The sequence below is a fragment of the Mesocryomonas lacus genome, assembly GCF_055730135.2.
Genome location: NZ_JBUZWE020000002.1, coordinates 280,446 through 335,779 on the forward strand (window position 1 = coordinate 280,446; position 55,334 = coordinate 335,779).

Here is a 55,334-nt window from a genome sequence, read left to right on the forward strand (position 1 = left end):
GCCAGAAGGCGACGCTCGACTATCTCGACATGCTGCGCGACGACGGGCTCGCGGGCATCCTCAACGATGGCCGCGAGGTGATCGGGCGCGTCGCGCAAGGCGGCTTCATCCCGCTGTTCATCACCATCGGCCGGCTCTCGGGCGAGCGTGGCTGGTGCGTCGTCATCCGCGACATCGCCCACTGGAAGCGGATCGAGGAAGACCTCGTCAACGCCCGCCGGCAGGCCGAGGCGGCGAGCCTCCACAAGAGCCGCTTCCTCGCCAATATCAGCCACGAGCTGCGCACGCCGCTGAACGCCATCATCGGCTTTGCCGACGTCATGGCGTCGGAATGCTTCGGCCCGATCGGCAACGAGCGCTATCTGGAATATCTCGGCGACATCAAGCGCTCGGGCCACCACGTGCTCGACCTCGTCAACGATCTCCTCGACATCTCCAAGATCGAGGCCGGCAAGCTCGACCTCGCCTTCGAGGCGGTGTCGCTGAACGAGGTGGTGTCGGAGGTGGTGTCGCTGATGCAGCCGCAGGCCAACCGCGAGCGGGTGATCGTGCGCTCCAACCTGCCGTCCTCGGTGCCGCCGGTGGTCGCCGACCGCCGCACCATGCGCCAGATCGCGCTGAACCTCGTCGCTAACGCCATCCGCTTCACCCCGGCCGGCGGGCAGATCATCGCATCGACCACCTACACAGCCGATGGCGACGTGCTGCTGCGGTTCCGGGATTCCGGCATCGGCATGACCGAGCGCGAGATCGAGATCGCCCTGACGCCGTTCCAGCAGGTACATGCGCCGAGCGCCAACCGCGGCGAGGGGACAGGTCTCGGCCTGCCGCTGACGAAGGCAATGGTCGAGGCGAACCGCGCGCAGTTCGCGATCAGCTCCACCCCGAACGAGGGGACGCTGGTCGAGATCGCCTTTCCCTCGCAGCGCGTTCTCGCCGACTGAACCGGCGGAAATGATCGGGATGGCGGGCCGACGCGGGCCGCGCCTTCGGCGGGGTTCAGGTTCCGGAGGAGCCTGAACCGCGGCGGCGGCGGATGTCGGCGATCGCCTGCTTCACCGTCTGGATCTCGTCGTGCAGCGAGGCGACTTCCGGCGCGAGCGCCGCGTCGCGGCGCCGCTCATCCTCGATTTCAACATCCTTCGCCAGCGAGAGCGCGCGCACCCGGTCGCGCAGCGACAGGCGCTCGGCACTCGGCACGGGCCGGGCGGCCCGTTCCCCGGCGCTGGCGAGCGGCAGGTCGGCGACCGGCGCCGCGTCTTTCGTCAAGGGCGCGGACGCCGCTTGCAGTCTTTCGAGATTGGCCTGGAGGAGCGCCTCCTCGCGGGTCGGCTGGCGGATCGGCTGGGCGTCGAGGTCAAAGAGGCCGTCCGGCTGGGTCGCCGGGGCCGTGCCCATGGCGCGCAGGGCTGCCCGCGCCCGCCTCGCGGCATCGCTCAATCGGTCGTTCTCGGCGGCCTCGGCCTCCCACTGGCGGGCCATGGCTTCCTGCCGCGCGGCTTGCGCCGCCGCTTCCGCTACGGCGGCGGCGGAAGCGGCCTGCTCGCGCTGCCTTGCCGCTTCGGCCTCTGCCTGGAGCTCTCGCTCGCGCCGCATCGCTTCGGCCGCCTCTGCGGCCTTGACCGCTGCCGCTGCCGGCTCCGCGGGAGCGACGGGCGGCATGCGGATCTCGATACGATCCGGCGCTGCGCTGGGGGAGGGTGATGCGTTCGCCATCACCGCGGTGGGCGCTGCTGCCGCGCGAAGATCCTCGACCACGACGCGTGGCCTCCGGCTGCGGCGGCGATCGGCGAACACCGCCCGCAGCAGCCGGGCGATGGCGAAGAGCGTGGCGAGGCCGATGCCGGCGATGAAGCCGAGCATGCCGCCGGCCAGCACCATCGTCTTGCGCGACATGCCGGTGGTCTTCTGCGGCGGCGTCGCCTGCGAGATGACGCGGACGTTGGCGGTGTTGAGGCTCTCCTGCTCGCCGGTTTCACGGGCGCGCAGCAGGAAGGCCTCGTAGACGGCGCGGGAGGCGTCCACCTCGCGCTCGAGTTCGCGCAGCTTGACGAAGGAGCCGGAGGTCGTGACCTGCTTTTCCTTGAGGTCGGCGATCTGCGCGGTGAGGTCGCGCTCCGTCGTCTCGGCGCGGGCGAGTTCGGTCTGCGCCGCGGCGACGATGCGCGACAGCTCGGCGGCGATCGCCTGGCGCGAAGAGGACAGCGCACCCTCGCTGGCGATGCGCTGGGGATGGCGGGTGCCGAGCTTGGTGGCGAGGGCCGCGGCCTGCTGGCTGAGGTCGGAATAGGTCGTGCGCAGCCGCACCAGCACCTCGGAGCTGAGCTCCTCCGGCAGCGTGCCGCGCACCACGTCCTCGACGCTGGCGCTGCGCATGGACTCGGCCTTCACGCGCAGCGCGGTGATGTCGCCGCGCGCCTTGGCCAGCTGGTCGTTGATGCGGGTGATGTAGTCGTCGTCGACCAGCCGCCCGCCGACGCCGATCAGCGCGTTCTGGCTCTTGTAGTCCTCCACCGCCTGCTCGGCGTTCACCACGCTCTTGCGCAGTTCCGACAGGCGGGAGGTGATCGCGGTGGTCGCGCGGCGGGCGGTCTCGGACTGCACCCGTCCTTGCTCGTCGATGAAGACGCTGGCGACGAGATTGGCGATCTCGGCCGCCTTGTCCGGCGACTGGCTGTCGACCGACAGGTTGATGACGAAGCTCTTGGTCTCGCGGTCGACCGTCAGGGCATGCCGAAGCTGCGCCAGCGTCTCGTATTCAGGGTCCTCCGGGGCACCTTTGGCGCCGCCGAGAAGCGCCTGCAGCGCCGCCGAGACGAGCGCCCCGAAACCGGTGCCTGCCTGGCCGTTGAACTCTGGATCCTGCTCGAGCTTTGCCTGCTCGATGACCCGCGAGAGGACGTTGCTCGACATGATGACCGCCGTCTGGCTCTCGATCAAAGCGAGGGTCGCGTCGGAGGGCAGGCCGTTCGGGGTGATCTCGTTGGCGACGACCTTCAGGTCGCGCGGATCCATCAGGATCTGCGTCGTCGCGACATATTGCTTTGGCGTATTGGCGGCGACGATGACCGCCAGGGCCGCGCCGGCGACCGTTGCGCCGAGGATCAGGAATTTCGACTTCCACACCGACCGCGCGACGTAGACCGGGTCGATCAGCGATGTCGGGTTGGCGCGACGGCGGTCCTCACGCCCGAGCGGCGCCGTTGCGGGCGCCGGGTCTGGCCGGATGTCCGCAGCCTTCGTCGATGTTTCCTCGGACGTGAACATGGCACCAGTCGGAAAGAGCTCTTGAGGGAAAGTGAAGCAAGATGGAAAACAAAACGTTAACGCCTCAGAGTGACATTATTTCGTCAGCAAGCCAGTCTTTTTCGTATGAGATCGAACCATGGCTTCGGCCGGTAATCGGCGTCGAGTGGCAGGGGTCGGCAAGGCTTGCCGTCGCGGCGCGGCATCACCTCCTCGATCCAGCTGTAGCGGTCGGACATGCCCCATGAGATCACCGCGTCCGGACGACCCGCATCGAACACGCCGTCGAGGAGGTCGCCGACGATCCGCAGGGCCGCGGCATCCTGTTCTTCCGGCCCCCCGCGGATGTTCCAGTCGATGATGTCGAGCTCGGTGACGGCGAGCGACACGCCCATCGCCTTCAGCGACCGGCCGAAGGCCGCGACAGCGGGCACGTCGATCCTTTGGTCGGCATAGAGATGCCCCTGGATGCCGACGGCGTCGATGCGGATTCCGGCGTCCTGCAGCTGCCGCACGATCGACAGCGCGACCGCCCGTCGTAGGTCGTAGCGCGGACCTTCGAATTCGAGGTCGTAGTCGTTCAGCACCAGCCGCGCGCCCGGATCTGCCGCGGCCGCCGCCCGGAAGGCGACGGGGATGTGGCGCGGGCCCATCACCTTCAGCCAGTAGCTGTCGCGCAGCGGCGCGTCCTCCGTCGGTTCATGCGCGATCACCTCGTTGACGACGTCCCAGCTTTGCAGCCGGCCGCGGTAGCGCCGCATCACCGTGTCGATGTGCCGGACGAGCGCCGCCTCGGCCCCGCCGGGCGCGGTGATCGCCTCCAGCCAAGCGGGCACCACGTTCCACCAGACATGGGCGTGGCCGCGCGTCAGCCGGCCGTTCGAGGTCGCGAGGTCGACGATCCGGTCGGCCGGGGCGAAGTCGAACGTCTCGGCGCTCGGCCGCAGGAGGTCGGCGAGCTTCAGCTCGTTCATCGGCAGGATGAGGTCGCAATGGTCGAGGAAGGCTTTCGCATAGGCCGGGTCGCCGTCGAGCAGCTCGTTCTGGATCGCGGCGCCGAAAGGCACCGGGCGGCATGCGGCGCCCGCTCTGCCGGGCGCCAGGGGCAAGCCGAGCCCGAGGGCTGCGGCCCCCGCGACTAACGAACGCCGCGTTAAGCCCGGTCCGGCTATAGCTGCGTTGGCGCCGGGGTCGATCGTGGGCGTCCGCGCCTCGTTCCGGCGGCGGCGTCTGTCGGGAATGGCCATGTTTGCTCGGGGATTGGCGATGCTGGGGCTCTGGAAGACGAGGCTAAGGGCCAATCTCGGCCTTGTCACGGATTATGCGAACCTGATGGGCGGCTCGCTCGGCCGGCTGGTGCTGTCGCTCGCCTATTTCGTCTCGGTCGCCAACGGCCTGACCGTCGCCGATTTCGGACTGTTCGCCACCGCGTCGGCGACCGGCGTCGTCTTGTCGCGCATTGCCAGTTTCGGCTTCGTCTCGCCGCTCTACCGCGTCGCCACCGGGCGCCGCCGGCTGGTCGGCGCCTATACGGCCGGCTACCTCGCCGCGCTCGCCGCCTCCTTGCCGCTGGTCGCGCTGGCGGCGGCGGTCTTCTACGCCGCGTTCTTCGCCGGGCAGATGAGCGTCGCCGCCTTCGCCGCCGTGGTGGCGGCCGAGGTGGTCTTCTGGCGCTCGCTGGAGGTGGTCTGCATCGTCAACAACGGCCTCGGCCGCTTCGGCCGCGCCGCCATCCTCGTCATCCTGGGGTCGGCGATCCGGGCGGTCGGGGCGGTCGGCTTCGCCAGCCTGTCGGACGGCTCGCTGATCGCCTGGGCGCTGACCTACATGGCGGCCAATGCGCTGGCGCTCGCCATGGCGGTGCTGTTCTTCTACCCCCGCATCCGCTTGCGCTGGACGCCGCGCCTCTATCTCGCCCGCTGGCGCGACAGCGTTTCCGTCGCGGGCGCCGAGATCATCTTCTATCTCCAGTCCGAGCTCGACAAGCTGCTGGTCCTGTCGATCGGCGGCCCCGCCATTGCCGGCATCTATGCCATCCTGATGCGGCTGGTCGACCTCACCGCCCTGCCGATCCGCTCGTTCAACACGATGGTGGTGCAGAAGCTGATGAAGACGCCGAAATGGCTGGCCTCCTGGCGGGTGCGGATCTCGATCGAGGCCGGCATTGCCGCGGTGTCGATCGCCGGGCTCGCCTTCCTCGGCGGTTTCCTGCATTTCTTCCCGACTGCCCTCGGCCGCAACGTCGCAGACGCCGCGCCGCTGGTGCTGGTGGCGCTGCTGGTGCCGGCCTTCCGCAATCTCGTGGAGTACCAGAGCGAGCTGCTCTATGCCCGCGGCATGACCACGATCCGGGTGCTGGTGCTGGCCCTCGTCGGGCTCATCAAAGCCGGGCTGCTGGTTCTGTTGCTGGCCGATGCCGATGCTGGCGAAACCAGCTGGATCGCCGGGCTGAACGGGCTCTTCCTGGTGCTCTGGCTGGTTTCGGGCGCGGCGACCTATTTCGCCTTCGACCGCAAGCCGCGGCAGAGGCCGCAGCCGGATGGCGTCACGCCAGTCCGGCAGCCCGCCGGATGAGCGCGGTGTCGGTGCCGGTGAACGACTGGATGCCGATCGCCACCTGCTCTTGCGCCATCTCGGCGGCAAAATCCTGCAGTTCGTCCCCGTTCATCGCCGCGCCGCTCCAGTAGGTGCGGCAGAGACGACGCTCGGACGCGAAATGCCGCGCCGGCTTCTTCTCGACCTCGTCGACGAAGCGGCCGTAGATCGTGCATTCCGAGAGCTGCCGGCTGGCGGCAAGGCAGCTCATCGCCGACCGGCGCCCGACCGCCTCGATCCGCGCCATCATCTCGCGGGCGGTATCGGTGCGCCAGGCGATGAGGGTCGCGATATAGCCGGGATCGGTGACCTCCGGCTCGGCGATGCCGAGCAGCGTCCCGGCGCGGCGCGACCAGCCGATGTGATGGTCCATCAGTCCGGGCAGAACCGTCCGCAGCGCATCGGCGATCCGGTAGAACTCGACCGCCCCGTCTTGCTGGAAGCTGCCGACGTCGAACGGCTTCACGAAGACCACGTCGGAATCGCAGGACACCATCACCGTCTCCGGCATCAGGGCGGCGATCGCCAGGCGCCGGAGCTGCTGCACATGCCAGCCGCGGAGGGGCGGCCCCTTCGGCGACAGCCAGACGCGCCGTTTCCCGAGGCTTAAGGGATCGGGAAACGGCCGCAGCCAGAACGGCAGCAGATCGCGCTCCGAGATGATCTCGCGCCTCGGGCCGGCGAGCGGCTGGAACAGCGCGACGTCGGCGGCCTCGACGAGGATCAGGTGGCGGGTCTGCCCGGTGACGCGGGCGTCGATGCTCTCGCACAAGAGGCGGCACCGCTCGAAGTCGCCGCGATAGCTGGCGGTGACGATCGCCGTCGGCAGCTGAGCGTTGCGGGGCTCGGCAGGAATCAACGCGGCCGCCTGCCCACCGAGCGGCGCCATTCCATCAGGATGCGCAGCATGAAGCGCGGGTTGCCGAGGAGATAGCGGCGCCACAGCCGCCGTGGCTCGATCATCAGCCGGTACGCCCATTCCAGCCGCAGCCGGCGTATGGTCGACGGGGCGCGCGGGACCTTGCCGGCCATGAAGTCGAGCAGGGCGCCAACGGCGATCGACATGGTCGCATGATCCGCGTCGAGGTGCCTTGCGATGAACAGTTCCTGGCGCGGCATGCCGAGCGCCACCAGGACGATGTCGGCGCGCGCCGCCCGCAACCGGCCGAGGATCTTCTCGGTCTCGGGCCCTTCGGCGAAGAAGCCGTGGCCGATCGGCAGGAAGACATGCTGCGGATGGTCGAGGGTCAGCGCATCGGCCGCCCGCTCGACGATCCCGTCCGACGCTCCGATCAGCGCGATCCGCATCGGGCGCGTCAGCGTCGACAGCAGGAAGGGCACGAAGTCGGTGCCGTTGAGGTTGTCGGGAAAGCTCTCGCCGAACAGCAGCTGCGCGCCGAGATCGATGCCGAGGCCGTCGGGCAGCAGCACGAAGTCGCTGAGGGCGGCGCGGAATTCCGGCTTGCCGGCGGCGAGGTTGACGCAATGGGCGTTGACGAAGCCGACCGGCGTGTAGACGCCGTTCTCCAGCCGCTCGCGCAGCATCTCGGCGGCCAGCCCCGCCGGGGCGGCGAGGATGTCGAGGCCGCAGATGCGCCGGTGCTCGGGCGCGGGCTTGCTCTCGCCGGCCGAGAGCGGCGGGGTGATGATGGCGCCGGCGAAAATCATCCGCGTGCTACTCCGCGCGGCGGCAGGACAGGGTTGGCCCTGCCGGCGGCGGCGCCTGTTTCCGTCGGACGGGCCGGATGGGCCAGCGCGAAGGCAAGGTTGGAAAGGCCGGCTTGCACGCCGGCCGAGAGCGCCTGGCGCTGGGCCAGCATGAAGCCGAAACCGCTGCAGCGCTGGACGGCGCCCTGGCGCTCGCCAGCGACGCTCTCGCACAGGGCCGCGGCGAAGCCTGCCGCATCGTCGGCGACGCGGACGTTCTCCGGCAGCCGGTCGACGCCGCGCAGCGCCGCGGTCGTCGCCACCGCCGGCAATCCTTCCTCGAAGGTCTCGATCGTCTTCAGCTGCACCCCGGTGCCGCCCTTCGTGGCGAGCGCGATCACGCGGGAGGCGCGCACGAAGGCCTGCGCGTCGTCGACCCGGCCGGCAAAGCGCACATTGCTGGGGGCGGCGGGCGGCTTGCCGTCGAAGCGGCCCGCAATCACGATCGACAGCGTCGAGGGCAGGAGCGGCACCACTTCCTCGATGAACCAGTCGAGGCCGGCGCGGTTGGGGGCCCAGCTCCAGGTGCCGATCAGCCCGATGTCCTGGCTGCGCCGGCCGTCGTCCGGCAGGAGCGCGCGGCCGATGCTCAGCGCCAGCGGGTGGCAGCGTGGATCGCCGCCGAGACCGAGCGCCGTTCCGTCGTCGGCACTCAGCGTGTGCACGACCGCGGCGGCGGCGCAGACCGCCTGCTCCGCGCGGCCGAGAAGCCGTGCCTCGCGCCGGTACAACAACCGCGCGCCGAGCGAGCGCGCCGTCCTGGCATTCTCGGCGGCGGAGCGGTGCTCGACATTGTGGGCGATGAAGACCGAGGGCTTGTCGCTGATGAGAAACGGATAGGCCGCCGGCATCTGGATCGAGTTGAGGACGTAGCCGTCGATCGGGCCGGCCTTGGCGATGGCGGCCCTCAGCCGCTCCTCGGAGAGAACCGCAAGCTTGGCGGCCGAGATAGGCAGGCCGCGGACGACGGCGCGGGTCAGCCAGGCCAGCTTCTGCCGGCGGCCGACAGCGGCGTTTTCGATCGCCATCTCGCCGAGGTCGAGCTCGCCCTCCTGCGCCGGCGCGGCGCCCGGACGACGGAAACCGGCGAAGGAAAGCCGCACGCCCTGACGGGTATATTCCTCGATGATGGCCTGATTGGCGATCTCGAAACCGGACGCGGGCGCGCTGGTCGGCAGGAGGGAGGTGATGAACAGGAGATGCATTGGGTCGACCATGGCGGTGCAATCGCATCCTAGCATGGCGGCAACGCCTTGAGATTGTGCTAACGCCCTGCGCCAAGCTCATTGCCGCCTAAATTAGTCGGGATCACGGCACGACGCTTCAGCGCATCTTCACTAATCTATCGTCTGCTCCTCTCATCCGCCCGAGGCATGGGCACGGACCGGGACGGTGCATGCGCCAATCCATCACCATCGAAGTGCGCTCGCCCCACTTGAGCGAGGCCGCCGCTCAGACGACGGTGGTCGTAACCTTGCCGACTTTCCGCCGGCCCGATCATCTCCTGAAGACGCTCGCCTCGCTGACGGCCCAGCAGACGACGCGGCGCTTTGCCGTCATCGTCATGGAGAACGACGCCGAGGCGAGAGCGGGCCTTGCCGCGGCCGGGAAAATGTTTTCCGCGGGCGCGGTGACCGGTCTGGTGCTGGTCGCGCACGAGCGCGGCAACTGCTCGGCCTACAATGCCGGCTGGCAGACGGCGCTCACCGAATTTCCCGCCCTCGAGCATCTCCTTGTCATCGACGACGACGAATGCGCCGGTGCGGACTGGATCGAGCGTCTCTGCCAGGCGGCAGAGGCGATCGGCGCCGATATGGTCGGCGGCCCGCAGCGGCCGGTGTTCGAGCCGGGCGCAGCGCTCGGCTATGCCCGCCATCCCGTCTTCACGCCGCACTATGCCGCGACCGGGCCGGTGCCGATCCTCTACTCCTCCGGTAACGTGCTGATCCGGCGCGCCGTGCTGGAGGCGATGGGTGCGCCCTTCCTCGACACTGCCTTCAATTTCATCGGCGGCGGCGACAGCGATTTCTATGCCCGCGCCCGCCGGCGGGGCTTTCGCTTCGGCTGGTGCGAGGAGGCGCCGGTGTTCGAGACGACGCCGGCCCGGCGCACCGAGTTCGGCTGGATCCAGGCGCGTAGCCTGCGCAATGGCGCGATCTCGGCGATCATCGAGCGCCGGGCCGACCCCGGCGCGGCCGGCACCCGGCGGCGTGTGGCCAAGAGCCTGGCGCTGTTGGCAGCCTCGCCGTTCAGGGCTATCAGACAGGGATGGAAGGCACGGTCCGCCGCCATCGGTCTCTATCCCGTCCAGGTCGCCATCGGCCGGTTCCAGGCCGAGTTCGGGAGGGTGAATGAGCAGTACCGCCGCCCCGAACAGAACTGAACCGTCGCTGGAGCAGCAGACCGTCGAGGCCGTCCGCACGATGCTGGGGGCGGCCGTCTTCGTCGTTCTCCTGGTCTCGTTCACGCCGTTCAACGTGCAGAGCGCGGCGACCGCCGACAGCGGCAATGTGATCAACCAGATCGGCTATGGCAGCCTCGGGCTGCTGGCGCTGTTCGGCCACCTGATGTTCACCGATCGCCGCGTGGCGCTGTCGCTGCTGCGACCGACCTGGCTGCTGATGGCGGCCTGGCTCGTCTTCTCCATCACCCAGTCCAACTGGCCGGATGCAGCCTTTCGCGCCGTGCTGTTCTCGCTCTTCGCCATGGTCGCGGCGACGGGCGTCGTCTGCCTGCCGACGACCGCGCGCGGGTTTCGCGTGGTGCTGATCGCCGGCGCGCTGGCGGTGCTCGGCCTGTCCTATGCCGGTCTCGTCGTCCTGCCGGATATCGCCATTCACACGGCAAGCGGCGACGAGCCGGAGCATGCCGACCTCTGGCGCGGCATCTACAGCCACAAGAATGTCGCAGGTCCCGTCATGGCCGCGCTGTTCTTCGTCGGCCTCTACCTCCTGCGCAGCGGCGAGCGCTGGTTCGGCTGGGTCATCACCCTCCTTGCCGCCCTCTTCGTCTACAAGACCGGCTCGAAGACCTCCGCCGCGCTGGTGCCGCTCGTCGCCTGCCTGATCGTCGGTGCGCGGATTTTTGGCGGGCGGGTGCTGCCGGTGGCGATCCTCGGCTTCGTCGCCGCGCTAATGGCGCTGATGACGCTCGGCGCTGCGGTGTCGCCGACGCTCGATGGCCTGCTGCAGGCCGTGCTGCCGGGCACCACCTTCACCGGCCGCATGGATCTCTGGCGGTTCGCCGTCGACACCATGGCACCGCGGCAATGGACCGGCTGGGGCTTTGAATCCTTCTGGCTGACCTCCAACGTCCTCGGCGCCGAGACGCCGTTCGAGCTGTCCTGGGATCCGCGCGGCATCGTCCACTCGCACAACGGCTATCTCGACATCGCCATCGCCATGGGCTGGCCCGCATTGGCGCTGGCGGCGGTCATGCTCATTCTGCTGCCGTTCGCCGACTATGTCCGCTGCCGGGCCGGCACCGAGAACGAGATGCTGGCCGATCTCTTCCTGATGGTGCTCGCCTTCATGCTGCTGAACTCCTTCCTCGAGAGCTATCTGTTCAAGCGCGCCGACCCGTCCTGGATGCTCGCCTGGATCTCCGTCGTCGGCCTGCGGCTGCTGTCACGCTTCCGCATCGCGCCGTGAAACGGTGGCGACGGGCCGAAATCCGTGCGAATGGCTGGGCGCGGCCGGGGTGCGGCCTATTTCCAGCGCGTCAGTTGCATAGCCAAACCGGAAGGCCCTTTCATGGACAGCCTGCGTCTCGATGCCGTCGATGCGGACGACCTCGCCATCCTGTCCGCCCATTGCCAGGACAGCGTGGTGCGCCTCGAGGACTGCAGCTATTCGGCGCGGACAGGCACCTTCGACCTCCTGATGAACCGCTTCGTCTGGGAGAAGACCGAGGCCCGCGCCCGCTTCAGCCTGTTTCGCCGCCGCGACTACGAGCGGCGGCGTGCCGGCCTGCACTTCACCCGTGTCCGCGGCGTGCAGCGGATCGGCTTCGATCCCGCCGTCGGCGAGCAGGTGCTGTCGCTGCTGACGATGCGTTTCGAGCCGGGCGAATTGCCCTCGGGCCGGATCGAGCTTGTCTTTGCCGGCGGGTCCGCGATAAGGCTCGACGTCGAATGCGTCGAGGCGCGTCTGACGGATCTTGGCGCCGCCTGGTCCACCACCGCGCGCCCCGATCATGATCAGCCCGACGACCGCTAGAAGCCGGCACACGCCGGTTCGGCGGCCGGGCGCGGGGAGATAAGCCATTGCCGGTCAGGCTGACCACAAGCGCCGCTGATTTCGAAGCCGGCTTCGCTGCGCTACTGGGCGCCAAGCGCGAGGTCTCGGCCGATGTCGACGCCGTCGTTCGCACCATCGTCGGTGATGTCCGCGAGAATGGCGACGCGGCCCTCATCACGCTGACGGCGCGCTTCGACGGGCTGGAGCTGACGCCCGAAACGATCCGCATCGGTGCGGACGAGGTCGAGGATGCCTATCGCCGCACCGACGCGGTGACGCTCGAAGCGCTCGAGCTGGCACACTCCCGCATTACCAGCCACCACGCGCGCCAGATGCCGAAGGACGATGTCTATACCGATGCGATCGGCGTCGAGCTCGGCAGCCGCTGGACGGCGGTAGAATCGGTCGGGCTCTACGTGCCGGGGGGCGCTGCGAGCTATCCGTCCTCGGTGCTGATGAACGCCATTCCGGCCAAGGTCGCGGGCGTCGAGCGCATCGCGATGGTGGTGCCGGCGCAGAAGGGCACGCTCAATCCTCTGGTGCTGGCGGCCGCGCGCATCGCCGGCGTCGACGAGATCTACCGCGTCGGCGGGGCGCAGGCTGTGGCCGCGCTCGCCTATGGTACCGAAACCATTCGCCCGGTCGCCAAGATCGTCGGCCCCGGCAATGCCTACGTCGCCGCCGCCAAGCGCCAGGTCTTCGGCATGGTCGGCATCGACATGATCGCCGGTCCCTCGGAAGTCCTCGTTATCGCCGACGGCAGCAACGACCCCGCCTGGATCGCCGCCGATCTTCTGGCGCAGGCCGAGCACGACGCCGCCGCGCAGTCGATTCTGATCACCGACGACGCGGCCTTCGCTGATGCGGTGGCCGCGGCCGTCGAGCTGCAGCTGACCCGGCTGTCCCGCCAGGAGACGGCCGCCGCCAGCTGGCGCGATTTCGGCGCGATCATCCTCGTGAGCGATCTCTCCGAAGCCCCGCCACTGGCCGACCGGATCGCGGCCGAGCATCTGGAGCTTGCCGTCGACGATCCCGACGCGCTGTTTGCGAAGATCCGCAATGCCGGCGCGGTGTTTCTCGGCCGCCATACGCCGGAGGTCATCGGCGACTATGTCGGCGGCTCCAACCACGTCCTGCCGACTGCGCGCTCGGCGCGCTTCTCCTCGGGGCTCTCGGTGCTCGACTTCGTCAAACGGACCTCGACCCTGAAGCTCGGGCCGGACCAGCTGCGCCAGCTTGGCCCTGCGGCGATCGAACTGGCGCGCGTCGAGGGGCTCGACGCGCACGGACGGTCCGTCGCTATCCGCCTGAACCTCTAGGCGATCCGATGGCAAACACTCCCTCCGGCTCCCGGCTGATCGCCATCGACCTCGACGCCACCATCGGCCGCGCGACGCCCGACATCGAGCACGAGCGGGCGGTGGCGATCTTCGACTTGATCGAGGAGAACGACTTTCAGCCGGTGGGCCTTGCGCCCGGGCAATTCCGGCTGAAGCTCTCGCTGGTCGACAAGCGGCTGGTTTTCGACATCCGCGACGAGACCGAAGAGGCCGTCGTCACTCACATCCTGTCGCTGACGCCGCTGAAGCGGATCATCCGCGACTATTTCCTGATCTGCGACAGCTACTACCAGGCGATCCGCTCGGCGACGCCCTCGCAGATCGAGGCGATCGACATGGGGCGACGCGGCATCCACAATGACGGATCGCAGGTCCTGCGCGAGCGGCTGGCGGGTAAGATCGAGGTCGACCTCGATACCGCGCGGCGCCTGTTCACGCTGATCTGCGTGCTGCACTGGCGGAACTGAGGCGATGGCGAGCGACGTGACGCCCGACGGCAAGGCAGCGCGGCGGATCGCCTCGGTGCTGTTCGTCTGCGGCATGAACGCCATCCGCTCGCCGATGGCGGAAGCCTTGGCCCGCTCGCTGCTGCCGCCTACGACCTACGTCGTCTCCGCCGGCATCCGCGGCGGCGAGCGCGACCCGTTCGTCGACGTCGTGCTGGCCGAGAAGGGCCTCGGCCTCGGCACCCGCAAGCCGCAGGGGCTGGAGGAACTCGCCGACGGCTATTTCGACCTGATCGTCACCATGGCGCCGGAAGCCCACCACACCGTGCTCGACAGCACCGGCTCGCAGGCGGTCGATGTCGAGTTCTGGCCGATGCCGGATCCGTCCGTGGTCACCGGCAGCCGCCAGCAGATTCTCGATGCCTATCGCGACGTGCGCGAGCGGATCGAGGCGCGCATCCGCCAGCGCATGCTGGCCGAAGGCTGAATCCAGCCCTCCAGCTGTTCAGTGCGCTTCGACCTTCACGCCGGCGTTCGGCTTCTTGATGAAGACCGACAGTACGACGAGGCACGAGAACAGCAGCGTCAGCGTCAGGAAGACGTCGCCGAACGACATCACCATGGCCTCGCGCCGGACGATGCTCGACATCTGGCTGAGCGCCGTCATGTCGCCGTCGAGCCCGCGGGCGTTCATCGACGCGGCCATGTCGCTCATCCGGTCCTCGACGATACCGCGGCCCCAGCGCACCGATTCCGCCAGCCGCTCGTAGTGCAGCGTCTCGCGGTCGGTCAGGAGGGTGTTGATGATGGCGAGGCCCACCGCGCCGCCAAGGTTGCGCGTCAAGTTGTAGAGGCCTGAGCCGCCTTTCATCTTGGCGGGCGCGAGCGTTCCAAGCGCGATGTTGTTGATCGGGATCATCGCCATCATCAGGCCGACACCGCGCAGGATCTGCGGGATGAACAGCTCCCAGAAATCCCAGTCATGCGTCAGGCCCGACATCAGCCAGGTGCCGAGCGCGAAGGACGAGAAACCCATCGCCATCATCACCCGCGGGTCCATCTTGCCCGACAGGAAGCCGGACACCGGCGCCATGACGAACATCGCAAGGCCCGAGATGAACATCGTCTGGCCGATCATCAGCGAATCATAGTCGCGGATCCGGGCGAGATAGACGGGGTAGAGATAGGTCAGGCCGTAGAGGCCAATGCCCATCACAAAGGAGAACAGCGAGCCGAAGGCGAAGTTGCGGTTGGCGAAGGCCGAGAGGTCGACGATCGGCTCCTTGGCGGTGAAGGCGCGGTAGAGGAAGAGCACCCCCCCGAGCGTCGCGACGACGGCGAAGATGGAGATGCTGGTATCCTCGAACCAGTCGTTCAGCGGGCCTTCCTCCAGCACGTATTCCAGCGAGCCGAGGAAGGCCGCCATGCCGACGAGGCCGAACCAGTCGAACTTCTTGAACAGGCCGAGGTCCGGCTTGTCGAAGTCGACAAGATACCAAGTCGAGATGGCGACGATGATGCCGGGCGGCACGTTGACCAGGAACAGCCAGTGCCAGGAGAAGGCGTGGCTGAGATAGCCGCCGACGGTCGGGCCGATGGTCGGGGCGAGCGTCGCGACGAGGCCGATCATCGGCGAGACGATGTTGCGCTTGGAAGGCGGGAAGACGGTGAAGGCAGCGGCGAAGACGCTCGGGATCATGCCGCCGCCGATAAAGCCTTGGATGGCGCGGTAGACGATCATCTGGTCGATGTTGGTGGCGGTCGCGCAGAGCGCCGACGCGGCGGTGAACCCGGCCGCCGAACAAGCGAACAGCACCCGCGTCGACAGCATCCGGCCGAGGAAGCCGGACAGCGGGATCATGATGACCTCGGCGATGAGGTAGGCGGTCTGGACCCAGGGGATCTCGTCCGAGGAGGCGGAGAGGCCGGCCTGGATCTCCGACAGCGAGGCCGAGACGATCTGGATGTCGAGGATCGCCATGAACATGCCGAAGACCATCGCGATGAAGGCGATCATCTTGCGCGTCGAGATCGTCTCCTCTGCGGCGGGCTTCGGCGCGCTGGCAGGAAGGGCGGAGGCGGTGGTGCTGGACATGGCGCGGAGCCTTGGGCCGGATGGGGGATCTGGGCCGGCCGAGGTCGGTCGATGAGCGGTTTCTTGCAGGTAGCGGCGCCCCGCCGAAACGAAGGTTCAGGCGAGGCGCCGGCTGCTAGTTTGCGGTCGTCGCCACATCTGCCGTGCGCTCGGCCGGGCCGGCAGCTGCAGTGTCGGTCTTCGGCCCGGTGCGAATGTCGACCGAGACCACCGCCGACAGGCCGGGGCGGAACACGCCGGCGAACTCGGACTCGTGGTCTATGGCGATCCGCACCGGCACGCGCTGCACCACCTTGGTGAAGTTGCCCGTGGCGTTGTCGGAGGGCAGCAGCGAGAACACCGAGCCGGACGCCGGCGACAGGCTGTCGATCGTGCCCTCGAACTTACGGCCGGACACGGCGTCGAGCTCGATCTCGACCTTCTGGCCAGGCCGGAGATCGCGCAGCTGCGTCTCCTTGAAGTTCGCGTCGATGTAGGTCCGGTCGAGCGGGACGATGGCGGCCAGGCGACGGCCGGCCGAGACGAGGTCGCCCGGCTGGACCGCGAGGTTGCCGACGATGCCGTCATACGGCGCGCGGATGGTGGTGAAGGTCAGATCGCGCGCCGCCTGGTCGCGGGCGATCTCCAACTCGCGCACGGTCCGCTCGGCCTCCTTACGCTGGGCATCGAGCACCGCGACGTTGGCCTTGGCGGCTGTGATCGAAGCATCGGCGCCGGCAACCTTCGCGGCCGAGGAATCGCGCGTGCTCTGTGCCGTGTCCTTGCCGGCTTTCGTTCCAGCACCGCTGGTGACGAGGTTGCTCGCGCGCGAGAGGTCGAGCTCGGCCTTTGCGAGGTCGACGGAGGTCGCGTTCCGCGACGCCTCGGCTTCGCCGATTTGGGCTTCCGCGGCGTCGCGCTGCGAAGCAATCCGGTCGATGGCGGCGCGCTGGGTGGCGATCTTCGCCTCCGCCGTCTCCAGCGCCAGCGCAAAGTCGCCGTCGTCGATGACCACCAGCGGCGCGCCGGCGCGCACGATGTCGTTCTCCTTCACCGGCACGGTCTGGACGTAGCCGGTGATCTTCGGCGAGACGATCGACATGTCGGCGCCGAGATAGGCGTCGTCGGTCGAGACCATGAACCGCCCCGTCGTCCAGTAGTAATGGCCGTAATAGCTGCCGCCACCAAGGGCGGCGAGGAAGACCAGGGAGAGGACGAGCTTCTTCTTCCAGGCGCGCTTCGGCTTCTGCGGCTCTGCCGCCGCGGCCGGCGAGGCGACAGACGTCTCGGTCTTGGCCTCTTGCTTCGGCGTCTCGACCGGCGCGTCGCGCAGCGTCGCCGGCGCCTGCGGCGCGGTCTTCGCGGCAGCCGTATTGGAGCCGGTGGTGCTATCGGCGACGTCGCCGGAAGGGCCCTGTTGCTTGTCCACTATGTCGAGCACTGGTAACTTCCTTCAATCGAACCGAACCGTTCAGTTCGATGTTGACGTAGCGGCCTTCATCACCCATTTCAAGATAGCCGGCGGAATTTCACGCCGTATTAAAATAGGTTCGGCAAACTGTGACGATTCGGCATCTTTCGACGTGCGACCAAACCGCCGCTTCTCGCAGAGCGATCGCACCAGGCCGCGGCGGCAGGCGATGAGCGAGGTTGCCGTCCGTTCAGCCGCCGGCGAGGATCCGCTGAAGCGCGGGCAGATCCTCGAGGGCGCGCGCCAGGTGTTCAGTTCGCTCGGCTTCGATGCCGCCAGTATGAACGACGTCACCCGGGCGGCCGGCGTCTCCAAGTCGACGCTCTACGTCTATTTCCGCAGCAAGGAAGAACTGTTCACGGCTCTGATCGCCGAGACGCGGGACGCCTATTTCGCGCGGATCGAGAAGATCTTCACCGATCCGACCCACCCGGCCGAAACGCTGCGCACCTATGGCGAAGCGCTGACCACCATGCTGACCACGGCGAAGATCATGCGGGTCAACCGCACGGTGATCGCCGTCGCCAGCCGCATGCCGGAGATCGGCATCGAGTTCTTCGCTAAGGGCCCCCAGCGGGCCATCGCTTTGCTGTCGTCCTACCTCTCGTCCGCCACCGCGGCGGGGCATCTGAAGGTCCCCGATCCGGTGATGGCGGCGCACCAGTTCAACGAACTGGCGATGGCGGGGCTGTTCCGCTGCCGCCTCTTTAACCAGAGCATTCCCGAGCCGACCGCCGACGAGATTGCCCGGACGGTCGATGCGGCCGTCTCGCTGTTCATGGCGGGCTACGGCGTCGCGGGTGTGAGCGGAGAGCCCCAGGCTGGCAAGGGCGCCTAGCGCTCTTCGGTGGCGAACGAGGTGATCGTCTGCTGCAGTTCGGTAAGGCCAAGGTTCTTTTCCGAGGATGTCGCGATCAGCACGGGAAACGCCGCCGGTCGCTTGGCGATCAGCTTCAGCGTCGCTTCGATCAGTTTCGGCACGCCCTCCGGCTTGATCTTGTCGGTCTTGGTCAGGACGATCTGGTAGGAGACCGCGGCCTTGTCCAAGAGCGCCAGCACGTCGGCGTCGTTCGCCTTGATGCCATGACGCGAATCGATCAGCACGAACACGCGCTTCAGCGTGGCGCGCCCGCGCAAATAGTCGAAGACCAGCCGCGTCCAGGCGTCGACCTGTTCCTTCGGCGCCTCGGCATAGCCGTAGCCGGGCATGTCGACGAGGGCGATCGGCGGCAGGTCGCCGTTCTCGCCGGTATGGCCGCCCGGCACGAAATAGTTCAGCTCCTGCGTCCGACCCGGCGTGTTCGACGTACGGGCGAGGCCCTTCTGTCCGACCAGCGCATTGATCAGCGACGACTTGCCGACGTTCGAGCGGCCGGCAAAGGCGACCTCCGGCGGGCCTTCCGGCGGCAGGAACTTCATCGCCGGCACGCCGCGGATGAACACCCAGGGCCGGGCGAAGAACAGCCGGTGGTCGCCGCCCGCGGCCGGGCCTTCGTTTTTGATGAAGTCGCTCATGAGGGCCGTCTCCAGCTGGATTTTTGGTGCCACGCCGGGCGGCAAGGATGGGGCAGGCACGGGGAGGGCGTCTCCCTTCATAGCGTTTCGACGCCAGCCTGAAAACGCGAAGAGCCGGAGGCAGGACCTCCGGCTCTTCGATGTCGCCTGAACCGCTGGCTCAGGCTTCTTTCTTGTTCCGCTTGAACACGTCGCGGATGTTGTCGAACAGCTCGATCTTGGTGCCGTTGCGCTTCATGATCACCGACTGCTGGATGATCGAAAGCGTGTTGTTCCAGGTCCAGTAGATCACGAGGCCGGCCGGGAAGGTCGCCAGCATGAAGGTGAAGATCACCGGCATCCAGGTGAAGATCATCTTCTGCGTCGGGTCCGGCGGCGTCGGGTTCAGCTTCATCTGGACGAACATCGTGATGCCCATCAGAAGCGGCCAGACGCCGATCAGCAGCGCATGCGGCGGCGACCAGGGGATCAGGCCGAACAGGTTGAAGAGGCTGGTCGGATCGGGCGCGGCGAGATCCTGGATCCAGCCGAAGAACGGCGCATGCCGCATCTCGATGGTGACGTAGAGCACCTTGTAGAGCGCGAAGAAGACCGGGATCTGCACCAGAACCGGCCAGCAGCCGGCGGCCGGATTGATCTTTTCGGTCTTGTAGATCTCCATCATCGCCTGTTGCTGCTTCATCTTGTCGTCGGCGTATTTCTCACGCAGCTCGACAATCTTCGGCTGGATGTTCTTCATCTTCGCCATCGACTTGTACGACTTCGAGGCGAGCGGGAAGAAGATCAGCTTGAGGCCAACGGTGACGATCAGGATGGCCGCACCGAAATTGCCGGTGAAGTTGAACAGCCAGTCGATGACGTGGAACAGCGGGCGGGTGATGAAGAAGAACCAGCCCCAGTCGATCAGCTGGCCGAACTTCTGGACGCCGGCCTCTTTCTCGTAGCCGTCGATGACGTCGACGACCTTGGGGCCGGCGAAGGTGCGCGAGACCACCTTGGCGGTGGCGCCGGGCGCGACGGTGACGGGGTCGCTGAGATAGGAGCTGTGGTACTGAGGGCGGCCGGAGGACTGGTACAGGAACTCCGAGGAGAACGGCCGGCCGGTCTCCGGGATCAGCGCGGTCGCCCAGTACTTGTCGGTGACGCCGAGCCAGCCGCTGGAGGCCTTGGCGGGCTGCACGCGGCCTTCGCTCTCGATCTTCGAGAAGGTGGTCTCCGTCACGCCCTCGTCGCCGAAGACGCCGAGGAGGCCCTCGAACACGACCCAAGCCGAGGCGACCTGCGGCTTGGTGAAGCGCACGACGCGGCCATAGGGCGAGACCGAGACCGGCGTGGTGCCGGCGTTCTCGACCGTGTCGGTCATGGTGAACATGTAGTCGCCGTCGAGGGCGATCTCGCGGCGGAAGGTGACGGCCTTCTCGTTGGTATAGGTCAACACCACCGGGGCGGTGTGCGTCAGGGTCTGGTTGCCCTCGGCAGTCCACACCGTCTGCGGGCCGGGCGTCGTGCCGGCATCCGTGCCGGAATAGCCGAACTCTGCGTAATAGGCGTCGTGCGTCGCTTCGGGCGAGAGCAGGACGATGGTCGGGGAATTGTCGTCGACGGTGTCGTGATACTTGCGCAGGCGAAGATCGTCGAGCCGGGCGCCGCGCAGGTTGATCGAGCCGACCAGCGTCGGCGTGTCGACCGCGATCCGCGGCGCGTCCGCCAAAGCCTGCTCGCGGGTGGCGGTGCCCGGCAGCGGCGTGTTGGCGGAGGAGGGGACGATGCTCTCGCGGCCGGCCGGGGCGGGGACGCTCTGCTGCGGCGTGCCGGCAGGGGTCTGCGGCGTCTGCAGCGAGCCCGGCGAATTGCCGGCGGCAATCTGCGCCTGGCGCTGCGCTTCCATGCGCGGGCTGACGACCAAGAACTGCCAGCCGACCAGCACGGCAATCGACAGCGCCATGGCGATCAGGAAGTTGCGGTTGTTCTGCATGGATTATTCCCCGGTGGGTGCCCTGCCGGTGTCGACGGGCGCCGGCCGATCGCGCCGGGTCCGCGCGAAGCGCCGGGACAGCTCGTGCTTCAGCGTCGCGAAGGGCACGCCGAGAAGATCGCGACGGGCGACGACGACGTAGTCGAAGCCCGAGGCCATGTCATTTCCACATTCCAGACGCACCGCCTCGCGCAAGCGCCGGCGGATGCGGTTTCGCTCGACGGCGTTGCCCACCTTGCGGGTCACCGTCAGGCCGAGCCTCGCCTCGTCCCCGTCCTTGCGGTCGAGCGCCTCGATGAAGAAGAGCGGGCCATTCAGACGCCGCCCCTTGCGCGCGGCGAGAAACTCGGCGCGCGTCTTCATCCGGCCGAAGCCCATGTCGGTTTAGGCCGAGAGGCGCTTGCGGCCCTTGGCGCGACGCGACGCGATGACCTTGCGGCCGCCGACCGTCTCCATGCGCGCACGGAAGCCGTGGCGACGCTTGCGGACGAGATTGCTCGGCTGGAAAGTGCGCTTCATTGTTCCATCCCCGCAGCCGTGCCGCAGGCCTCTTGATCGTGCGAAAAAATTACCGGAGACCGGATCGTCGTCATTGGACGGCGGCATCATGGCATGCGCGAAACCCCGCGCAGACGCCGTCCGCTCGTTTGGGTGCTTATAGGAAGAGGCTGGGACAAAAGTCAATCGCCGGTGCGCAGCGTGCGCTGCATCCTGCCGGCGGAAAATCGGCTGCCCGGGCGCGCGGCGGGCGCTAAGGGCGGGGCGGGGTGCCCGGGCAGCCGAAGGGTGGTTCTAGTTCTGGACGGCCTGGACGGAGCCGCCATCGACCCGAACGTTCGAGCCGTTGATGAACGAGGCGCGGTCGGAGACGAGGAGGGCAATGACCGCCGCCACCTCATCGACGCGGCCGCGCCGCTTCAGCGAGATGCCCGGACGCTCTTCGTCAAGGAAGCTTTCGATCGCCTCGTCGAAGGAGACGCCCTTCTCCTCGGAGCGCTTCTCCATCATGCCGTCGGTCATCGGCGTCTCGATGAAGGCCGGGGAGACGGTATTGCAGAGAATGCCGTGCTCGGCCTCCTTGTAGGAGAGGTTCTTGACGAAGGTCGCGAGCGAGGCCTTGGCGGCGTTGTAGGTCGCCTCTTCCCAATAGGGCTGGACGGCGTTTTCCGAGGTGATGCAGACGAAGCGACCCCAGTTTGCGGCGCGCATGGTGGGGAAGGTGGCGCGGGCCATGCGGACGGCCGAGAAGAAGTCGATCTTCCAGGCCTCCTCGTAGTCCTCGTCCTTCATCTCCAAAGGGTGGCCCTTGGCGCCGGTGATGCCGGACATGTGGACGACGATGTCGATGCGCCCGAAGCGCTTCAGCGCTGCCGCCGCGATCGCGTCGACATCGTCCTGCTTAGTGACGTCGGCGGCGACGCAGACGGATTCGGTTGGAAGCTCGGCCGCCTTCTTCTCCAGCTCGTCAATCTTCATGTCCGACAGAACCAGCAGCGCGCCTTCGGCCGCCAGCTGCTTTGCCGTCTCGAAGCCCATGCCGCCGGCAGCGCCGGTGATGATCGCGACGCGACCCTTGATACCCAAGTCCATGAAACAATCCCTTGCTGTTTGCCCGACAACGAGGCTGGGGACTTTCGGTTTCGCCAGGAGAGGCGTTAAGAACGGCGATGCCCGATCACGACTTCCGCAGTCCCCGCCTCTTCGTCGATGCCGACCTCGCCGCGGATGCGCCGATCGAGGCGACGCCCGAGCAGTTCAACTACCTCGTCAACGTCCTTCGCCTGACGGCGGCGGATGGCGTTCTCCTGTTCAACGGCCGCGACGGCGAGTGGCTGGCCGGCCTGCAGCAGCCGTCGAAGAAGCGCCTCTCGCTGACGCCGCAACGCCTTGTGCGGCCGCAGACGCCGGTGCCGGCGCTCGAATATCTGTTCGCGCCGCTGAAGCAGGCACGGCTCGACTACATGGTGCAGAAGGCCGTCGAGATGGGCGCCGGTGTGCTGCAGCCTGTGATGACGCAGCATGTCCAGGCGCCGCGCATCAAGACCGAGCGCATGCGCGCCAATGCGGTGGAGGCCGCCGAGCAGTGCGGCATCTTGTCCATTCCGGACTGCCGCGACATGCTACGCCTCGCCGATCTCCTCGCGGCCTGGGACGGCACGCGGACGCTGGTCTTCTGCGACGAGCGTGCGGATGCTGCGAGCCCGATAGACGTGCTGCGCGATGCGATGGCCGCGACCGCGAGGCCGCTATCGCTGCTGATTGGGCCGGAGGGCGGCTTTTCCGCCGACGAGCGCCGGCAATTGCTGGCGGTGGATGGCGTCATCGTGATGTCGCTCGGTCCCCGCATCCTGCGCGCCGATACCGCGGCGGTCGCAGCCCTTGCGGTCCTGCAGGCGGCCGTCGGCGACTGGAACACCAACCCCGGCTGAGGCGCGGCCGGGCGTAGCGGCCACACCGTTCAATCGATTCCGCTTGCGAAACATCCTGAAAGATTTCAGACAGCGATCCCTGCAACAGACGCACCCTTCCGCCCGGACGGGTCGCGACCAAAACTTCGAGGGCATTCCATGGCGCGCGATACCACCGATCTGACGCCGATTGCCGGAATGGAAGACCTCGTCGAGCACATGCGGGACGGCGAGAAGCCGGAAGACGCCTTCCGCATCGGCACCGAGCACGAGAAGTTCGGCTTCTATACCGCCGACCTCTCGCCGGTGCCCTATGAGGGCGAGCGGGGCATCCGCAAGCTGCTCGAGGGCATGCAGGCGCTGTCCGGCTGGGAGCCGATCATCGACGATGGCCGGCTGATCGGCCTTGCCGGTGCCGACGGCATGGGCGCGATCTCGCTGGAACCGGGCGGCCAGTTCGAGCTCTCCGGCGCGCCGGTGAAGACGATCCACGAGACCTGCCGCGAATCCAACCAGCACCTGGCCCAGGTTCGCCAGGTCGCCAAGCCGCTCGGCATCGACTTCCTCGGCCTCGGCTCCAGCCCGACCTGGACGCTGGCCGAGACGCCGATCATGCCGAAGTCGCGCTACGACATCATGCGCAACTACATGCCGAAGATCGGCACCCGTGGCCTCGACATGATGTACCGCACGACGACGATCCAGGTGAACCTCGACTTCTCCTCGGAGCGCGACATGCGCCGGAAGATGCAGGTCGGCATGCGGCTGCAGGCGGTCGCCTCGGCGCTGTTCGCCAACTCGCCGTTCACCGAGGGCAAGCCGAACGGCCTCGTCTCCTGGCGCTCCGACGTCTGGTCGGATGTCGACAACCAGCGCTCGGGCCTCCTGCCCTTCGTGTTCGAGCCCGGCTTCACCTATTCCGACTATGCCGAATGGGCGCTCGACGTGCCGATGTACTTCGTCATGCGCGACGGGCGCTACCGCGACGCGACCGACATCACCTTCCGCCAGTTCCTCGACGGCGCGCTGAAGGGCAAGGTCAGCGATCCCCGGCCGAACATGGGCGACTGGACCAACCACCTTTCCACCCTCTTCCCCGACGTCAGGCTGAAGCGCTTCCTCGAGATGCGCGGCGCCGATGGCGGACCGTGGCGCCGCATCTGCGCGCTGCCGGCCTACTGGGTCGGCCTGCTCTACGATGCGACGGCGCTCGACGAGGCCGAAGAGATGACAAAGGACTGGGGCTTCGAGGAAGTGTCGGCGCTGCGCAGCCAAGTGCCGAAGGAGGGTTTCCGCACGCCGTTCCGCTCGGGCACTGTGCTCGACCTCGCCCGTCAGACCCTCGACATTTCGAACGAGGGGCTAAAGCGCCGTGCCCGCCTCAACGACGAGGGCAATGACGAGAGCGTCTTCCTCGCGCCGCTGAAGGAAGTGGTCGCGCGCGGCACCACCTCGGCCGAGGAGCTCGTCCGCCTCTACAAGGAGGAGTGGGGCCGCGACATGGGCAAGGTCTTCAAACACCTCACCTACTGATCGGCACCGCGCCGTCGAAGCCGGATTGCCGGCGATTCCTATGTCCCAATGCCGGTGCCGCCGCTGATCTGCGGCGCCGGTGCCTTTGCATCGCCGCCGAAAGCCGTTCATTCTCTTCGTTTGGAGCGCGTCGTTCCGGTCGGAAAGGCCGGTAGCGCTCCCGTGGGAGAAGGCGATGGCAGGGTTCGAGGACTGGCGGGTGGTCACCGATCCGACCCTTCTGGCGGAGACCATGGCCGAGCAGTTCCGGCTCAGCCGGAACGAGCTGGAAAAAGCCCAGGCCGCGCTGCAGCCGGCCTTTGCGCTCGGTCTGGAGAAGGCGATGGCGAGCCCGGCTGCGTGGAATGATCTTGCCCGGGCGTTCAGCGCCATGGTGCCGGGCGACGGGGCGGCGATGCCTGGCATCGAACGCGGCCGCGCCTTCACGGACACCGTCTTCGGCTCGGACGCCCTGACGGCGGCGATCGCCCGGCAGGCGTCGCTGTTCGCCGGCATTGCTCCCGACACCCTGCAGAAGTTGATGCCGGGGCTCGCGCTGCTCAGCATGGAGACGATAGTGCGCCAGGTCATGGCGACCCTCTCCCGGCAGCAGCCGGCGGGGCTTGCCACCGGCGACTTCGCCGGGGCCACCGCTGAGATGATGCGGCGCGGCGCCAATGCGGTGGAGGCGCTGGGCCGTCCCTCGGATGCGCTTGGCGCTGGCCTCGGCCCCGGCTTCGCCGCCTTCGCGCCCCGGCATTTCGCCGACGCCTTCGGCGACGCGCTGAGGCAAGGCATGGCCTTCATGCCCGCGGTGCCGCCAGCGCCGGGCCGGGCAACGCCGCAAGCGCCGCCGGCGCCCGGGACCTTCAACCCGATGCTGCCCTTTGCCGCCCTGTTCGAGGCTTTCGCCGAGGGCATGCGGGGTGCGCTGGACGAGGCTGCATCGACGCCAGCGAGTGGCGGCGCAACGGCGCAATCCGCCAAGGTCCCGGCGCCGCCTGCCGGCGATCCACCGCCATCGCCCGCCACCGACGCGCCCGCTCTGGCCGATGACGGGCTGGTCGCCGATCTCATGCGATCTGGCCAGCAGATCCAGGCCGATTATGCCCGCGAGATGGCCACGCTGTTCGAGCGCTACCAAGGGCCGTCCGAGCCTAATTGAGGCCCGGCGATCGCGGATGGGCGACAAGGCCGGGGGTTCTATGGCATAGCTCGACCTTGAACCTTGTGCATTGCGGCAGCGTGTTCTGCCGGAAGGGCTTTGCCCGCAGCATGTCAGGACGAGACGCAGTGCTTGGATTGTCGGTCCCTGGCGCTATCTCGATTTGCAAAGGCGGCCGGACCCTCGGCCCGCAACCGGTGGTGAAATGCTCCTGATCAACTTTTTGATCGTCTTTTTTCTGATCATTCTCAACGGGTTCTTCGCGATGTCGGAGCTGGCCATGGTCTCGGCCAAGCGCTCCCGGCTGCAGCAGCTGGCCGATGATGGCAGCCACGGCGCCCGGCGCGCGCTGAAGCTCGTCGACGATCCCACCGGTTTCCTTTCCACCGTGCAGGTCGGCATCACCCTCGTTGGCATCTTCGCCGGCGCCTATGGTGGCTCGGTCTTCGCCGAGCCCCTGGCGAAGGTGCTGGAGCCGACCCTCGGCAGCTCGGCTAACACCACGGCCTTCATCATCGTCGTCGTGGTCATCACCTATCTCTCGCTGATCCTCGGCGAACTCGTGCCGAAGCGGTTCGCCATGACCCGCGCCGAGGGCATCGCCGTTGCCGTCGCGCCGATCATGCAGGCACTGGCGACCATCGGCGCGCCGATCGTCTGGCTGCTGCGCGTCTCCACCGTCGCGGTGTCGAGCCTTGTCGGTGCCAACTCGGCCGATTCCAGCATGGTGACGGAAGAGGACGTGAAGGCGATGATCGCCGAGGGCACGCAGAGCGGCGTGTTCGAGGAGAAGGAGCGCGAGATGCTGGAGGGCGTGCTGCGCATCGCCGACCGCTCCGTCCGCTCGATCATGATCCCGCGCCCGGACACGGTCTGGCTCTCGGTCTCCGACAGCCAGACCGAGATTCTCGACGAGATCCACTCTTCCGGCCACTCCCGCTTCCCGGTCATGGGCGCGGATGCCGAGGACATCATCGGCGTCGTCCAGGCCAAGGACCTTCTGGAACAGCAGCGCCAGGACCATGGCATCGACCTCGCCAAGGCAGTGCGCGATCCGCTCTTCGTCAACGAGACCATGCCGATCCTGAAGCTGCTCGACCGGTTCCGAGCGGTAAACCTGCACATGGCGATCGTGCTCGACGAATACGGCTCGTTCGAGGGCATCGTCACCCCGACCGACATCCTCGTCGCCATCGCCGGGTCGCTGCCGGAAGGCCAGAACGACGAATACAGTGCGGTGCGGCGGGCGGATGGCTCCTGGCTGCTCGACGGCGGCATGCCGATCGACGATCTCGAGCGGTCGCTGGACTGGCTGAAGCTGCCGAAGGACCGCGATTACGAGACGCTCGCCGGCTTCGTACTGGAGCAGTTCGGCCATATTCCGGGCGTCGGCGAGGGCTTCGACTGGGCCGACTGGCGCTTTGAGGTGATCGATCTCGACGGCCGCCGCATCGACAAGGTGATGGCGATGCCGATCGTCACCAAGCCGGACGAGGGCGACGATACCTCGCTCTGAGCGATCCGTGCTCCGGAAGATCCTCGACGACAGACCCTGAAATGCAAACGGCCCGCCAAAAGCGGGCCGTTCATGTGTTGGAGGGATCGGGGCGGGCAGTCCTCATAGGCCGCGGCGGCGCTTCGATGCCTTTACGGCGAGCTGGAAGGTCGGGTCTTCGCGCCAGCCGCGGTGCAGCGCTTCGTGCACGTCGTCACGCTTCAGCCCGACATCGTTCAGGAGATAATCCGGCAGTTCCGAGATCTGGTAGGCGGCGCGGCGGTTGCGGATCATCCGCAGCACGGCGCGGGCCCCGGCATAGAGAATGCGGGGCGAGGGGATGCGGGGAAGGGACCTCGTCGAGGGCCTCGAGAAGATCGTCATGGCTGTAAACTCCTGTCGAGCCAGTGTCTTTGGGCGTCGGGCATGGCTTCGCCGTTTCCCGCAAACCGTGTTTTGCGAGAACCGAAGAGGCGAAATGCTCCTGACGAAATGGTTCTAGCCGGGAGCGATTGATCAAACCAACGAATGTTGGTTATATGATTCATCAACAGGGATGATGGAGGCCCGCATGGCATCGCCACTCGATCTCGACCAGGTCCGTACCTTCGTCGCCATCGTCGATTCCGGTAGCTTTACGCGCGCCGCCGACGAGGTGTTCAAGACTCAGTCCGCCGTCTCGATGCAGATGCGCCGGCTGGAAGAGAGACTGTCGGTCCAGCTGTTCGAGCGGGCCGGACGGGCCACCCGCCTTACCGACGAGGGCGCCAGGCTCCTCACCTACGCCCGCAAGATGCTCGCCCTCAGCGAGGAGACGCTCTGCGCCTTCGACGAAGAATCGATCGAGGGATTCGTGCGCATCGGCTTGCCCGACGACTATGCCGAGCGCTTCCTGCCCGAGATCATGGCCCGGTTCTCGCGCTCCAACCCGAAGGTCGAGCTTCAGATCGCCTGCGAGCCGACGACCAACCTTATCGAGCACGTCGAGAAGGGTCATCTCGACGTCGCGCTGGTCTGCCCGACGCGGACGATGCAGGCCGAGGTGGTCCGGCGCGAGCCGCTGCACTTCGTCACCTCGGCGGCCCATTCGGTGCATCTGGAAAAGGTCCTGCCGCTGGCCATCGGCCGGGCCGACTGCCATTGGCGCAAGCAGTGCATCGACGCGCTGAACCTGATGGGCCGCGAGCACCGGATTCTGTTCACCTCCTGGTCGGCGACCATCGTCACCTCGGCGGTGCTGTCGGGTCTCGCCGTCAGCGTCCTGCCGGAATGCGCGCTGCGCTCGGGCATGCGGGTGCTCGGTGAAGCCGAAGGCTTTCCGCGGCTCGAGGACGCCGAGATCGGCATGATCCGCGCCAAGAACTCGTCCCGCCCGGCAATCGAGGCGCTGATCGCCCATATCCGCGAAAGCCTGCAGAACATGGTGCCGCCCCAGGCTGCCCAGGCGGCCGGCCGGCTGCAGGACAACCGCGCCCTTCCCGCGCCGCGCCAGCGCTCGGGCATGGTGGCCGCCGGGTGGTGAGACGCCGCAGCCACTTGCTTAAACGCGCATCTCTGTTGGTGGCAATACAGTCTGGGGTTGAAATGCCTGATGCATCGTAGTCTCCTGATCGGCGCTCGGGGGGCTCACCATGCCGGATGCCTGGAAGCAGCGATGGATTAGTGGGCTCGGTTTGGCCGACCACCTGGTGAAGCAGGTCGGCGCAATCGGTGCAGCCGTCGCCCTGCTTGGCGTCTTGCTGCCACCGGTTGGCAACACCCTCAAAGTCATCACCGCATGGCGTTTCGGCGCCGTCGGCTATGTCAAATACGAGGTCGGAAGTGTGCGCCGGCCACCCGGTACAGAGTGCGCTACCTTGCTCCGCCAGCCCACCGGCCAAGGCCAGTTTTACCTTCTGCGCAACGGCGAACGTGAGTTTAACGCGCTCGGCTGGGGCGACGTTGTTCAAGCGGATTCCGAGGTCTATTTCCACGAAGCGGGCCGGTGCGGCATCACGAAAAACTGCGCGAGTGCCCCGGTCGTCTTCGTCTTGCAAAAGGGGGACTGCGCCGTCGTAATCGAACAGGGCTATGACGACAGCGGCCCCGACGATCCGCTGCCGAACGCCGACGCCAAGAAGCTATCCCTTGTCGCCAAGAGCGGCGGGTGGTTGAGGGTCGCGACAACCGCTTGCGGCATCTTTGGATGAGCGGCCGCAAGCTGCGTCCCGCAATTTACCCCGCTTGGTTTACTTGACCTCTCGACATCTTCGCCGGCAGATGGGCGGCATGAGTCTCCTCGATCCCGCGCCCAGCAATGTCACGGAATATTCGGTCTCGGAGCTGTCCGGGGCGCTGAAGCGGACGGTCGAGGAAACCTTCGACCATGTGCGCGTGCGCGGCGAGATTTCCGGCTATCGCGGCCCGCACTCCTCGGGGCACGCCTATTTCGCGCTGAAGGACGACCGGGCGCGGCTCGAAGCCGTGATCTGGCGCACCTCGTTTTCCAAGCTCGCCTTCAAGCCGGAGGAGGGGCTGGAGGTGATCGCGACCGGAAAGCTCACCACCTATCCCGGCTCGTCGAAATACCAGATCGTCATCGAGCAGATCGAGCCGGCCGGCGCCGGCGCGCTGATGGCGCTGGTCAACGAGCGCCGGCTGCGGCTGGAGGCCGAGGGCCTGTTCGCGGGCGAGCGCAAGCAGCTGCTGCCGTTCATGCCGAATGTCATCGGCGTCGTGACCTCGCCGACCGGCGCCGTCATCCGCGACATCCGCCACCGCATCGCCGACCGCTTCCCGGTGCATCTCCTGGTCTGGCCGGTCCGGGTGCAAGGCGAGACGTCCGGTGCCGAGGTGGCGGCGGCGATCGAAGGATTCAACGCGCTCGACGGCAGCACCGGCATTCCGCGGCCGGACGTCATCATCGTCGCCCGCGGGGGCGGCAGCCTCGAGGATCTCTGGGGTTTCAACGACGAGATCGTGGTGCGCGCGGCCGCGGCCTCCGTCATCCCGCTGATCTCGGCCGTCGGCCACGAGACCGACTGGACGCTGATCGACCACGCCGCGGACGTGCGCGCGCCGACGCCGACCGGGGCTGCCGAGATGGCCGTGCCGGTGCGCGCCGATCTCGTCGCGACACTCGCCGCCCTCCACGCCCGCCACGGCCAGGCGGTCTCGCGCCGCCTCGGCGAATCCCGCCGCATGGTGGCCGGCGCCGCTCGCGCGCTGCCGACGCCCGACATGCTGCTGGCGCTGCCGCGCCGCCGGCTCGACGAGGCCGCCACCGCCATCGGCCGCTGCTTGACGCTTGCCGTCTTCGAGAAGCGTCGCGCCTACGGGGAGGTCGGGCTGCGGTTGGCGCCGTCGAGCCTCGACACGCTGCTGCGCGAGAAGCGCGGTGATCTGCGCCATGCCGACAGCCATGCCGCGCACGCCTTCGAGGGACTGGTCGCCCGGCGCCGCCAGCGCTTCGACCGGCTGACCTCGGATCTGCGCCCGCACATCATCGCCGCCCGCAGCCTGCAGGCCCGCCACCGGCTCGACGGCCTGTCGGCGCGCTTCACCCAGGCCTTCGCGCAGAGGCTCGACCAGCGCCGGCGGGCGCTCGATGCGGCGAGCCGGGTTGCGGCCAGCCTCGACCCCCGCCGCGTGCTGCAGCGCGGCTATGCGATCATCCGCGGGGCGGACGACGTGCCCATCACACGGGCGGAAAACCTCGTTCCCGGCATGGCCTTCCAGGTCGAGTTCACCGGGCGTGAGCGCCGCGACGCGGTGGCCGTCGAGCCCCTCGATCTCGGCACGGCACCGGCGAGGGCACCGAAGGTCAAGCGGGCGAAACCGGCGAAGGCCGGGACCGACATGCAAGGCACGCTGTTCTAGGGCTGCGGTTGTCAGGCGCGACGCTCGCTGCGCCGACACTCCTCTGGTCGGAGCCGGCTCGCCAACCTAGGAAGACGAGCTATCGAAGATTTTGCGTGGGACGCGCTTTTCGTTTTCGCGCGGACCATCGTTACGGAAGACCATCTTCGGCGGGCATGCAGGCTTTTCTGCTGCCAAGTCCCGCCCGCAGTCCCAGAAACTGAGATGATAGAAGTGTCTCGATGCTTCCGAGATGAGTTTTTGTAAGCAAGCCGTAAGACCAAGCTAGAGAAGTTCTGGCAATAATAACAATAACTTACTTTTAACATTTTTTAATAGCCGCGACCGTATTGTGCCGGGTAAGAGATGTTGTCGCATCCTCTAATCGTCACTTACCAAAGGCGCGGAACCGATGAAGAATGTTTCTATTATTGGCAAATTTTTTGTACTGCTAGCATCTTTTGGCGTATTTGGAATTGCCGTTGCTTACTATGCGGGAACACAGTTGCAGGCGGTCGACGACTCCTATAGCGGGCTGATCGACACGAATGCCAAGGCGGCATTGGTAATGGCGAGGGCCAACCGCTCCCTGCAGACCGCCCGCGCCGCTGTGGGCGATCTCATGATGTCCCGCAGCGATGAGATGAACAAGTCCGCGTTGACGGAGGTGGCGGAAGCCCGCGCTGGTTTCGTCGACTACATGGACAAGGCGATTCAGGCCTTGCCGGCAGACGCTGATCTCCCGGTTCTGCGGGCATCGGCCCTGGAGGCGGTGGATAAGGACTGCGGGTCCGTGATGGAATTCGCCGCGAAGGCGGTCTCGGAAGCCGACGTCAAAGTGTCGCAGGATCGCTACCTGAAGGATTGTCAGCCAAAGTTCCCTGGCCTTTCCAAGTCTTTCAGCGCAAAAGCCACCAGCCTCACCAAGTCGGTCGACGATCGTTCGAACGAGCTCAGCGCGTTGTCCGTCTCGACGATGAGGAACACTTGGGCCATGATCCTTGCGGGCCTCGCCCTCGTTGGTGTCGCCGGCTTCTTCGGCGTGCGGGCCTGGCTGGTCAAGCCGATCAAGGAACTCGAAGGCACGATGGTCAGGCTGTCCGCTGGCGATCTCGCAGTAGAAGTGATGGGCATCGAGCGTCGTGACGAGATCGGCGCCATGTCTCGCTCTGTTCAAGTCTTCAAGGAGGCTGGTCTCGAGAACCGGCGACTGTCCGCTTCGGCCATCGAGGCCGAAAATGCCCAGATGGCGCAGCGTGACCGACAGTCGGCGCTGGACAACTCCAAGGCGGAGGATCTGAAGGCTTTTGTCATGGCGGTTGAGCAGGGCTTCAACGCTCTCGCCAACGGCGATCTGACGGTGCGGATGAACCGGGCGGTGGCGCCGGAGTTCGAGCCGATCCGCGTCAAGTTCAACGACAGTGTGACTTCCCTCGAGGCGACGATCGGCTCCGTGGTCACGGCGATCGGCGCGATCAGGGTCGGCCTCAGCGAAATCTCCGTTGCCTCTGGGGATCTGGCCCAGCGCACCGAGCAGCAGGCTGCCTCGCTCGAGGAAACGGTCGCTGCGCTCAGCGAGGTGACCGGCAAGGTGAACGAGAGTGCCACCGGCGCCAACCGCGCGCAGGCCTCCGCCGCTACGGCACAGAAAAATGCCGAGAAGGGCGGCGAGATCGTCAGCCGCGCCATCGCGGCGATGGCGGAGATCGAGAAATCCTCCGACGAGATCGGCAAGATCATCGGCGTCATCGACGAGATCGCCTTCCAGACCAACTTGCTGGCGCTCAACGCCGGTGTCGAGGCCGCCCGGGCGGGCGAAGCCGGTCGCGGCTTTGCTGTGGTCGCCCAGGAAGTGCGCGGGCTTGCCCAGCGTTCGGCGGAAGCCGCCAGGGAGATCAAGAACCTGATTTCCACCTCCACCACCCAGGTGACGCAGGGTGTCGAGCTGGTCACCGCCTCCGGCCGCTCGCTGGAGGAGATCGTGATGCAGGTCGGCGAAATGTCGAGCGTCGTCGCAGACATCGCCCGCAGCGCCCGCGAGCAGGCGGCTTCGCTGAAGGAGGTCTCGGTCGCCGCCGACCAGATGGACAAGGTTACCCAGCAGAACGCGGCGATGGTCGAGGAGACGACGGCCGCCGCGCAGAACCTGTCGACGGAGACCGAGGAACTCGCCGCCTTGGTCGACCGCTTCAAGACCGCGGCCGTGCAGCAGTCGCGCCCGGCGCCGGTTGCCCGCCGCGCTCCCTCGGCCGCCAGCCCCAAGCCCGTCGTGCAGATGCGCAGCACCGGCACCGGGGGCGCCGCCGCCAAGCCGAGCGCTAGCGCTAACGCCAGTGCCGATAGCTGGGAAGAGTTCTGATCCGGAACCAAGGCGGACGTATAGTCCGGCTGTCCGCCCATCCGAACGGCCGTCGGGGATCCTCTTCCCGGCGGCCGCATGCCATTTTAGATCGGAGCGTCACTGCTCTTTTAGGCGCATCCGCCTACCAGCGTGGCGTCCCGTCGTTCGAAACTGCTGACTGAATACCTGGAGAGGTGGCCGGGCGGTGATAGCCGCGTGACAAGACTGCGCAATGTGCCATGTCTCAGGCGGCGCGCGGGTCTTCTATCTTACTGACATTGCCGGGAAAAAATAATGGTACGGTTGGGTGGGTTCGAACCACCGACCTCTGGAGCCACAATCCAACGCTCTAACCAACTGAGCTACAACCGCATGACGACGTCCGTCCGGGCGAGCCAATAAAATCTTTCGGCCTTTTGTGCAAGGGGCCAGCGTGATTCAGGCGCAAGGCGCATCGACGGGCAGGAATTTTTCCGCCTGCCGACAACGCTTGCCGTCAGGTCGGCCGCACGAAGGCGGCCCGCGCCGCCTCGCAGGCGGGGCGGCAGTGGCAGCCCTCGATATGGTCGTTGACGAGGCCCATGGACTGCATGAAGGCATAGACCGTCGTGGGTCCGACGAAGCTGAAACCCTTTGCCTTCAAGGCCTTTGACAGGCGGGTCGAGGCCGGCGTCACCGGGTTGGCGCGGACCATCGCGGCGTCAACGACGGCGGGGCGCTCGTCGGGCTCGGGTTCGAACGACCAGACGAAGGCCGACAGCGCCACGCCCTCCGCCCGCATCGCCTGCACACGTCGGGCATTGTTGATCACTGAGAGTATTTTCGCGCGGTGTCGCACGATGCCGCCGTCCAGGAGGAGGCGCGCGACGTCCGTCTCGTCCATGCCGGCGACGGCGTCGACGTCGAAGCCATGAAAGGCGGCGCGAAACGCCTCGCGCTTGCGCAGGATGGTGATCCAGGAGAGGCCGGCCTGAAACCCTTCGAGGCAGATCTTCTCGAACAGCGCCCGCGCGTCGCCGACCGGCCGGCCCCATTCCGTATCGTGATAGCGGATGTAGTCCGCCGTGCCGCCGTGCCAGCGGCAGCGCCAGGTGCCGTCGGGGGCATCGGTCAGCCCTTCCGGAAGGGCGCCGGGCCCGTGCTCTGCCGGGCCTGCCGGGTCGTCGGACATCTCGCTCATGCGCTTTCATGGCGCCCGACGCCGCCGAGCGCAAGCCGGGCGTCGACAGGGCCCGCCGGAAGGCATAGCGCCGGCGGGCTGGTCCGGCCGTCGACCGGCCCGCGGAAGGCTGAGCCGGTCAGGCGGTGGGCAGCGGCGGGCGGCCGCAGGAATAGGTCTTCAGCCGGTATTTCGGATGGGTGGCGATCCATTCGGCGGCGACCGCCTGCCCGTAGAGGGTGCAGGACATCAGCGAGCCCTCGAAGGCGACGCGCTGGGGGCGGCAGGTGTCGGGATCGGCGTGGAGGCAGACGAGGAGGGTGAGGGCGATCATGGCAGGCTCCAGGAGCGCTCGCGCAGCGAGCAGCTCGCGCGAGCGGAAAGGAAGGAACCGGTGACGGGCCTTGCGGCCTCGTCGTCCGGCGGCGGCATGCCTCCCGATCCGTGGGGTCTCGCCCCACCAGCTTGTTCGCGGGTCTGTTGCCCGCGCGCCCTGCATGCGCTGGGGGCGGCTAACCGCCCCGTCTCCCTCTCGTCGACTCGCGCATCTCTCCTGCGCCCAGCGTCGCGCTGCACTATGTTGCTGAACCACTTCCACCGCGCTTAACGCTTGAATAATGGTCACCTCAAAGGCTTGCCTGCGGCTGGAGCAACATAGGTAACCAAAAAGGTAATCGAACGTCGTCGGAGATCAACGTCCAGCCGTGGGAAATTGAGCGGTGTGATGCGAAAGTCGCGATGTGGCCGTCGTGCCCTTGCGCCGGGGCGAGCCGCCTTGCATGAGGGGCGGCTGGCCTCGCCGGCGATCCCCGCGGAGTGCCCGATGCTGCGCTGCCTTGCCTTTCTCGCCGTGCTCTCCGCCGTGTCCGGGCTTGCCGGCGCGACGCGGCCGGCGCTTGCTGCACCGCCCGCTTCGCCCTTCGCCACCCCCGCCCTCGTCGAGGGTTTCGAGATGATCGCCTTCGGGGCCGAGATTCCCGGTCTCTTCGGTGGCGGGCGCTACATCAAGAAGTTCGTCGGCCCGGTCGCCTTCTTCATCGAGAACCATGCCGCCAAGGACCGTCGGCGAGAGGTGCGCAGCTTCGTCACCGGGCTGCCGCGCCAGATAGCCGGGCTCGAGACCAGCATCGCGGCGTCGGCCGCCGAGGCGCGCTTCGTCGTCCACGTCGTCGACACCGCCGACTACCAGCGCATCGGCCGAAAAATCTTCCGCAACCCGTTCCGGCGGGTGCCCGGCAGCTGCCTGGTCCATGCCGATTACGGCCGTTCCGGCATCGTGCGGGCCGATGCGCTGATCGTCTCGGACGACGGCGAGCCGGCCTTCCGCCGCTGCCTGGTCGAAGAGGTGCTGCAGGGGCTCGGGCCGCTTGACGATTTCGACGGCGCACCGGACAGCGTCTTCAACGACACGTCCACCGTCACCCGCTTCGGCCGCTACGACCGGATCATGCTGAACATGCTGTACGACGACCGGCTGACGCCCGGCATGAGCACGGCGGCCGCCCGCCCGTTGCTGCCGGCGATCGCCGAGACCGTCCGCCGCCGCGTGCGGTGACCACCGTCACCTGCCAGCGCCTCGCCGCGCTAAGCCTTTCTTAAGCATAACGAAATCCTTAGCCGGCGGATGCCGAGGCGGGGCGGGCGCGATTCATCTTTCGCTTGCCATTTCGGCGCAAGGTCGGGCCAAGGGGCAATCCGCCCCGGGCCCCTGACGGGCGCGCCCGCCGCAAGGCTTGGCCGCGCCTGCCCGCGACGAAGGATAGACCGTGCCGAACAGGCTTTTCGCCCCCCTTGGCCTTGCCACCCTCCTGGCCCTCTCTCTTGCCACGCCGGCGGCCGCCCGCGACCGCGGCGTGCAGGTCTCCTCGGACCTTGCCGAGGAGTGGATCCTGCAGCTCAGCCCCGGCAGCGGCGTGGTGCCCGGCTACATCAAACCCGATCTCGCCAATCCCGGCGGCCTCTACGACACCCGCCGCGGCTATGCCGTGCGCGGCAGCTACGGCCTGCGCGACGGTGACGGCGTGCGCGTCGAGGGCCGCGCCCGCATCCGCTCGCGCGACATCAAGGACGGCCCGCTCTCGTTGCGCGACGAGAGGGGCGATGCCGATGGCGTGAGGATCCGTCGCACCGCCGCCATCACTGGCTCGGTCGTCTCCGCGCCCGGCCGCGCGATGAAAAAGGTCAGCTCGATCGACCCCGCTTATCTGCCGCAGCAGGTGAATTATCCCTCGGACAAGCCTGCGGGCACGGTGGTGATCGATACCTCGTCGAAATTCCTCTACCTCGTCGAGGCCGGCGGCACGGCGCGGCGCTATGGCGTCGGCGTCGGCAAGCCGGGCTTCGAATGGGCCGGCAGCCACACCGTGACGCAGAAGAAGGAATGGCCGACCTGGACGCCGCCCGCCCAGATGCGCGCCCGCGAGAAGAAGAAGGGCAAGATCCTGCCCGCGCAGATGAAGGGCGGCCCGCAGAACCCGCTGGGCGCCCGCGCGATGTATCTCGGCTCGACGCTCTACCGCATCCACGGCACCAACCAGCCCTGGTCCATCGGCAAGGCCGTCTCCTCCGGCTGCATCCGCATGCGCAACGAGGACGTCACCGACCTTTATTCGCGCGTGCCCGTCGGTACCAAGGTCATCGTGCTCTAGGGCGATCGGCGCCGAACTGCTCCACCGTCATGCGGAGGCCGAAGCTGCCCTTGAGGGGGAGATCGGCAGATCTTCGGGGGGACCGGCAGCTTTGGCGGATCAGCTCTCTACCCGCCGGCCGTGCCCGAAACGCCACACTCCCCGTCGAACCCGCACACCGTCGATCACGGCTTGCGGAGCCAGCCCCCAGGCGGCCCATAGCCGCCTTGCCAGCTCGAGTTGCGCGGCTCACCATCACCGCCGCGCTGCCGCCTCGCATTCCTGCCGGCTCCACCCCGGCGAACCACCACACCGCAGCACCGCCATGAGGAAACCCAGATGTCCAAAGCCTTCCGCCTCGCCCTGGCGCTCTCCGCCGGCCTCATCGGCGGCATGAGCCTGTCCGCGCCCGCCAGCGCCGAGAGCCGCTACTACGACCACGCCACCAATTCCTGGAAGTCGGCCGACCAGGCGCCGTCGCGCCGCATGTCGCAGTCGATGAGGAAGCCCGCCAAGCAGTTCATGCGCACGAGCGTGCGGATCGACACGGCCGAGGCGCCCGGCACCATCATCGTCGATAGCGAGCGGAAATTCCTCTATTACGTCAATGCCCCCGGCCGGGCGACGCGCTACGGCGTCGGCGTCGGCCGCGAAGGTTTCGGCTGGTCCGGCGACATGAAGGTCGGCCGCAAGGCGGAATGGCCGGGCTGGACCCCGCCGAAGGAGATGATCGTGCGCGAGGCCGCCAACGGCCACATCATCCCGCCCTACATGGAAGGCGGCCCGAACAACCCGCTGGGCGCCGCCGCCCTCTACCTCTACCGCAACGGCCAGGACTCCATCTTCCGCATCCACGGCACCAACCAGCCCTGGACCATCGGCCAGAACATGTCGTCGGGCTGCATCCGGATGATGAACGAAGACGTCCAGGACCTTTACGCGCGGGCGGGCAAGGGCACCAAGGTCGTGGTGATCGGTCCCGACGGCGCAGGCCGCCAGAGCATCTACCGCGAGGCCGGCCTGCTCAGCGGCGGACGCGGACTGCTGGACGCGATTTTCGGCGGGTGAGTTTGCCGAGCGCGGTTTGACGAGACGGGAGCCCGCCAGCGATGGCGGGCTTTTTCATGAGGATGGTGATGTCTTTTGTGCCGACCTTAAAGCTTTAGCTTTCGGCGAGCACCAGAAAATCAAACGCTTGCTGCGAAGCTACCGAGAGCAATCGCGCTTCCGCAGGGCCATCTAAAGATTGCAAATCCTGCGCAATGCAACTACTGCCTTACTAATCTCTTCCAACGATCTGAAAAATCGGGCATCCATCCCCCCGACGGAAACGGGCGGGGAATGATGCGTGGCGATCAAGTATAGCGCGGTAGCGATCACGGCCGTCATGGCGGTCATCGGCCTTTCGGCCTGCAAGCCGAACTCGTCCGACACCAATGCGGCGCCGGTTGTGGCGACGGCTTCATCCGAGGCAGATCAGCTCGCCGAAAAGCGCCGTGTCTATGTCGAAACCTACAACGACCTGATCGACCCCGCCTTTGGCGTCGGCTTCGTCGCCTCGGCCTATCGGGAACTCAACGTGCCCCAGGCCGACGCGAGTGCCACGATCTACTTTCCGACCTTTCTGAACCTCCCCTTGGCGATCGACCGTTTGAAGGAGGGCCGGGCGCTGCCCGGAACTGCGATGGCCGCCGCGGATGCCGCCGTCGATCAGCTGATCTTAAAACTCCAAACGCTCGTGACCCAGTTGCAGGCTTTGGAGCCCTACTACAAGACGCGGGCCTATCGCGACGACCAGTTCGCCAAGGGCAAGGCCGCGCACGCCCCGCTGTTGAAGGCACTGGACGAGACGCAGGCGTCGCTCCAGGATTTCGATGCCGTGCTGCGGGAACAGGAGCGGACGCTCAATGCTGCGCGGATCGAAGCGCTCCGCAAGGGCGGCTTCGAGGGGGAGGCAAACTTCGTCGCCACGATGGCGGCGGGCGAGGCCTTCGTCCAAGCCGTCATTGCGGGCGACAAAGCCGAGGCCGATCGCTTGATGCCCTCCCTCGAAGCCGCGGCAGCCGCTCTGGCCGCCTCGGGACCGACGGGCCCGGATGCCGCGCTCAACAAGACCAAATTCGCGATGGTCGCCGGAAACGGGACGTCAATGATCGGCGCGTGGCGTGACTACAAGGTCAGCGGAAACGACACGGACCGGGAACGCGTCGTCGCAGAATACAACAGTGCGGTCTCGTCGAGCCAGTTCATCCAGCTGCCAACGCCTTAGCGGCCACAGGAACCAACGGTTTGCAAGTCCTGACATTTTCCGCGCAGAGCCCGATGCTGTCAGCCCACCCCCGATCCCGTATCGCTGGAGCCGGGGCAAACCAAAAGCGTCATAACATTCACAAGTGGAGGCCTATCCTTGCGTCGAACCATTCTTAGCCTCGCCGCGCTCTCGATGATCGCCTCGACAAGCCTCGCCCAGGCTCAGTCCAAGCCGAGCCTTGCGGAACGCCGCGCCATCGCAGCCTATGCGGAGGCGCAATATCCCTCGCTCCAGAAGAAAATCCAGCAAGCAGCAGGGTTCGACGTGCCGATCAACGTCGACTGGAACAGCCTCGCGCTCCCCGGCGACGCCGAGTACTACCCGCAGGACGATTACTTCGTGAAGACGATCTTCGGGCCGATCGAATCTGCGCTGGCTCAGATCACCAAGGACGACATGGGCAAATCCGCCCTGAAGCAGAGCCTCAAGGAGATCAAAGTCCACTATGAGGACGGTGGCATCCCGGCGACTGCGTACGGCGACCGCGTCAAGTTCGACGGCGGCGTCCTGACGGTGAACTTCCGTCCCTACACCAACACGACCGATGTCGAGGATCGCACGAACGCCATTCTGAAGGTCCTCGAAGCGTCGCTCTGATACGCCTCTGATCGCTGTCGTCTGGCGCAAGATCGAGGGCGCTGGACGACATTCCCTCGTTTGCGGTCAACGGCACCGTGGAAGGCCTACAGCAGGCTCAGGGCGAAGGGGGTGGCCGATGGGCGACCCGTCGCCTCCTTAGTTGCCAGAGGCGGGCGCAGGTGCTGACGCCGGACTGGTGCTGGCGGTGTAAAGCACCGGCCAGTCCTCCGGCAGAACTCCGCGGCACTCCGTCATGGCTGTCAGGCGCACGAGATGGAACACCGTCCCGTCGAACGCCCATGACGAGGCTGACCCGCAATCACCGACGCCGCGGCCCTGATCGACGGCGGAAAGCGTCATCCCGTCCTCGTCCAGCGCCGCATTCACGAGGACGGTCTTGTCGTCGTCCGGTGCTGCGTTGACATCGAAGTCCAGCAGCTTGGCGGGCGATCCCTCGAGCCAGAAGTGCCGTCCGACATTGTACGCTCCCTCGAAGACGCAGGAGCCGAAGATCCTGACGCCGCTCACCGCCTGGAAGGCGATGGGCTTGCGGTTGCTGTCACATTCGGGGCTTGCGCTTTCGATCCCCTCGGGCAGTTTCGGCGCGGGATCGAGTTCCGTCAACTTCACCGCCTGCACAGGCGCCAGGGGCTCCGGCAGCGCTGGCATGTCGGCAGGACCGAGCGCGCCGCGCGCCACCAAGGCCGAGACAGTGTCGGCCCGGCCCTGGCGATCGTCCATCGCGCGCAGGGCGGCGCTAAGGCCGCGAAGGGAGATGTGTGCGGGCTCGGACATGGTATCCGAGGCCACGACGAGTTCTTCCGCGGGTAAAAGCGCCGCCAAGAACGGCAGCGCATCGGGGATCGAGGCCGAGGCGTAGCCGTCCTCGGCGCTGGCAGCGACCGCTTCGATCCCTGTCGCACCCTTAGTACCCGTGACGGACAGGGTGAGGTCGTGCTTCTTCGCGACGTTTGCGACCGTGTCCGTTACGGCGACCAGTTTCACCTGAGGCACCGCATCCGGCTCGCCGCGCCGTGTTACCCTCAGATAGGCCGATCCGCCCGTGGCCTCCGCCGGCGGAAAGCCGACGGCGGTGCAAGTGGATAGGTTGTCGCAACCGACCACCCAATCTCCGAAGGTTCGGAGGGTGCCAATGCTGGACTCTTTCGTTCCCGCAGCCATAGCCGCCGTCGCGGGAACCATGAGAAGGGCGGCGATCGAAAAGAGCCGAGTGATCATGTGATTGGGTCCGCCCCGCTTCAACTGTCCTCGTCAACAGCACCCCAGCACGGACATCGAAAATCGAGGCCCGTCAAGGTTGGGTCAGAGGACGGCTTGCCGGATGTTCATCGCATCTCCTCGTCAGGCCGACGAGGACTGGGTTCAGATAGCGGTGCCTGTCGGATCAGCGGCGTGATGGGGTAGAGCTTTCTTTCGAAAGGCGCATGGGCCAAACTGAGCTGTCGCCGGGGTCCACGAGCTTCGCAGCCCTATACGCCCATTCTCTCTCACACCCCCGCCGGCCGCTCCCCGCCATACGCCCAGTCCAGCAGCTCCACCGTGTGCACCACCGGCACGTCCGTCCCCGAGCCGATCTGCGTCATGCAGCCGATATTGCCCGTCGCGATCACCTCTGGGGCGACCTTGGCAATGTTGGCGAGCTTGCGGTCGCGGAGCGTCCGGGCGATCTCGGGCTGGAGAATGTTGTAGGTGCCGGCCGAGCCGCAGCAGAGGTGGCCTTCCGGCACGTCGCTAACGGCAAAGCCCGCGGCGCGCAGCAGCGCCTGCGGGATTTTCGTGATCTTCTGTCCGTGCTGCATCGAGCAGGCGGAGTGGTAGGCGAGTTTCAGGCCGGTGGCGTGGACCGGGGCGGGGAGGGGCAGGGCGGCGAGGAACTCGGTGACGTCCTTCGCCAGCGCCGAGACCTTCGCCGCCTTGTCGGCATAGGCGGGGTCGAGGCGCAGCATGTGGCCATAGTCCTTGATCGTCGTGCCGCAGCCCGACGTCGTGACAATGATGGCGTCGAGCCCGCCGTCCTTGATCGCCCGCGTCCAGGCGTCGACATTCTGGCGGGCGAAGTCGAGGGCTTGGGCCTCGCGGCCGAGATGATGCACCAGCGCCCCGCAGCAGCCCTCGCCTTTCGGCACCACCACCGTCACGCCGAGCCGGGCGAAGAGGCGCACCGTCGCCGCGTTGATGCCGGGGTCGAGCACCTGCTGCGCGCAGCCCGAGAGGAGCGCCACACGCCGGCCGGCCTGGGGGATTGCCCCAGGGATCGTGCCGGCTGAGGCAGAGGCTGCGGTGGGGAATGCGGCCGCGGGTTGTTCGGCTCTCAGCTGTGCGGCTCTCACCTGAGGTTCGCCTGCCTGTTCCGCCCCTGCCGGTCCGGATGTTGCTGGTCCCGCAACGGACGGTGCGGCGCGGTGCCCGGCGGGCGCGGCCTTGGCCGGCAGCCGCGCGGGCGCGAGGCGCAGCATGGCGGCGAGCGGCTTCAGCGGCCCGGCCCGGTCGAAGAGCGGCGCGAGCGGTTTGGCGAGGCGCGCGAGCGTCAGGCTCCAGCGGAACCGCTGGGGATAGGGCAGCGTCATCGCCAGCACGGCGCGGATGGCCCGGTCGACCGGTGGGCGCTGGTAGGTCTTCTCGATATGGGCGCGGGCGTGGTCGACGAGGTGCATGTAGTTCACGCCCGAGGGGCATGTTGTCATGCAGGCGAGGCAGGAGAGGCAGCGGTCGATGTGCTTGACCACCGTCGCGTCCGCCGGCCGGTCGTTCTCCAGCATGTCCTTGATGAGGTAGATCCGCCCGCGCGGGGAATCCAGCTCGTTGCCGAGGGTGACGTAGGTCGGGCACGTCGCCGTGCAGAAGCCGCAATGCACGCATTTGCGGATAATTCCCTCGGCATGGGCGGTCTCGGGATCGGCGCGCTGGGCGGGGGAGAAGTGCGTCTGCATAAGAGCCTGCCGGAAGTCGGGAAGGAAAAGGCGAAGGGCGGGGCTGGGCCGGCTGGGCCGGCGCTAGCCCATCCGGCCGGGATTAAGGATGCCGACGGGGTCGAACTGCAGGCGCAGGCGCTGGGCGAGCGCGGCCAGCGGTGCCGGTTGCGGCTGGAACACCTCGGTCGCCGCGCGCACGCTCTCCGGTGCGCGCACCAGGAAGGCGTGGCCGCCGCCGTGCCGGGCGAGCGCCGCGCGCACGAGCGCCGCCTCCGGCGCGTCCTCCATCTTCAGCCAGACCAGCCCGCCTTGCCAGTCGTAGAAGGCGTCGACCGCCGCGTGCATGCGCAAGCTCATCACCACGGCATGGCCCTCGCTCGGCGTGCAGGAGATCCGCCAGACCGGCTTCGCCGTCCCGTCGCAGAACGGCCGGACGTCTCGGACGTCCCGCCACAGCGCGGCCGACGCCGCCCCGTCCAGGGTCTCGACGGGGCCGACCTTGCCGAGCGCCGCGCCGAGATGGGCAGCGCGGGCGGCGACCGAGGGGCCGAAACCGTCGAGCCGGATCAGCGTCGCCGCGTCGTCGCCGAGCGCCCCGTCCGCGACACGCCCGGCGACATAGGCCGGCAGGTGCGCGGCGCCCGAGACCTCGGCGGGCGAGCCCATCGCCGCCGCCATCGCCTGCGCGGCGTCCGCATCGCTGAGCCCGCGCAGCACCAGAGTGCTCTCGGCCTCGCTCTTCGGCAGCACCTTCACCGTGATGTCGGTCATCACCGCCAGCGTGCCGAAGGAGCCGGTGAGGCCCTTGGATAGATCGTAGCCGGTGACGTTCTTCACCACGCGCCCGCCCGACTTGAAGATTTCCGCCCGGCCGGAGACCGCGCTAACGCCCAGCACATGGTCGCGCGCCGCGCCTTGCTTCAGCCGGCGCGGGCCGGAGAGGTTGCAGGCGACGACGCCGCCGAGCGTGCCGTGTCCCGCGGGCAGCCCGAGCAAAGGCCCGTAATCCGGCGGCTCGAACTCCAGCCGCTGGCGGTTCTCGTCGAGCAGCGCTTCGATCTCGGCGATGCCGGTGCCGGCGCGGGCCGAGAGCACCAGCTCGTCCGGCTCGTACAGCGTTACGCCTTTCAGCTCGGCCAGCGACAGCGTCCGCGCCGCCTGCACCGGCCGCCCAAGCCCGCGCTTCGAGCCGGTGCCCTCGACCGCCAGCGGCGCGCCGTCCGCCACGGCATCGGCGACGGCGTCGCGCACGTCTTCGGCGGAGCGGGGGTGGAGGATGTCGCTGCGGAGGGTTTCGGCCATGCTCATGCGCGCGGGGTGCCCCGATAGAGGTCGCCGAGCCGCAGCGAGACGCCGAACTCGGGCAAGGAAATCACGTCGTCGGCCGAGCGGAATACTTCGCCGCGCCAGCTGCTGCTGCGCGACCACAGCTCCAGGCAAATGTCGCTCTGGGAGATGATCAGCACATGCGCGCAGGTCGGGGCCTCGGCGTAGCGTGCGCGCTTCAGGCTGATGAACTCGGCCGTGTTCGATTCCGAAAGAACTTCGGCAGCGAGGTAGAAGGCGGTGGCATAGCGGATGTCCTCGATCTCGGCGTCGAGGATGGCGACATCGGGGATCGGGCGGAATTTTTCCCGGCCCTCCAGCCGGATGCCGACCTCGTGCATGGCGAAGAGATCCGGCCGGTGGACGTCGAGTCCATCGTTCAGCCGTCGGGCGAGATTGGCCGCGATGCGCTGATGGACCAGCGTCGGGGACGCCATCATGAACGGTTCTCCGTCGATCAGCTGCCAGCGCTCCTCCTCCGGCCGCCCTTCCAGGAAGCGGTGGAACTCGGCCTCGTCGAAATCGTGCTTCAGGGCTTGCTGGACCGTCATCGCGCCCTCCTCAGAACCGCGGCAGCTCGGGAAACGCCGTCTTGCCGGCATGCACGTGCATCCGCCCGAGCTCGGCGCAGCGGTGCAGCAGCGGAAACACCTTGCCGGGGTTCAAAAGGTGTTTCGCGTCGAAGGCGCACTTCACCCGCTGCTGGTGCTTCAGGTCGTCCTCGCTGAACATCTCCGGCATCAGGTCGCGCTTCTCGACGCCGACGCCGTGCTCGCCGGTCAGGACGCCGCCGACCTTGACGCAAAGGCGCAGGATGTCGTTGCCGAACTCCTCGGCCGCTTCCAGCTCGCCCGGCTGGTTGGCGTCGTAGAGGATCAGCGGGTGCAGGTTGCCGTCGCCGGCGTGGAAGACGTTGGCGACGCGCAGGCCATGCGTTTCTGACAACTGCTTCATGCCCGCCAGCACCTCGGGCAGCGCTTTGCGCGGGATGGTGCCGTCCATGCAGTAATAGTCCGGCGAAATCCGTCCGACTGCGGGAAACGCCGCCTTGCGCCCCGCCCAGAAGACGGCGCGCTCCTCGTCGGAAGTGGAGACCTTGGCGGAAGAACAGCCATTGGCGCGGGCGATCCCCTCGACCTCGGCGAGGAGATGGTCGACCTCCGCTTTCGGTCCGTCCAGCTCGACGATCAAGAGCGCCTCGACGTCGCGGGGATAGCCGGCATGGACAAAGTCTTCCGCCGCGTTGATCGCCGGCCGGTCCATCATTTCCATGCCGCCGGGGATGATGCCCTTGGCGATGATCGCGGCGACGCAGGCGCCCGCCTGTTCGCTCGAGGGAAAGCCGATCAGCACGGCCCGCGCCGTCTCCGGCGCCTGCAGGATGCGCACCGTCACCTCGGTGACGACGCCGAGCAGGCCCTCCGAGCCCGTCATCAGGCCGAGCAGATCGTAGCCCTCCGAGTCCAGGTGCTTGCCGCCGAGCCGGATCACCTCGCCCTCGATGGTGACGAACTCGATGCCGAGGACGTTCGTCGCCGTCAGCCCGTATTTCAGACTGTGCACGCCGCCGGAATTCTCCGCGACATTGCCGCCGATCGAGCAGGCGATCTGCGAAGACGGGTCCGGGGCATAATAGAAGCCGCGGTGCTCGACCGCGCGGGTGATGCCGAGATTGGTCACGCCCGGCTGCACTACGGCGCAGCGGTTGTCGAAGTCGACGTCGAGCACCTTGTTGAAGCGCGACAGCACCAGCAGCACCCCGTCCTCGAGCGGCAGCGCGCCGCCGGACAGCGAGGTGCCCGATCCCCGCGGCACCACCGGAATGCCCTCGGCGTGGCAGTAGGCGAGCACGGCGGCGACTTGCCGCACCGTCTCCGGCAGCACCACGACCAGCGGCAGCTGGCGGTAGGCGGTGAGGCCGTCGCTCTCGAACGGGCGCATCTCATGCAGGCTGTCGACGACGCCCTCGCCGGGGACGATCGCCTGCAGCGCTGCGACGATCGCCGCCCGCCGCCCGAGGATCTCGGCACTCGGCTTCGGCATCAGAACGGCCATGCAATCCTCCCAGATCAATGCCAGCGGGCCCGCGGTCTGGTGCGACCCTACCGCGCTTCCCGGTCAACTGGTATCCCAGTCGCTGTACTTCACCCTAGCATGTGCTATCCCTCGCCGTCAGCGTCTTGGAAAAGTTCTAATTCCCGTTTGTGATGCAAGGGGATGGGATGGCAGGGAAGGTCAGGCATGAGCACGCACCAAGGTGAGAGAACATCGGTCGGCCTGTTCGTCACCTGCCTCGTCGACCTCTTCCGCCCGAGCGTCGGCTTTGCCGCGCTGAAGCTTCTGGAAGATGCCGGCTGCACGGTCACCGTTCCGCAGAGCCAGACCTGCTGCGGCCAACCGACCTATAATTCCGGCGACCGCGCCGACACCCGCGCCATCGCCGAACAGGTCATCGCCGCCTTCGAGGGCTTCGACTACGTCGTCGCGCCCTCCGGCTCCTGCGCCGCCATGCTGAAGAAGCACTATCCCGAGCTCTTCGCCGGCGACGCCGCCTGGGAGCGCCGCGCCGACGCCTTTGCCGAAAAAGTGTTCGAGCTCGTGAGCTTCCTCACCGATGTCCGCGGCGTCACCGCGGTCGACGTCGCCATCACCGGCACCGTCACCTATCACGACTCCTGCTCGGGCCTGCGCGAGCTCGGTGTCCACGACCAGCCACGAGCGCTGCTCGCCAGCGTCGAGGGCCTGGAGCTTGCCGAACTGCGCGACGCCAACGTCTGCTGCGGCTTCGGCGGCACGTTCTGCGTGAAGTTTCCCGACATCTCCAACGCCATCGTCACCAAGAAGGCGAAGGCGATCGAGGAGAGCGGTGCCGACATGCTGCTCGCTGGCGATCTCGGCTGCCTCATGAACATGGATGGCAAGCTGAAGCGCCGCGGCGTCGCCATGGAGGTGCGCCACGTCGCCGAAGTGCTGGCGGGCATGATCGACGCCCCGCCGATCGGCGGCCGGCTGTGACCGGCTGCGCCTTGCGCCTTGCCGCGCCCGACTTCCTCCGCAACCCCGATGCGACGTTGGACTGAGCCATGCAGATCACTTCCCATGCCTTCAAGTCGAACTCCGTCACCGCGCTCGCCAATCCGGACCTGCAGCGGGCGATGGGCAATGTCGAGCAGGGCTTCATCGGCAAGCGGCAGAAGGCGGTCGACGCGCTGCCGGAGTTCGATGCCCTCAGAGACAGCGCGGTGGCGATCAAGCAGCACACGCTGAAGCATCTCGACCTCTACATCGAGGCCTATGCGGCGAAGGTCGAGGCGGCCGGGGGCACCGTGCATTTCGCCGAGGATGCCGACCATGCGAAGGCGATCTTCCTCGCCATCGCCCGGCGGCGCGGGGCGAAGACCGTCACCAAGGGCAAGACCATGGTGTCGGAGGAGATCGGCCTCAACGCCTTCCTCGAGGCGAACGGCATCGTGCCGGTCGAGACCGATCTCGGCGAATACATCATCCAGCTCAGGGGCGAGCATCCGAGCCACATCATCGCGCCGGCGGTGCACCTGACGCGCGAGCAGGTCGAGGCCGACTTCCGCCGCGTCCACACCCATCTCGACCCCTTGCGCAACCTCACCGAGCCGGTGACGCTGCTGTCGGAGGCGCGCACCATCCTGCGCCAGAAATACGCCGAGGCCGATATTGGCGTCACCGGCGCGAACTTCCTGATCGCCGAGACCGGCTCCTCGGTGATCGTCACCAATGAGGGCAATGGCGACCTGACGCAGTTGCTCGGCAAGTGCCACGTCGTCTTCGCCTCGATCGAGAAGATGGTGCCGACGCTGGAGGACACCGCGCAGATCCTGCGCGTCCTCGCGCGTTCCGCTACGGGGCAGGAGTCCACTGTCTACGCCACGTTCTCGACCGGGCCGAAGCGGCCAGAGGACGTCGACGGGCCGGAGGAATACCACGTCATCCTCCTCGACAATGGCCGTTCGGCGATGCTCGGCACCGAGTTCGAGGACATGCTGCGCTGCATCCGCTGCGGCGCCTGCATGAACCATTGCCCGGTCTACCACGCGGTCGGCGGCCACACCTACGGCTCGGTCTATCCCGGCCCGATGGGCGCCGTGCTGACGCCGGGCCTCTCCGGCATCGACAAGGCCGGCAACCTGCCGAATGCCTCGACCTTCTGCGGCCGCTGCGAATCCGTCTGCCCGATGCACATCCCGCTGCCGAAGATGATGCGGCACTGGCGCGAGAAGGAGTTCGAGCAGCACCTGCAGCCGAAGGCCGCCCGCAGTGGCCTTGGCGTCTGGGCCTTCGCCGCGCGGCGCCCGGCGCTCTACCGCACGCTGGTCTCGTTTGCGATGCCGATCCTGTCGGCGATGGCCGGGGCCAAGCGGCGCTTCGCCGCGCTGCCGCTCGCCGGCGGCTGGACGAAATGGCGCGATCTGCCGGCGCCGGAGGGGCGCACCTTCCTGCAGCAGGTCCGGCAAGGCGAGCGCCCGGCGGTCTCAGCGCGCGGCATGGTCCTGCCCAAGGCCCGGCTGCCGATCGCCGCGGCCAAGGCCGCCGCCGCGCGCGCTGCCGCGGCCGAAGCGCTGGATGCCGCGACCACCGCGGCGAAAGCGGCCGCGACGGCAGCGGCTGCCGCCACCAGCGGCACGGGAGCTTCGGCATGAGCGGCTCGGCCCGCGAGGCCATGCTGTCGCGCATCCGCCACGCCAATGGCGGGCGGCCGCGCGATCCCGAGCGGCAGGCCGCCGTCGACGCGCGCCTTGCCGGTGCACCGATCGGCGTCATCCCCGCCCGCGGTCAGCTCGATGCCGCCGGCCGCAAGGCGATGTTCAAGATGATGGCGGAGGCGGCGAGCGCGACCATCGCCGAGGTCGCGGGCTACGCCGATCTGCCGAAGGCCGTCGCCGACTATCTGCGCCTCAACAATTTTCCCGCGACGATCCGCATGGGCAGCGATCCGAGGCTCGCCGAGGGCGACTACGCCGACACCGCGCTGACCGTCGCGTACGGTCCCAGCGCCGGCGATGACCTCAACGGCCTGTCGCATGCCGAGGGCGGCATTGCCGAGACCGGCACGCTGATGCTCCTCTCCGGTCCCGACAACCCGACGACGCTGAACTTCCTGCCGGAGAACCATATCGTGGTGCTCAAGGCCGATGCCATCGTCGGCGGCATGGAGGCGCTCTGGCCGCTCGTCCGGGCGCGGCAAGGCAAGGGCAAGATGCCACGCTCGGTCAATTTCATCACCGGCCCCTCGCGGTCGGCCGACATCGAGCAGAAGCTGCTGCTCGGCGCCCATGGGCCGCGGGCCCTGCACATCATCCTCGTGGGATAGGACGGATCCGCGTCCTTCGCAGGACGTCTGGGGCGGCTGGTCGACCCCTGCTCGGCCGCCAGGCGTCGTGTTGACGCACGGGGGACGCGGCTTCCTTGTGACCTTGATGGGAGCAGCGCCAACCGCCGAGGAGGCGACCGGAGCGCACGACGTGTCGCCGGACAGCGCCGTCAGCGGCTGGCGAAACGCCGGCGCACCTCCGCCACGACCGCCGCCTCGGCGGCATCGCGCGGGGCCTTCGCCATCACGAGACAGGCCTCCGAGGCGAGGATCAGGCCATCGCTTAGAACCTTCAACGCGTTCGCCCTTAGCGTCGAGCCGGTGGAGGTGATGTCGACGATGATGTCGGCGGACCCTGCGGCCGGCGCACCCTCGGTGGCGCCGAGGCTCTCGACGATGCGGTAGCTCTGGATCCCGTGACGGCGGGTGAAAAACTCTTGCGTCAGCCGCTGGTACTTCGTCGCGATCCGCAGGCGCCGGTGGTGCTTCTGGCGAAAGCTGGCTGCGACATCGCCGAGATCCTCCATCCGGTCGACGTCGACCCAGGCCTCCGGCACCGCGACGATGACGTCGGCCTGGCCGAAGCCGAGCCGCGCGACGATCTCGACCTTCTGGTCCGCGTCCGCGATCGTCTCGCGCACCAGGTCCTCGCCGGTGACGCCGAAGGCAATGCTGCCGCTGGCCAGCTCGCGGGCGATCTCCGAGGCCGAGAGCAGGACGACGTCCAGCCCCTCGATGCCGGAGACGCTGGTGCGGTAGCTGCGGGCATCCTCGGCGCCGGCGATCTCGATGCCGGCGGCGGCCAGCGCTGCGACCGCGTCCTCCTTCATCCGGCCCTTGGACGGGATGGCAAGCGTCAGCGTCATGCGGCCTCTCCTGCATCGGGGGCGAGCGCGGCGATGCGGTCGAGCCAGAGCGAAAAGCCGACCGCGGGGATCGGCACGGTGGCGCCGAGATAGGTCAGCAGCCGGTCGTACCGCCCGCCGCCGACCAGCGGCTGGGCAGCCCCCGGCGCCCGGATCTCGAACACCATGCCGGTGTAGTAGTCGATCGCCCGGCCAAAAGCCGCACGGTAGCGCACCGCGGAGAGATCAACGCCTGCTTCTGCCAGCGCGAGGTTGCGCTGCTCGAAGACGGTGAGCGCGGCGCCGAGCTCGATGCCGCTCTCCGCCGACAGGCCGCGCAACAGCCGCGAGGCGTCGGACAGCGGGCAGTCGATCGACAGGAAGCGGCGCAGCAGCTGCAGCGAGCTCTCCGAGAGGCTCGCCTCGGCGACCGCCACCTTCTCGATCAGCCGCGCGGCGATCTCGGCCGGCGTCCGGCTGGCCGAGGGCGACAGCCCGCCCGCCTCCATCCGCGCCCGCACCGCCTGGATCAGGCCCACCATGTCGCGGTTCTTGGCCAGCGCGTGGAGGTCGGCGGCGAGGCCTTGCAGCGCCTGCCCGTCATGCCGGGCGAGATCGCCGAGCGCAGCACCCAGCAGCGTATCGTCACCGAAGGTGCGCACCAGCCGGCGCTGCCAGCCATCGGGCAGGCCGAGCGCGGCGAGGAACGCCTCGAAGAGGCCCTGGTCGCCCAGAACGATGTCGAGCGGCACGGGGCCTGCCGCGGTCTCGAGCCCGGCCAGCGCATCGGCCAGCGCCCGCGCATCGGCGCGCGCCCGGTCGGGATCGCCGAGGTCCTCGATGCCGGCCTGGCGGAACTCCGAGCCCTCCGCCCGCATCTGCCGGAAGACGAGGCCGAGATAGGCATAGCGCCGCGGCAGCGCCGCGCCCTCGGCTATGTGCGAGAGGCAGACGGGGATGGTGAAGTCGGGCCGCAGGCACAGCGTCTCCCCGCTCTCGCCGCGGGTGAGGAAGATGCGCCGTCGCAGAGCCTCGCCGGCGGTGTCGAGATAGGGGTCCGCCGGCTGGATGACCGGCACCGTCACGGCAAAGGTCGAGCGCGCGGCGAAAAGGTTCTCGAGGGCGACATCCATCGCCGGGGGCACGGACGGAGCCATCGCGTCAGTCCTCGGTGCCGACGCGCCCATCGGCGTCGTCGGGCGTGCGCTCGCCAAGACGGTCCGCCGCTTGCGCGGCAAGGATCGCCCTCACAGTCGCCAGCAACTCAGCCTCGGGCACCGTCACCTGCGCCGGACGGGTGGCCCGCCAGGTGGCGTTGTCGGCGATGGTCTCGGAGATCCGCTTGCCCTCGACGAGGTCCTTCACCTGCACCATGCCGGCGGCCTTCTCGTCGCCGCCCTGGATCACCACCAGCGGCGCGTTGCGGCTGTCGGCATAGGCCAGCTGCTTGCCGAACTGCTTCGGATTGCCCTGGAACATCTCGACGGGCACGACGGGCCCGACGAACTGGCCGTCGGCGTCCCTCGGGTTCAGCCCATCGCGCAGGAGCGTCGTCAGCCGCTGGTAGTCGGCCAACCGGTCGCGGTCCATCACGGTCACTACGACCGGGCCGACGCGGTCCTCGCTGCCGAGGCGGCCGAGGTTCTTCAGCGCCGTCATCAGCCGGGAGACGCCGATCGAGAAGCCGGTCGCCGGCACCGCCTCGCCACGGAAGCGCGCGATCAGCCCGTCATAGCGCCCGCCGCCGCCGACCGAGCCGAACTGGACCTTCTGGCCCTTCTCGTTGGTGACGTCGAACAGCAGCTCGGCCTCGTAGACCGGGCCGGTATAGTATTCGAGGCCGCGCACGACCGAGGTGTCGATCAGCACGCGCGCGTCGTCATAGCCGCCGGCCCGGCACATCGACCGAATCTGCTCGAGCTCGCCGAGCCCTTCGGCCACCCGCGCATTCTCGCCGAAGGCCTCGCGGGCCTTGGCGATGCGCACGGAGCCCGGACCTTCGGCATCCACCGCCTCGGCGGCGAGACCGGTGATGTCGAACAGCCGCAGCACCCGGTCGATGCTATCCGCATCCAGCTCGGCGCCCTTGGTGAAGTCGCCCTTGCCGCCGCTGTCGTCGAGCCGGCCCTTGCCGAGCAGCTCGCGCACGCCGGCGATGCCGAACTTGTCGAGCTTATCGAGCGCGCGGAGCACGGTCAGCCGCCGCCCGGCATTCTCGTCGCCGCCGAGGCCGATCGCCTCGAGCACGCCGTCGAGCACTTTCCGGTTGTTGACCCGGATGACGTAGTCGCCGCGGGCGATGCCGAGCGCTTCCATCACGTCGGCCATCATCATGCACATCTCGGCATCGGCCGCGACCGATGGCGCGCCGACCGAGTCCGCGTCGAACTGCATGAACTGACGGAAGCGGCCCGGACCCGGCTTCTCGTTGCGGAAGACGTAGCCAGCGCGGTAGCTGCGATAGGGTTTCGGCAGCGCGTCGAAATTCTCGGCGACATAGCGGGCGAGCGGCGCGGTGAGGTCGTAGCGCAGGCTTAGCCACTGCTCGTCGTCGTCCTGCAGCGAAAACACGCCCTCGTTCGGGCGGTCGCTGTCAGGCAGGAATTTCCCGAGCGCATCGGTGTACTCGAAGAACGGCGTCTCGACCGGCTCGAAGCCGTAGCGCTCATAGACGCTCTTGATGACGCCGAGCATCTTCTCCTGCGCCCGCAGATCGTCCGGACCACGGTCGCCGAACCCGCGCGGCTGCCGCGCCTTCACCTTGATGGGCTTGGAAGCCATGTTCTGCCGCCTGAAACGCGCGCCGATCCACCACCCTCGCGGAGAGGGCAGGCGATCGCCTGGTTGCTGAATGTGCTGGGGGCTTAGCCGATAGGCGGCGGAGGGACAAGCGGAAGGGGAAAGGCGAGCCGAGGGTGGCACTGCCGGCACGACCGACTTAAGAGCCACTGCCAACTGTGCAAGGATGAAGGTGTCGACCTCTCAAGCTCGTCATCCCGGCCTTGAGCCGGGATCCATTCCTCAGCGCGTCAGCCGTAGTCCGGCTCAGGAATGTCCAACCTCGTAGCTGTCCCCGACGATTTGGAATGGATCCCGGGTCAAGCCCGGGATGAAGAAGCGTGGACGGAGGCAACTCGTCTCCGGGGCGTAAGCTTAGTTGTTCGGGCCGTCGATCCGGCTCGGCTGCACCGGGTCGGACGCGGGGAACGTGTCGTCGACGGCGTCGTCGCGGCTTTCTTCCTTGGTCATTTTCCGCTCCTGGTCGCCGGGCGTCGGCTTGTCGTCGCGCATCGGCTGGGCGGGCGGGGTCTTCTTGATGTCGTCGGTCATGTCGATCTCCTCAGGTGTCGGCAGAGCAACGACGATCGGTCATGCCTGTTCCCGCTCCAGCAGCGCAGCGGGCGAACAGACCGGCAATACCTGCGGCGATCATCGGTCCGGCGCCGGACCCACGTCTTTCGCCGTCACACCTCCCGCTGCAACGCCTCGATCGCCTCGTCGAGCTCGAACACCGGCGGGCGGTCGAGCAGGCGTCCGAGCTGCTGCTTGACCTCCTCGCGGACGCCGCGCGTCTCGTCGAGGATCGTCTTGGTGCGCAGGAAGTCGAGCACGCCGTAGCGGGAGACCGGCGGCCGGAACAGGAGGTCGGGCGGGTCGATCAGGAGTTTTGTCTCGATGATCGACTGCTGCATCAGCTGCGAGGCGCCGATCATTGCTTCGACGGGGGTCGGCAGTTTCTCGGCGTCGCCCTCGGGCCCGCCATTGACGTCGACGGCGACGATCACCTCGGCAGCGTCGCGCAACTGGTCGAAGGGGAGGGGATTGTAGATGCCGCCGTCCACCAGCACGAGGCCATCGCGCCGCACCGGGCGGAACACGGCCGGCAGAGCCGCCGAGGCCGCGAGCGCACTCATCAGGTCGCCGGTGCGGATCGCCAACGCCCGCCGGGCGTAGAAGTCCGTCGCCATCACCGTCGTCGGGATCTCGAGGGCGTCGAAGTCGATGTGCATCGCCGGCGGCAGGAAGGCGCCAAGCACCCGCCGTGCGTTAAGCTGGCCAAGGCGAAAGCCGCCATCGGCCCAGAAGTCGGCGAGCGTCGGCGGGCGCGTCGCCCAGAGCCTGCCGGCCAGGAGACGGGGGCTGGCAAAGCTTGCCAGTGCGAAATCCTCGATCTCCGCCCCCGACATGCCGGAGGCATAGGCCGCCCCGAAGATCGCGCCGATCGACGAGCCGGCGATGTGCGCCGGCTTGATGCCGAGTTCGTCGAAGGTCGAGAGCACGTGGATGTGCGCGAGGCCCCGCGCCCCGCCGCCCCCCAGCGCAAGGCCGATGCGGCGGGGTTTGGCCATTGTCAGGCGCCGGCGGGGCCGACGGTGACGACGGTCGGGTCGGCCGACAGCAGCTTCTGGCCCATGCGCTTGACGTCGTCGAGCGTGACGGCGTCGATCAGGCCCTGGCGCTTGTCGATATAGTCGATGCCGAGATTGTCGAGCTGGATGCCGACGAGGGTGGAAGCGATCGACAGCGAGGAGTCGAGGTTCTGGATGGCGTAGGAGCCCTTCACGAAGGACTTCGCCTTGTCGAGCTCGGCCTGCGTCGGGCCCTCATCGGCCATGCGCTTCATCTCCTTGCGGATGATGTCGATCGATTCCTGCGCCTTGTCGGCCCGGGTCGCGGTCGAGGCGCCGAGCACGGCGGCATGGTCATAGGAGGCGAGGAAGGAGTTCGCGCCGTAGGCAAGGCCCCGCTTCTCGCGGACTTCCTGGTAAAGCCGCGAGGAGAACGAGCCGCCGCCAAGGATGTGGTTCATCAGATAGGCCGCGAAGAAGTCCTTGTCGTCGCGCT

Annotated in this window: 51 protein-coding genes and 1 tRNA gene (2 of these 52 cut by a window edge); 25 read left to right on the plus strand and 27 right to left on the minus strand. The window is 67.6% G+C overall.

What is annotated here, in order from left to right:
- Positions 1-944 carry the 3' portion of a histidine kinase dimerization/phospho-acceptor domain-containing protein gene (locus tag ACZLZY_RS04260; RefSeq protein WP_472932199.1) on the plus strand. 3,340 nt of this gene lie to the left of the window's left edge, so 944 of the gene's 4,284 nt are visible here — the last part of the coding sequence; its start codon lies beyond the left edge, outside the window; the stop codon is at positions 942-944.
- Positions 945-999: 55 nt separating this feature from the next.
- Here the strand turns inward: ACZLZY_RS04260 and ACZLZY_RS04265 are convergent, their stop codons facing one another.
- Both ACZLZY_RS04265 and ACZLZY_RS04270 read right to left on the minus strand, forming a co-directional pair.
- Positions 1,000-3,267 carry a GumC family protein gene (locus ACZLZY_RS04265; protein ID WP_472932200.1) on the minus strand — a complete coding sequence of 756 codons (2,268 nt, stop codon included), beginning with the start codon at positions 3,265-3,267 and terminating at the stop codon, positions 1,000-1,002.
- An 83-nt stretch (positions 3,268-3,350) separates the two neighbouring features.
- A complete protein-coding gene (locus ACZLZY_RS04270) occupies positions 3,351-4,313 on the minus strand; it encodes an endo-1,4-beta-xylanase (RefSeq protein ID WP_472932201.1) in 963 nt (320 codons plus the stop codon).
- A gap of 199 nt (positions 4,314-4,512) precedes the next feature.
- Between ACZLZY_RS04270 and ACZLZY_RS04275 the strand changes: the two genes are divergently transcribed.
- Positions 4,513-5,820: a lipopolysaccharide biosynthesis protein gene (locus ACZLZY_RS04275; protein ID WP_496253532.1), complete on the plus strand. Its 1,308-nt coding sequence runs from the start codon at positions 4,513-4,515 to the stop codon at positions 5,818-5,820.
- Here the strand turns inward: ACZLZY_RS04275 and ACZLZY_RS04280 are convergent.
- The 3 genes from ACZLZY_RS04280 to ACZLZY_RS04290 are packed head-to-tail and all read right to left on the minus strand — an operon-like array spanning position 5,792 to position 8,765.
- Positions 5,792-6,700 (minus strand): DUF6492 family protein, encoded by a 909-nt coding sequence (locus tag ACZLZY_RS04280; RefSeq protein ID WP_472932203.1) that lies wholly within the window; start codon positions 6,698-6,700, stop codon positions 5,792-5,794. The genes ACZLZY_RS04275 and ACZLZY_RS04280 overlap by 29 nt on opposite strands.
- A complete protein-coding gene (locus tag ACZLZY_RS04285; protein ID WP_472932204.1) occupies positions 6,697-7,509 on the minus strand; it encodes a WecB/TagA/CpsF family glycosyltransferase in 813 nt (270 codons plus the stop codon). Before ACZLZY_RS04285 ends, ACZLZY_RS04280 begins: the two co-directional genes overlap by 4 nt.
- On the minus strand, positions 7,506-8,765 hold the full coding sequence (locus ACZLZY_RS04290) for a glycosyltransferase family 4 protein (protein WP_472932205.1): 1,260 nt from the start codon (positions 8,763-8,765) through the stop codon (positions 7,506-7,508). Before ACZLZY_RS04290 ends, ACZLZY_RS04285 begins: the two co-directional genes overlap by 4 nt.
- 179 nt (positions 8,766-8,944) lie before the next feature.
- On the opposite strand from ACZLZY_RS04290, the gene ACZLZY_RS04295 reads away from it, so the two are divergent.
- From ACZLZY_RS04295 to ACZLZY_RS04320, 6 genes are all read left to right on the plus strand, one after another.
- Positions 8,945-9,931 carry a glycosyltransferase family 2 protein gene (locus tag ACZLZY_RS04295; RefSeq protein WP_472932206.1) on the plus strand — a complete coding sequence of 329 codons (987 nt, stop codon included), beginning with the start codon at positions 8,945-8,947 and terminating at the stop codon, positions 9,929-9,931.
- The gene (locus ACZLZY_RS04300; protein WP_472932207.1) at positions 9,900-11,198 is read left to right on the plus strand and encodes an O-antigen ligase family protein; all 1,299 of its coding nucleotides are present in this window, start codon (positions 9,900-9,902) and stop codon (positions 11,196-11,198) included. The genes ACZLZY_RS04295 and ACZLZY_RS04300 overlap by 32 nt, the downstream gene beginning before the upstream one ends.
- Positions 11,199-11,300: 102 nt before the next feature.
- On the plus strand, positions 11,301-11,765 hold the full coding sequence (locus ACZLZY_RS04305) for a DUF2948 family protein (protein ID WP_472932208.1): 465 nt from the start codon (positions 11,301-11,303) through the stop codon (positions 11,763-11,765).
- A gap of 47 nt (positions 11,766-11,812) precedes the next feature.
- Positions 11,813-13,105 carry a histidinol dehydrogenase gene (hisD, locus tag ACZLZY_RS04310; RefSeq protein ID WP_472932209.1) on the plus strand — a complete coding sequence of 431 codons (1,293 nt, stop codon included), beginning with the start codon at positions 11,813-11,815 and terminating at the stop codon, positions 13,103-13,105.
- An 8-nt stretch (positions 13,106-13,113) separates the two neighbouring features.
- Positions 13,114-13,593: a UPF0262 family protein gene (locus ACZLZY_RS04315; protein WP_472932210.1), complete on the plus strand. Its 480-nt coding sequence runs from the start codon at positions 13,114-13,116 to the stop codon at positions 13,591-13,593.
- 4 nt (positions 13,594-13,597) lie between these two features.
- The gene (locus ACZLZY_RS04320; protein ID WP_472932211.1) at positions 13,598-14,059 is read left to right on the plus strand and encodes an arsenate-mycothiol transferase ArsC; all 462 of its coding nucleotides are present in this window, start codon (positions 13,598-13,600) and stop codon (positions 14,057-14,059) included.
- Positions 14,060-14,077: 18 nt separating this feature from the next.
- Here ACZLZY_RS04320 and ACZLZY_RS04325 read toward each other — a convergent pair whose 3' ends face one another.
- Together ACZLZY_RS04325 and ACZLZY_RS04330 are read right to left on the minus strand one after the other, a co-directional pair.
- Positions 14,078-15,667, minus strand: a complete 1,590-nt coding sequence (locus ACZLZY_RS04325) for a DHA2 family efflux MFS transporter permease subunit (RefSeq protein WP_472932212.1) — start codon at positions 15,665-15,667, stop codon at positions 14,078-14,080.
- A 115-nt stretch (positions 15,668-15,782) separates the two neighbouring features.
- Positions 15,783-17,078, minus strand: coding sequence for an HlyD family secretion protein (locus ACZLZY_RS04330; RefSeq protein ID WP_472932399.1), 1,296 nt, complete (start codon positions 17,076-17,078; stop codon positions 15,783-15,785).
- Between the two features lie 208 nt (positions 17,079-17,286).
- Here ACZLZY_RS04330 and ACZLZY_RS04335 point away from each other — a divergent pair, with 208 nt between their 5' ends.
- Entirely contained in the window at positions 17,287-17,955 is a 669-nt protein-coding gene (locus ACZLZY_RS04335) for a TetR/AcrR family transcriptional regulator (protein WP_472932213.1), read from the plus strand.
- Here the strand turns inward: ACZLZY_RS04335 and yihA are convergent.
- The 5 genes from yihA to ACZLZY_RS04360 all read right to left on the minus strand — a co-directional run bounded on the left by yihA (position 17,952) and on the right by ACZLZY_RS04360 (position 22,197).
- Positions 17,952-18,632: a ribosome biogenesis GTP-binding protein YihA/YsxC gene (gene yihA, locus ACZLZY_RS04340; protein WP_472932214.1), complete on the minus strand. Its 681-nt coding sequence runs from the start codon at positions 18,630-18,632 to the stop codon at positions 17,952-17,954. The two genes, ACZLZY_RS04335 and yihA, sit on opposite strands and share 4 nt — an antisense overlap.
- Positions 18,633-18,792: 160 nt before the next feature.
- Positions 18,793-20,607, minus strand: coding sequence for a membrane protein insertase YidC (gene yidC, locus ACZLZY_RS04345; protein WP_472932215.1), 1,815 nt, complete (start codon positions 20,605-20,607; stop codon positions 18,793-18,795).
- Positions 20,608-20,610: 3 nt separating this feature from the next.
- Positions 20,611-20,970 carry a ribonuclease P protein component gene (gene rnpA / locus ACZLZY_RS04350; RefSeq protein WP_472932216.1) on the minus strand — a complete coding sequence of 120 codons (360 nt, stop codon included), beginning with the start codon at positions 20,968-20,970 and terminating at the stop codon, positions 20,611-20,613.
- Positions 20,971-20,991: 21 nt separating this feature from the next.
- Positions 20,992-21,126, minus strand: coding sequence for a 50S ribosomal protein L34 (rpmH, locus tag ACZLZY_RS04355; RefSeq protein WP_472932217.1), 135 nt, complete (start codon positions 21,124-21,126; stop codon positions 20,992-20,994).
- Positions 21,127-21,399: 273 nt separating this feature from the next.
- Positions 21,400-22,197, minus strand: a complete 798-nt coding sequence (locus ACZLZY_RS04360; RefSeq protein WP_472932218.1) for an SDR family NAD(P)-dependent oxidoreductase — start codon at positions 22,195-22,197, stop codon at positions 21,400-21,402.
- Positions 22,198-22,274: 77 nt separating this feature from the next.
- Here ACZLZY_RS04360 and ACZLZY_RS04365 point away from each other — a divergent pair, with 77 nt between their 5' ends.
- The 4 genes from ACZLZY_RS04365 (at position 22,275) to ACZLZY_RS04380 (ending at position 27,208) form a co-directional block, all read left to right on the plus strand.
- Positions 22,275-23,036, plus strand: a complete 762-nt coding sequence (locus ACZLZY_RS04365; RefSeq protein ID WP_472932219.1) for a 16S rRNA (uracil(1498)-N(3))-methyltransferase — start codon at positions 22,275-22,277, stop codon at positions 23,034-23,036.
- Positions 23,037-23,174: 138 nt separating this feature from the next.
- Positions 23,175-24,548, plus strand: coding sequence for a glutamate--cysteine ligase (locus tag ACZLZY_RS04370; RefSeq protein WP_472932220.1), 1,374 nt, complete (start codon positions 23,175-23,177; stop codon positions 24,546-24,548).
- A 175-nt stretch (positions 24,549-24,723) separates the two neighbouring features.
- Positions 24,724-25,692: a hypothetical protein gene (locus ACZLZY_RS04375; protein ID WP_472932221.1), complete on the plus strand. Its 969-nt coding sequence runs from the start codon at positions 24,724-24,726 to the stop codon at positions 25,690-25,692.
- 205 nt (positions 25,693-25,897) lie between these two features.
- Positions 25,898-27,208: a hemolysin family protein gene (locus ACZLZY_RS04380; protein ID WP_472932222.1), complete on the plus strand. Its 1,311-nt coding sequence runs from the start codon at positions 25,898-25,900 to the stop codon at positions 27,206-27,208.
- 102 nt (positions 27,209-27,310) lie between these two features.
- On the opposite strand, the gene ACZLZY_RS04385 is transcribed toward ACZLZY_RS04380, so the two are convergent.
- Positions 27,311-27,571, minus strand: coding sequence for a YjiS-like domain-containing protein (locus ACZLZY_RS04385; protein ID WP_472932223.1), 261 nt, complete (start codon positions 27,569-27,571; stop codon positions 27,311-27,313).
- A 187-nt stretch (positions 27,572-27,758) separates the two neighbouring features.
- Between ACZLZY_RS04385 and ACZLZY_RS04390 the strand changes: the two genes are divergently transcribed.
- The 4 genes from ACZLZY_RS04390 (at position 27,759) to ACZLZY_RS04405 (ending at position 33,383) form a co-directional block, all read left to right on the plus strand.
- Positions 27,759-28,709 carry a LysR family transcriptional regulator gene (locus ACZLZY_RS04390; RefSeq protein ID WP_472932224.1) on the plus strand — a complete coding sequence of 317 codons (951 nt, stop codon included), beginning with the start codon at positions 27,759-27,761 and terminating at the stop codon, positions 28,707-28,709.
- Between the two features lie 109 nt (positions 28,710-28,818).
- Positions 28,819-29,376 carry a hypothetical protein gene (locus tag ACZLZY_RS04395; protein WP_472932225.1) on the plus strand — a complete coding sequence of 186 codons (558 nt, stop codon included), beginning with the start codon at positions 28,819-28,821 and terminating at the stop codon, positions 29,374-29,376.
- 79 nt (positions 29,377-29,455) lie between these two features.
- Positions 29,456-31,045, plus strand: coding sequence for an exodeoxyribonuclease VII large subunit (gene xseA, locus ACZLZY_RS04400; protein WP_472932226.1), 1,590 nt, complete (start codon positions 29,456-29,458; stop codon positions 31,043-31,045).
- A 484-nt stretch (positions 31,046-31,529) separates the two neighbouring features.
- A complete protein-coding gene (locus ACZLZY_RS04405; RefSeq protein ID WP_472932227.1) occupies positions 31,530-33,383 on the plus strand; it encodes a methyl-accepting chemotaxis protein in 1,854 nt (617 codons plus the stop codon).
- A gap of 277 nt (positions 33,384-33,660) precedes the next feature.
- On the opposite strand, the gene ACZLZY_RS04410 is transcribed toward ACZLZY_RS04405, so the two are convergent.
- From ACZLZY_RS04410 to ACZLZY_RS04420, 3 genes are all read right to left on the minus strand, one after another.
- Positions 33,661-33,737 (minus strand) — tRNA-His (locus ACZLZY_RS04410).
- 124 nt (positions 33,738-33,861) lie between these two features.
- Positions 33,862-34,536 (minus strand): DNA-3-methyladenine glycosylase I, encoded by a 675-nt coding sequence (locus ACZLZY_RS04415; RefSeq protein WP_472932401.1) that lies wholly within the window; start codon positions 34,534-34,536, stop codon positions 33,862-33,864.
- 127 nt (positions 34,537-34,663) lie between these two features.
- Positions 34,664-34,858, minus strand: a complete 195-nt coding sequence (locus ACZLZY_RS04420; RefSeq protein ID WP_472932228.1) for a hypothetical protein — start codon at positions 34,856-34,858, stop codon at positions 34,664-34,666.
- Between the two features lie 489 nt (positions 34,859-35,347).
- Between ACZLZY_RS04420 and ACZLZY_RS04425 the strand changes: the two genes are divergently transcribed.
- From ACZLZY_RS04425 to ACZLZY_RS04445, 5 genes are all read left to right on the plus strand, one after another.
- Positions 35,348-36,079, plus strand: coding sequence for a DUF2927 domain-containing protein (locus ACZLZY_RS04425; RefSeq protein ID WP_472932229.1), 732 nt, complete (start codon positions 35,348-35,350; stop codon positions 36,077-36,079).
- Between the two features lie 211 nt (positions 36,080-36,290).
- A complete protein-coding gene (locus ACZLZY_RS04430) occupies positions 36,291-37,172 on the plus strand; it encodes a L,D-transpeptidase (RefSeq protein ID WP_472932230.1) in 882 nt (293 codons plus the stop codon).
- A gap of 465 nt (positions 37,173-37,637) precedes the next feature.
- On the plus strand, positions 37,638-38,219 hold the full coding sequence (locus ACZLZY_RS04435; protein ID WP_472932403.1) for a L,D-transpeptidase: 582 nt from the start codon (positions 37,638-37,640) through the stop codon (positions 38,217-38,219).
- Between the two features lie 280 nt (positions 38,220-38,499).
- Complete coding sequence (locus ACZLZY_RS04440) at positions 38,500-39,420, plus strand: DUF3829 domain-containing protein (protein ID WP_472932231.1); 921 nt, start codon at positions 38,500-38,502, stop codon at positions 39,418-39,420.
- A gap of 138 nt (positions 39,421-39,558) precedes the next feature.
- Entirely contained in the window at positions 39,559-40,059 is a 501-nt protein-coding gene (locus tag ACZLZY_RS04445; RefSeq protein ID WP_472932232.1) for a hypothetical protein, read from the plus strand.
- Between the two features lie 138 nt (positions 40,060-40,197).
- Here ACZLZY_RS04445 and ACZLZY_RS04450 read toward each other — a convergent pair whose 3' ends face one another.
- The 5 genes from ACZLZY_RS04450 to ACZLZY_RS04470 form a co-directional block, all read right to left on the minus strand.
- Positions 40,198-41,280 carry a DUF1176 domain-containing protein gene (locus ACZLZY_RS04450; protein WP_472932233.1) on the minus strand — a complete coding sequence of 361 codons (1,083 nt, stop codon included), beginning with the start codon at positions 41,278-41,280 and terminating at the stop codon, positions 40,198-40,200.
- Between the two features lie 269 nt (positions 41,281-41,549).
- Positions 41,550-42,992: a heterodisulfide reductase-related iron-sulfur binding cluster gene (locus ACZLZY_RS04455; RefSeq protein WP_472932234.1), complete on the minus strand. Its 1,443-nt coding sequence runs from the start codon at positions 42,990-42,992 to the stop codon at positions 41,550-41,552.
- A 63-nt stretch (positions 42,993-43,055) separates the two neighbouring features.
- Positions 43,056-44,276 (minus strand): glycolate oxidase subunit GlcE, encoded by a 1,221-nt coding sequence (gene glcE, locus ACZLZY_RS04460; RefSeq protein WP_472932235.1) that lies wholly within the window; start codon positions 44,274-44,276, stop codon positions 43,056-43,058.
- Positions 44,277-44,278: 2 nt separating this feature from the next.
- On the minus strand, positions 44,279-44,851 hold the full coding sequence (locus ACZLZY_RS04465) for a Uma2 family endonuclease (RefSeq protein ID WP_472932236.1): 573 nt from the start codon (positions 44,849-44,851) through the stop codon (positions 44,279-44,281).
- A 10-nt stretch (positions 44,852-44,861) separates the two neighbouring features.
- Positions 44,862-46,355, minus strand: a complete 1,494-nt coding sequence (locus ACZLZY_RS04470) for an FAD-linked oxidase C-terminal domain-containing protein (RefSeq protein ID WP_472932237.1) — start codon at positions 46,353-46,355, stop codon at positions 44,862-44,864.
- Positions 46,356-46,541: 186 nt separating this feature from the next.
- Here ACZLZY_RS04470 and ACZLZY_RS04475 point away from each other — a divergent pair, with 186 nt between their 5' ends.
- From ACZLZY_RS04475 to ACZLZY_RS04485, 3 genes are all read left to right on the plus strand, one after another.
- Complete coding sequence (locus ACZLZY_RS04475) at positions 46,542-47,315, plus strand: (Fe-S)-binding protein (RefSeq protein ID WP_472932238.1); 774 nt, start codon at positions 46,542-46,544, stop codon at positions 47,313-47,315.
- 68 nt (positions 47,316-47,383) lie between these two features.
- On the plus strand, positions 47,384-48,973 hold the full coding sequence (locus ACZLZY_RS04480) for a LutB/LldF family L-lactate oxidation iron-sulfur protein (RefSeq protein WP_472932239.1): 1,590 nt from the start codon (positions 47,384-47,386) through the stop codon (positions 48,971-48,973).
- Positions 48,970-49,644 (plus strand): LutC/YkgG family protein, encoded by a 675-nt coding sequence (locus ACZLZY_RS04485; RefSeq protein WP_472932240.1) that lies wholly within the window; start codon positions 48,970-48,972, stop codon positions 49,642-49,644. Before ACZLZY_RS04480 ends, ACZLZY_RS04485 begins: the two co-directional genes overlap by 4 nt.
- 170 nt (positions 49,645-49,814) lie before the next feature.
- Here the strand turns inward: ACZLZY_RS04485 and hisG are convergent, their stop codons facing one another.
- The 6 genes from hisG to ACZLZY_RS04515 all read right to left on the minus strand — a co-directional run.
- Complete coding sequence (gene hisG / locus ACZLZY_RS04490; RefSeq protein ID WP_472932241.1) at positions 49,815-50,510, minus strand: ATP phosphoribosyltransferase; 696 nt, start codon at positions 50,508-50,510, stop codon at positions 49,815-49,817.
- Entirely contained in the window at positions 50,507-51,646 is a 1,140-nt protein-coding gene (locus ACZLZY_RS04495) for an ATP phosphoribosyltransferase regulatory subunit (protein WP_472932242.1), read from the minus strand. The genes hisG and ACZLZY_RS04495 overlap by 4 nt, the downstream gene beginning before the upstream one ends.
- A 4-nt stretch (positions 51,647-51,650) precedes the next feature.
- The gene (gene hisS / locus ACZLZY_RS04500; RefSeq protein ID WP_472932243.1) at positions 51,651-53,270 is read right to left on the minus strand and encodes a histidine--tRNA ligase; all 1,620 of its coding nucleotides are present in this window, start codon (positions 53,268-53,270) and stop codon (positions 51,651-51,653) included.
- 372 nt (positions 53,271-53,642) lie between these two features.
- Positions 53,643-53,819 carry a hypothetical protein gene (locus ACZLZY_RS04505; protein WP_472932244.1) on the minus strand — a complete coding sequence of 59 codons (177 nt, stop codon included), beginning with the start codon at positions 53,817-53,819 and terminating at the stop codon, positions 53,643-53,645.
- Between the two features lie 134 nt (positions 53,820-53,953).
- Complete coding sequence (locus ACZLZY_RS04510) at positions 53,954-54,838, minus strand: patatin-like phospholipase family protein (protein ID WP_472932245.1); 885 nt, start codon at positions 54,836-54,838, stop codon at positions 53,954-53,956.
- 2 nt (positions 54,839-54,840) lie between these two features.
- Positions 54,841-55,334: the 3' end of a M16 family metallopeptidase gene (locus ACZLZY_RS04515; protein WP_472932246.1), read on the minus strand. Its footprint extends 829 nt past the window's final position; 494 of the gene's 1,323 nt are visible here — the last part of the coding sequence; its start codon lies beyond the right edge, outside the window; it ends in the stop codon at positions 54,841-54,843.

What these genes read in the sequence shown, in the direction of transcription:
- ACZLZY_RS04375 (WP_472932221.1), top strand. Translation starts at nt 24,724, where the DNA reads ATGGCAGGGTTCGAGGACTGGCGGGTGGTCACCGATCCGACCCTTCTG.
- ACZLZY_RS04395 (WP_472932225.1), top strand. Translation starts at nt 28,819, where the DNA reads ATGCCGGATGCCTGGAAGCAGCGATGGATTAGTGGGCTCGGTTTGGCC.
- ACZLZY_RS04300 (WP_472932207.1), top strand. Translation starts at nt 9,900, where the DNA reads ATGAGCAGTACCGCCGCCCCGAACAGAACTGAACCGTCGCTGGAGCAG.
- ACZLZY_RS04420 (WP_472932228.1), bottom strand. Translation starts at nt 34,858, where the DNA reads ATGATCGCCCTCACCCTCCTCGTCTGCCTCCACGCCGATCCCGACACC.
- ACZLZY_RS04510 (WP_472932245.1), bottom strand. Translation starts at nt 54,838, where the DNA reads ATGGCCAAACCCCGCCGCATCGGCCTTGCGCTGGGGGGCGGCGGGGCG.
- ACZLZY_RS04450 (WP_472932233.1), bottom strand. Translation starts at nt 41,280, where the DNA reads ATGATCACTCGGCTCTTTTCGATCGCCGCCCTTCTCATGGTTCCCGCG.
- ACZLZY_RS04275 (WP_496253532.1), top strand. Translation starts at nt 4,513, where the DNA reads ATGCTGGGGCTCTGGAAGACGAGGCTAAGGGCCAATCTCGGCCTTGTC.
- ACZLZY_RS04455 (WP_472932234.1), bottom strand. Translation starts at nt 42,992, where the DNA reads ATGCAGACGCACTTCTCCCCCGCCCAGCGCGCCGATCCCGAGACCGCC.
- hisS (WP_472932243.1), bottom strand. Translation starts at nt 53,270, where the DNA reads ATGGCTTCCAAGCCCATCAAGGTGAAGGCGCGGCAGCCGCGCGGGTTC.
- ACZLZY_RS04320 (WP_472932211.1), top strand. Translation starts at nt 13,598, where the DNA reads ATGGCGAGCGACGTGACGCCCGACGGCAAGGCAGCGCGGCGGATCGCC.
- ACZLZY_RS04470 (WP_472932237.1), bottom strand. Translation starts at nt 46,355, where the DNA reads ATGGCCGTTCTGATGCCGAAGCCGAGTGCCGAGATCCTCGGGCGGCGG.
- rnpA (WP_472932216.1), bottom strand. Translation starts at nt 20,970, where the DNA reads ATGAAGACGCGCGCCGAGTTTCTCGCCGCGCGCAAGGGGCGGCGTCTG.
- hisG (WP_472932241.1), bottom strand. Translation starts at nt 50,510, where the DNA reads ATGACGCTGACGCTTGCCATCCCGTCCAAGGGCCGGATGAAGGAGGAC.
- ACZLZY_RS04290 (WP_472932205.1), bottom strand. Translation starts at nt 8,765, where the DNA reads ATGGTCGACCCAATGCATCTCCTGTTCATCACCTCCCTCCTGCCGACC.
- ACZLZY_RS04495 (WP_472932242.1), bottom strand. Translation starts at nt 51,646, where the DNA reads ATGGCTCCGTCCGTGCCCCCGGCGATGGATGTCGCCCTCGAGAACCTT.
- ACZLZY_RS04390 (WP_472932224.1), top strand. Translation starts at nt 27,759, where the DNA reads ATGGCATCGCCACTCGATCTCGACCAGGTCCGTACCTTCGTCGCCATC.
- ACZLZY_RS04465 (WP_472932236.1), bottom strand. Translation starts at nt 44,851, where the DNA reads ATGACGGTCCAGCAAGCCCTGAAGCACGATTTCGACGAGGCCGAGTTC.
- ACZLZY_RS04370 (WP_472932220.1), top strand. Translation starts at nt 23,175, where the DNA reads ATGGCGCGCGATACCACCGATCTGACGCCGATTGCCGGAATGGAAGAC.
- ACZLZY_RS04305 (WP_472932208.1), top strand. Translation starts at nt 11,301, where the DNA reads ATGGACAGCCTGCGTCTCGATGCCGTCGATGCGGACGACCTCGCCATC.
- ACZLZY_RS04380 (WP_472932222.1), top strand. Translation starts at nt 25,898, where the DNA reads ATGCTCCTGATCAACTTTTTGATCGTCTTTTTTCTGATCATTCTCAAC.
- xseA (WP_472932226.1), top strand. Translation starts at nt 29,456, where the DNA reads ATGAGTCTCCTCGATCCCGCGCCCAGCAATGTCACGGAATATTCGGTC.
- rpmH (WP_472932217.1), bottom strand. Translation starts at nt 21,126, where the DNA reads ATGAAGCGCACTTTCCAGCCGAGCAATCTCGTCCGCAAGCGTCGCCAC.
- glcE (WP_472932235.1), bottom strand. Translation starts at nt 44,276, where the DNA reads ATGGCCGAAACCCTCCGCAGCGACATCCTCCACCCCCGCTCCGCCGAA.
- ACZLZY_RS04505 (WP_472932244.1), bottom strand. Translation starts at nt 53,819, where the DNA reads ATGACCGACGACATCAAGAAGACCCCGCCCGCCCAGCCGATGCGCGAC.
- ACZLZY_RS04475 (WP_472932238.1), top strand. Translation starts at nt 46,542, where the DNA reads ATGAGCACGCACCAAGGTGAGAGAACATCGGTCGGCCTGTTCGTCACC.
- ACZLZY_RS04285 (WP_472932204.1), bottom strand. Translation starts at nt 7,509, where the DNA reads ATGATTTTCGCCGGCGCCATCATCACCCCGCCGCTCTCGGCCGGCGAG.
- ACZLZY_RS04425 (WP_472932229.1), top strand. Translation starts at nt 35,348, where the DNA reads ATGCTGCGCTGCCTTGCCTTTCTCGCCGTGCTCTCCGCCGTGTCCGGG.
- ACZLZY_RS04315 (WP_472932210.1), top strand. Translation starts at nt 13,114, where the DNA reads ATGGCAAACACTCCCTCCGGCTCCCGGCTGATCGCCATCGACCTCGAC.
- ACZLZY_RS04485 (WP_472932240.1), top strand. Translation starts at nt 48,970, where the DNA reads ATGAGCGGCTCGGCCCGCGAGGCCATGCTGTCGCGCATCCGCCACGCC.
- ACZLZY_RS04415 (WP_472932401.1), bottom strand. Translation starts at nt 34,536, where the DNA reads ATGTCCGACGACCCGGCAGGCCCGGCAGAGCACGGGCCCGGCGCCCTT.
- yihA (WP_472932214.1), bottom strand. Translation starts at nt 18,632, where the DNA reads ATGAGCGACTTCATCAAAAACGAAGGCCCGGCCGCGGGCGGCGACCAC.
- ACZLZY_RS04325 (WP_472932212.1), bottom strand. Translation starts at nt 15,667, where the DNA reads ATGTCCAGCACCACCGCCTCCGCCCTTCCTGCCAGCGCGCCGAAGCCC.
- ACZLZY_RS04480 (WP_472932239.1), top strand. Translation starts at nt 47,384, where the DNA reads ATGCAGATCACTTCCCATGCCTTCAAGTCGAACTCCGTCACCGCGCTC.
- ACZLZY_RS04265 (WP_472932200.1), bottom strand. Translation starts at nt 3,267, where the DNA reads ATGTTCACGTCCGAGGAAACATCGACGAAGGCTGCGGACATCCGGCCA.
- ACZLZY_RS04295 (WP_472932206.1), top strand. Translation starts at nt 8,945, where the DNA reads ATGCGCCAATCCATCACCATCGAAGTGCGCTCGCCCCACTTGAGCGAG.
- ACZLZY_RS04360 (WP_472932218.1), bottom strand. Translation starts at nt 22,197, where the DNA reads ATGGACTTGGGTATCAAGGGTCGCGTCGCGATCATCACCGGCGCTGCC.
- ACZLZY_RS04385 (WP_472932223.1), bottom strand. Translation starts at nt 27,571, where the DNA reads ATGACGATCTTCTCGAGGCCCTCGACGAGGTCCCTTCCCCGCATCCCC.
- yidC (WP_472932215.1), bottom strand. Translation starts at nt 20,607, where the DNA reads ATGCAGAACAACCGCAACTTCCTGATCGCCATGGCGCTGTCGATTGCC.
- ACZLZY_RS04435 (WP_472932403.1), top strand. Translation starts at nt 37,638, where the DNA reads ATGTCGCAGTCGATGAGGAAGCCCGCCAAGCAGTTCATGCGCACGAGC.
- ACZLZY_RS04335 (WP_472932213.1), top strand. Translation starts at nt 17,287, where the DNA reads ATGAGCGAGGTTGCCGTCCGTTCAGCCGCCGGCGAGGATCCGCTGAAG.
- ACZLZY_RS04365 (WP_472932219.1), top strand. Translation starts at nt 22,275, where the DNA reads ATGCCCGATCACGACTTCCGCAGTCCCCGCCTCTTCGTCGATGCCGAC.